At 54.2% G+C, this 57,024-nt stretch carries 53 protein-coding genes (1 of these 53 only partly in view); 28 read left to right on the top strand and 25 right to left on the bottom strand.

Features of this window, described 5'->3' with window-relative positions:
* The 6 genes in view from ACN0VM_RS07435 to ACN0VM_RS07410 are tightly spaced (at most 56 nt apart) and all read right to left on the bottom strand, a layout consistent with a single transcriptional unit that may run on beyond the window.
* Positions 1-418: the 5' portion of an aldehyde dehydrogenase gene (locus ACN0VM_RS07435; protein WP_417450233.1), read on the bottom strand. Its footprint begins 1,079 nt before the window's first position; 418 of the gene's 1,497 nt are visible here — the first part of the coding sequence; its start codon is at positions 416-418; its stop codon lies off the left edge, out of view.
* 10 nt (positions 419-428) lie between these two features.
* On the bottom strand, positions 429-1,805 hold the full coding sequence (locus ACN0VM_RS07430) for an aminotransferase (RefSeq protein WP_417450232.1): 1,377 nt from the start codon (positions 1,803-1,805) through the stop codon (positions 429-431).
* Between the two features lie 5 nt (positions 1,806-1,810).
* A complete protein-coding gene (locus ACN0VM_RS07425; protein WP_417450231.1) occupies positions 1,811-3,172 on the bottom strand; it encodes a glutamine synthetase family protein in 1,362 nt (453 codons plus the stop codon).
* A gap of 56 nt (positions 3,173-3,228) precedes the next feature.
* Complete coding sequence (locus tag ACN0VM_RS07420) at positions 3,229-3,972, bottom strand: gamma-glutamyl-gamma-aminobutyrate hydrolase family protein (protein ID WP_417450230.1); 744 nt, start codon at positions 3,970-3,972, stop codon at positions 3,229-3,231.
* A 1-nt stretch (position 3,973) separates the two neighbouring features.
* Positions 3,974-4,876, bottom strand: coding sequence for a hypothetical protein (locus ACN0VM_RS07415; protein ID WP_417450229.1), 903 nt, complete (start codon positions 4,874-4,876; stop codon positions 3,974-3,976).
* A 28-nt stretch (positions 4,877-4,904) separates the two neighbouring features.
* Positions 4,905-6,191, bottom strand: a complete 1,287-nt coding sequence (locus tag ACN0VM_RS07410) for an NAD(P)/FAD-dependent oxidoreductase (protein WP_417450228.1) — start codon at positions 6,189-6,191, stop codon at positions 4,905-4,907.
* A 353-nt stretch (positions 6,192-6,544) separates the two neighbouring features.
* Between ACN0VM_RS07410 and ACN0VM_RS07405 the strand changes: the two genes are divergently transcribed.
* From ACN0VM_RS07405 to ACN0VM_RS07365, 9 genes are all read left to right on the top strand, one after another.
* The gene (locus ACN0VM_RS07405; protein ID WP_417450227.1) at positions 6,545-7,993 is read left to right on the top strand and encodes an NAD-dependent succinate-semialdehyde dehydrogenase; all 1,449 of its coding nucleotides are present in this window, start codon (positions 6,545-6,547) and stop codon (positions 7,991-7,993) included.
* Between the two features lie 18 nt (positions 7,994-8,011).
* The gene (locus tag ACN0VM_RS07400) at positions 8,012-9,355 is read left to right on the top strand and encodes a glutamine synthetase family protein (protein WP_417450226.1); all 1,344 of its coding nucleotides are present in this window, start codon (positions 8,012-8,014) and stop codon (positions 9,353-9,355) included.
* Between the two features lie 15 nt (positions 9,356-9,370).
* Complete coding sequence (locus tag ACN0VM_RS07395; protein WP_417450225.1) at positions 9,371-10,687, top strand: NAD(P)/FAD-dependent oxidoreductase; 1,317 nt, start codon at positions 9,371-9,373, stop codon at positions 10,685-10,687.
* A 65-nt stretch (positions 10,688-10,752) separates the two neighbouring features.
* Positions 10,753-12,330, top strand: coding sequence for a tetratricopeptide repeat-containing sulfotransferase family protein (locus ACN0VM_RS07390; RefSeq protein WP_417450224.1), 1,578 nt, complete (start codon positions 10,753-10,755; stop codon positions 12,328-12,330).
* Positions 12,331-12,463: 133 nt separating this feature from the next.
* A complete protein-coding gene (locus tag ACN0VM_RS07385) occupies positions 12,464-14,779 on the top strand; it encodes a TonB-dependent receptor (protein WP_417450223.1) in 2,316 nt (771 codons plus the stop codon).
* A 64-nt stretch (positions 14,780-14,843) separates the two neighbouring features.
* A complete protein-coding gene (locus ACN0VM_RS07380) occupies positions 14,844-16,169 on the top strand; it encodes an aspartate aminotransferase family protein (protein ID WP_417450222.1) in 1,326 nt (441 codons plus the stop codon).
* A 39-nt stretch (positions 16,170-16,208) separates the two neighbouring features.
* Complete coding sequence (locus tag ACN0VM_RS07375; protein WP_417450221.1) at positions 16,209-16,481, top strand: hypothetical protein; 273 nt, start codon at positions 16,209-16,211, stop codon at positions 16,479-16,481.
* Positions 16,478-17,461 (top strand): threonine ammonia-lyase, encoded by a 984-nt coding sequence (locus ACN0VM_RS07370; RefSeq protein WP_417450220.1) that lies wholly within the window; start codon positions 16,478-16,480, stop codon positions 17,459-17,461. The genes ACN0VM_RS07375 and ACN0VM_RS07370 overlap by 4 nt, the downstream gene beginning before the upstream one ends.
* Positions 17,462-17,574: 113 nt before the next feature.
* Complete coding sequence (locus tag ACN0VM_RS07365) at positions 17,575-17,685, top strand: aa3-type cytochrome c oxidase subunit IV (protein WP_417450219.1); 111 nt, start codon at positions 17,575-17,577, stop codon at positions 17,683-17,685.
* A gap of 52 nt (positions 17,686-17,737) precedes the next feature.
* On the opposite strand, the gene ACN0VM_RS07360 is transcribed toward ACN0VM_RS07365, so the two are convergent.
* Both ACN0VM_RS07360 and hspQ read right to left on the bottom strand, forming a co-directional pair.
* Entirely contained in the window at positions 17,738-18,736 is a 999-nt protein-coding gene (locus ACN0VM_RS07360; protein WP_417450218.1) for a calcium-binding protein, read from the bottom strand.
* Positions 18,737-18,891: 155 nt separating this feature from the next.
* Positions 18,892-19,236, bottom strand: a complete 345-nt coding sequence (hspQ, locus tag ACN0VM_RS07355) for a heat shock protein HspQ (protein WP_417450217.1) — start codon at positions 19,234-19,236, stop codon at positions 18,892-18,894.
* 186 nt (positions 19,237-19,422) lie between these two features.
* Between hspQ and ACN0VM_RS07350 the strand changes: the two genes are divergently transcribed.
* The gene (locus ACN0VM_RS07350) at positions 19,423-21,273 is read left to right on the top strand and encodes a DUF885 domain-containing protein (RefSeq protein WP_417450216.1); all 1,851 of its coding nucleotides are present in this window, start codon (positions 19,423-19,425) and stop codon (positions 21,271-21,273) included.
* Between the two features lie 143 nt (positions 21,274-21,416).
* A complete protein-coding gene (locus ACN0VM_RS07345; protein ID WP_417450215.1) occupies positions 21,417-21,605 on the top strand; it encodes a hypothetical protein in 189 nt (62 codons plus the stop codon).
* Positions 21,606-21,711: 106 nt separating this feature from the next.
* On the opposite strand, the gene ACN0VM_RS07340 is transcribed toward ACN0VM_RS07345, so the two are convergent.
* Positions 21,712-21,933, bottom strand: coding sequence for a DUF4170 domain-containing protein (locus ACN0VM_RS07340; protein WP_417450214.1), 222 nt, complete (start codon positions 21,931-21,933; stop codon positions 21,712-21,714).
* A gap of 114 nt (positions 21,934-22,047) precedes the next feature.
* Between ACN0VM_RS07340 and ACN0VM_RS07335 the strand changes: the two genes are divergently transcribed.
* Positions 22,048-22,605 (top strand): glycine cleavage system protein R, encoded by a 558-nt coding sequence (locus ACN0VM_RS07335; RefSeq protein ID WP_417450295.1) that lies wholly within the window; start codon positions 22,048-22,050, stop codon positions 22,603-22,605.
* Between the two features lie 6 nt (positions 22,606-22,611).
* Here ACN0VM_RS07335 and ACN0VM_RS07330 read toward each other — a convergent pair whose 3' ends face one another.
* The 3 genes from ACN0VM_RS07330 to ACN0VM_RS07320 all read right to left on the bottom strand — a co-directional run bounded on the left by ACN0VM_RS07330 (position 22,612) and on the right by ACN0VM_RS07320 (position 25,370).
* Complete coding sequence (locus ACN0VM_RS07330; RefSeq protein WP_417450213.1) at positions 22,612-23,244, bottom strand: MlaC/ttg2D family ABC transporter substrate-binding protein; 633 nt, start codon at positions 23,242-23,244, stop codon at positions 22,612-22,614.
* A gap of 30 nt (positions 23,245-23,274) precedes the next feature.
* The gene (locus tag ACN0VM_RS07325; RefSeq protein ID WP_417450212.1) at positions 23,275-23,697 is read right to left on the bottom strand and encodes a c-type cytochrome; all 423 of its coding nucleotides are present in this window, start codon (positions 23,695-23,697) and stop codon (positions 23,275-23,277) included.
* Between the two features lie 89 nt (positions 23,698-23,786).
* Positions 23,787-25,370: an alanine/glycine:cation symporter family protein gene (locus ACN0VM_RS07320; protein ID WP_417450211.1), complete on the bottom strand. Its 1,584-nt coding sequence runs from the start codon at positions 25,368-25,370 to the stop codon at positions 23,787-23,789.
* Positions 25,371-25,636: 266 nt separating this feature from the next.
* Here ACN0VM_RS07320 and ACN0VM_RS07315 point away from each other — a divergent pair, with 266 nt between their 5' ends.
* Positions 25,637-26,764, top strand: a complete 1,128-nt coding sequence (locus ACN0VM_RS07315; protein ID WP_417450210.1) for a DUF2336 domain-containing protein — start codon at positions 25,637-25,639, stop codon at positions 26,762-26,764.
* A gap of 31 nt (positions 26,765-26,795) precedes the next feature.
* On the opposite strand, the gene ACN0VM_RS07310 is transcribed toward ACN0VM_RS07315, so the two are convergent.
* From ACN0VM_RS07310 to ACN0VM_RS07295, 4 genes are read right to left on the bottom strand one after another with little or no spacing between them, the layout of a single operon-like run.
* Positions 26,796-28,160, bottom strand: coding sequence for a TRAP transporter large permease (locus ACN0VM_RS07310; RefSeq protein WP_417450209.1), 1,365 nt, complete (start codon positions 28,158-28,160; stop codon positions 26,796-26,798).
* A complete protein-coding gene (locus ACN0VM_RS07305) occupies positions 28,160-28,723 on the bottom strand; it encodes a TRAP transporter small permease subunit (protein ID WP_417450208.1) in 564 nt (187 codons plus the stop codon). Before ACN0VM_RS07305 ends, ACN0VM_RS07310 begins: the two co-directional genes overlap by 1 nt.
* 3 nt (positions 28,724-28,726) lie before the next feature.
* Positions 28,727-29,797: a TRAP transporter substrate-binding protein gene (locus ACN0VM_RS07300; RefSeq protein ID WP_417450207.1), complete on the bottom strand. Its 1,071-nt coding sequence runs from the start codon at positions 29,795-29,797 to the stop codon at positions 28,727-28,729.
* 60 nt (positions 29,798-29,857) lie between these two features.
* Complete coding sequence (locus ACN0VM_RS07295; protein ID WP_417450206.1) at positions 29,858-32,680, bottom strand: hypothetical protein; 2,823 nt, start codon at positions 32,678-32,680, stop codon at positions 29,858-29,860.
* A 432-nt stretch (positions 32,681-33,112) separates the two neighbouring features.
* Here ACN0VM_RS07295 and ACN0VM_RS07290 point away from each other — a divergent pair, with 432 nt between their 5' ends.
* The 3 genes from ACN0VM_RS07290 to ACN0VM_RS07280 all read left to right on the top strand — a co-directional run bounded on the left by ACN0VM_RS07290 (position 33,113) and on the right by ACN0VM_RS07280 (position 34,626).
* Positions 33,113-33,496, top strand: a complete 384-nt coding sequence (locus tag ACN0VM_RS07290; RefSeq protein WP_417450205.1) for an Hpt domain-containing protein — start codon at positions 33,113-33,115, stop codon at positions 33,494-33,496.
* A gap of 88 nt (positions 33,497-33,584) precedes the next feature.
* A complete protein-coding gene (locus tag ACN0VM_RS07285; RefSeq protein WP_417450204.1) occupies positions 33,585-34,136 on the top strand; it encodes a response regulator in 552 nt (183 codons plus the stop codon).
* Positions 34,129-34,626, top strand: a complete 498-nt coding sequence (locus ACN0VM_RS07280; RefSeq protein ID WP_417450203.1) for a hypothetical protein — start codon at positions 34,129-34,131, stop codon at positions 34,624-34,626. The genes ACN0VM_RS07285 and ACN0VM_RS07280 overlap by 8 nt, the downstream gene beginning before the upstream one ends.
* A 73-nt stretch (positions 34,627-34,699) precedes the next feature.
* Here ACN0VM_RS07280 and ACN0VM_RS07275 read toward each other — a convergent pair whose 3' ends face one another.
* Complete coding sequence (locus ACN0VM_RS07275; protein ID WP_417450202.1) at positions 34,700-36,178, bottom strand: alkaline phosphatase; 1,479 nt, start codon at positions 36,176-36,178, stop codon at positions 34,700-34,702.
* A gap of 334 nt (positions 36,179-36,512) precedes the next feature.
* Between ACN0VM_RS07275 and ACN0VM_RS07270 the strand changes: the two genes are divergently transcribed.
* Positions 36,513-36,998, top strand: coding sequence for an energy transducer TonB (locus ACN0VM_RS07270; protein ID WP_417450201.1), 486 nt, complete (start codon positions 36,513-36,515; stop codon positions 36,996-36,998).
* A 55-nt stretch (positions 36,999-37,053) separates the two neighbouring features.
* Here ACN0VM_RS07270 and ACN0VM_RS07265 read toward each other — a convergent pair whose 3' ends face one another.
* The 8 genes from ACN0VM_RS07265 to flbT all read right to left on the bottom strand — a co-directional run bounded on the left by ACN0VM_RS07265 (position 37,054) and on the right by flbT (position 43,893).
* A complete protein-coding gene (locus ACN0VM_RS07265; protein WP_417450200.1) occupies positions 37,054-38,223 on the bottom strand; it encodes a vWA domain-containing protein in 1,170 nt (389 codons plus the stop codon).
* A gap of 7 nt (positions 38,224-38,230) precedes the next feature.
* The gene (locus tag ACN0VM_RS07260) at positions 38,231-39,076 is read right to left on the bottom strand and encodes an AAA family ATPase (RefSeq protein ID WP_417450199.1); all 846 of its coding nucleotides are present in this window, start codon (positions 39,074-39,076) and stop codon (positions 38,231-38,233) included.
* Between the two features lie 222 nt (positions 39,077-39,298).
* The gene (locus tag ACN0VM_RS07255) at positions 39,299-39,715 is read right to left on the bottom strand and encodes a flagellar protein FlaG (protein WP_417450198.1); all 417 of its coding nucleotides are present in this window, start codon (positions 39,713-39,715) and stop codon (positions 39,299-39,301) included.
* Between the two features lie 98 nt (positions 39,716-39,813).
* On the bottom strand, positions 39,814-40,641 hold the full coding sequence (locus tag ACN0VM_RS07250; RefSeq protein ID WP_417450197.1) for a flagellin: 828 nt from the start codon (positions 40,639-40,641) through the stop codon (positions 39,814-39,816).
* A gap of 264 nt (positions 40,642-40,905) precedes the next feature.
* The gene (locus ACN0VM_RS07245) at positions 40,906-41,733 is read right to left on the bottom strand and encodes a flagellin (protein ID WP_417450196.1); all 828 of its coding nucleotides are present in this window, start codon (positions 41,731-41,733) and stop codon (positions 40,906-40,908) included.
* A 247-nt stretch (positions 41,734-41,980) separates the two neighbouring features.
* A complete protein-coding gene (locus ACN0VM_RS07240) occupies positions 41,981-42,808 on the bottom strand; it encodes a flagellin (protein WP_417450195.1) in 828 nt (275 codons plus the stop codon).
* A gap of 247 nt (positions 42,809-43,055) precedes the next feature.
* Positions 43,056-43,475 carry a flagellar biosynthesis regulator FlaF gene (gene flaF / locus ACN0VM_RS07235; RefSeq protein WP_417450194.1) on the bottom strand — a complete coding sequence of 140 codons (420 nt, stop codon included), beginning with the start codon at positions 43,473-43,475 and terminating at the stop codon, positions 43,056-43,058.
* Positions 43,476-43,503: 28 nt separating this feature from the next.
* Entirely contained in the window at positions 43,504-43,893 is a 390-nt protein-coding gene (gene flbT, locus ACN0VM_RS07230) for a flagellar biosynthesis repressor FlbT (RefSeq protein ID WP_417450193.1), read from the bottom strand.
* 196 nt (positions 43,894-44,089) lie between these two features.
* Between flbT and ACN0VM_RS07225 the strand changes: the two genes are divergently transcribed.
* The 11 genes from ACN0VM_RS07225 to ACN0VM_RS07175 all read left to right on the top strand — a co-directional run.
* A complete protein-coding gene (locus ACN0VM_RS07225) occupies positions 44,090-45,823 on the top strand; it encodes a tetratricopeptide repeat protein (protein WP_417450192.1) in 1,734 nt (577 codons plus the stop codon).
* A gap of 1 nt (position 45,824) precedes the next feature.
* Entirely contained in the window at positions 45,825-46,694 is an 870-nt protein-coding gene (locus ACN0VM_RS07220) for an N-acetylneuraminate synthase family protein (protein ID WP_417450191.1), read from the top strand.
* Positions 46,679-48,421 (top strand): cytidylyltransferase domain-containing protein, encoded by a 1,743-nt coding sequence (locus tag ACN0VM_RS07215; RefSeq protein WP_417450190.1) that lies wholly within the window; start codon positions 46,679-46,681, stop codon positions 48,419-48,421. The genes ACN0VM_RS07220 and ACN0VM_RS07215 overlap by 16 nt, the downstream gene beginning before the upstream one ends.
* Positions 48,418-49,323 (top strand): class I SAM-dependent methyltransferase, encoded by a 906-nt coding sequence (locus tag ACN0VM_RS07210; RefSeq protein WP_417450189.1) that lies wholly within the window; start codon positions 48,418-48,420, stop codon positions 49,321-49,323. Before ACN0VM_RS07215 ends, ACN0VM_RS07210 begins: the two co-directional genes overlap by 4 nt.
* A 58-nt stretch (positions 49,324-49,381) precedes the next feature.
* The gene (locus ACN0VM_RS07205) at positions 49,382-50,233 is read left to right on the top strand and encodes a sulfotransferase family protein (protein ID WP_417450188.1); all 852 of its coding nucleotides are present in this window, start codon (positions 49,382-49,384) and stop codon (positions 50,231-50,233) included.
* On the top strand, positions 50,234-51,421 hold the full coding sequence (locus tag ACN0VM_RS07200; protein ID WP_417450187.1) for a class I SAM-dependent methyltransferase: 1,188 nt from the start codon (positions 50,234-50,236) through the stop codon (positions 51,419-51,421). It begins immediately after the preceding gene.
* On the top strand, positions 51,411-52,223 hold the full coding sequence (locus tag ACN0VM_RS07195) for a transketolase (protein WP_417450186.1): 813 nt from the start codon (positions 51,411-51,413) through the stop codon (positions 52,221-52,223). Before ACN0VM_RS07200 ends, ACN0VM_RS07195 begins: the two co-directional genes overlap by 11 nt.
* A complete protein-coding gene (locus ACN0VM_RS07190; RefSeq protein WP_417450185.1) occupies positions 52,220-53,179 on the top strand; it encodes a transketolase family protein in 960 nt (319 codons plus the stop codon). Before ACN0VM_RS07195 ends, ACN0VM_RS07190 begins: the two co-directional genes overlap by 4 nt.
* Positions 53,180-53,189: 10 nt before the next feature.
* Complete coding sequence (locus ACN0VM_RS07185) at positions 53,190-53,930, top strand: SDR family NAD(P)-dependent oxidoreductase (RefSeq protein ID WP_417450184.1); 741 nt, start codon at positions 53,190-53,192, stop codon at positions 53,928-53,930.
* A complete protein-coding gene (locus tag ACN0VM_RS07180) occupies positions 53,930-55,144 on the top strand; it encodes an ATP-grasp domain-containing protein (protein ID WP_417450183.1) in 1,215 nt (404 codons plus the stop codon). The genes ACN0VM_RS07185 and ACN0VM_RS07180 overlap by 1 nt, the downstream gene beginning before the upstream one ends.
* Before the next feature lie 16 nt (positions 55,145-55,160).
* On the top strand, positions 55,161-57,024 hold a 1,864-nt coding region (locus ACN0VM_RS07175; protein ID WP_417450182.1), incomplete at its 3' end, for a glycoside hydrolase family 57.

Raw genomic sequence — 57,024 nt, 5'->3', positions numbered from 1 at the left:
CCATCACCTTGTCAGCGGCTTCGCCGTACCAGCGCAGGCTGTTGATTACCGCCGGAATGTCAACTGATGTGGCGTCGCCAACAGGCTTGCCCATATCCATCACCTCGAGCACGGCAAGCTCGTCTGCATGCTCGGCCACTTTATCCGCAAAGGCAATCATCAGCTTGCCGCGTTTGGTGGGGTGCAGGTCCGCCCAGCCGCTGGCGCGGAAGGCACGGCGGGCAGAGGCCACGGCTGTGTCGACATCAGCCTTGTCGCAGCTCGCGACATGGGCAATGACGGTACCCGTCGCCGGGTTGATGGTTTCAAAGGTCTCCCCCGAGGCTGCGTTCACCCATGCACCGTCAATAAAAGCCTTGGTGTGGATGGTCGCGGCCTCGGCCTGTGCCTGCCAGTAGGCGTGGTTTTTATCCGTCATGATACACTCCTTACATACGACCAAGCTGTTTGGCGGTGAGGTCGAGGGCGTTCCTCGCCTTTTCCACCAGTTCATCAATCTCGGTATTCGAAATGACCAGCGGTGGGCACAGGATCATCGCGTCGCCCACAGCCCGCATGATAAGGCCATTGTTGAAGCTGTGTTCGCGGCATTTGAAGCCCACATCAAGGGCAGGGTCGAACGGCTGTTTACTGGCCTTGTCGTCAACCAGTTCAATGCCGCCTAAAAGGCCGATGGAACGCACCTCACCCACAAGCGGGTGGTCGGCCAGTGTTGCGAGTTGCTTTTGAAAATACTCTATGCGTGGCTTGGCTGCTTCACCCACAAGGCCGTCACGTTCCAGAATTTCAATGTTCTTGAGTGCGACAGCACAGGCAACCGGGTGGCCGGAATAGGTAAAACCATGCACCATTTCTTCATCACCCGACGCAATGGTTTCGGCAATGTCGCCACCGAGCGCCACGGCAGAGAGCGGTTGGTAGCCGGAGGTCATGCCTTTAGCCATCGTTATCACATCGGGAGTGATGCCAAAGTGCTGACTGCCGAACCATTCGCCGGTCCGGCCCCAGCCAGTGATCACTTCATCTGCCCACAGCAGCACGCCATACTTGCGGCAGACAGCCTCAATACGCGGCCAATAGCCCACAGGTGGCGGCATCATGCCGCCAGCCCCCATAACGGGTTCGCCGACAAAAGCAGCAACATTTTCCGGTCCCAGTTCCAAGATTTTGTCTTCAAGCGCCTGAACACACTGATCTGTAAATTCTTCTTCTGTCAGGTCGCCACCAAACTTGTAGTGATGGGGTGTTGGGCCAATGTGGTGAATCCCCGGTACTGGCAGGTCAAACTGAGGGTGCATGCCGGTGAGGCCCGAAAGCGACGCTGCGATCGTTGTTGACCCATGGTAGGCCCGTTCACGTGCGATGAACTGTTTACGCCCGGGCTGGCCTTTCAGATTCCAGTAATATTTGATCAGCTTGTATGCGCTGTCCACGGCTTCAGAGCCCGAGCAGGCAAACAGCACCTGTGAGATGCCTTCTGGTGTCTTCTCAGCGACCTTTGCGGCGAGCTCGGTCGCATAAGGGTTTGAGGTCATGAAAAAGAGATTGTAGTAGGATAGCTCCCGCATTGCTTTGGTCGCAGCTTCCACGATCTCTTCATTGCCGTAACCCACCTGTGTGCACCACAGGCCAGCCATGCCATCAAGAATTTTATGGCCCTCGGAATCGGTCAGATACACGCCTTTGGCGCTGGTGATCATGCGCACGCCGCGGTCGCGCAGCTCAGGGTGAGTGGTGAAAGGATGCAGATGGTGGTCTGCATCCTGACTTTGCCAGAATTTCGTCTGGTTCGATACTTGGTTCATGTTTCTTACACCGTGAGTAGGAGATATTTGGTTTCCCATGGACTTAGCACCGAAGAGTAGCTGTCATATTCCATGGCTTTGGCGTCGAGATATGTTTCGACAAAAGCTTCGCCGAGAATCTCCTTAAGCGCATCACTTTGCCTCATGTTCTTGAGGCCTTCGAGGAAGTGGCTTGGCAGTGAACGACCGCGTGCCTCATAAGCCGAGCCACGGAATTCTGGTGCGGGTTCAAGTTTGCCCTTCATGCCGAGGTAGCCGCACGCCAGCGATGCTGCGATAGCAAAATACGGGTTCACGTCAGAACCGGCGATGCGGTTCTCTATCCGGCGGGATTCCTTGGACCCACCCGGTACCCGCAAGCCTACAGACCGGTTCTCCCGGCTCCAGTGCGTGTTTGTTGGCGCTGACCACGCTAGCGAAAAGCGGCGGTAGCTATTCACAAAGGGTGCAATCATTGGCATGGCTTCATGCATGTAGTTTTGTAGGCCGGCAATGTGCGACAGGAACAGTTTTGAGTGGCTGCCATCCTCGTTGGCAAAAATGTTTTTACCGGTCTCAAGGTCAACCACCGACTGGTGAATGTGCATGGCGCTGCCATAAGTATCCGGGTAGGGGCTTGCCATGAAGGTGGCGAACATTTTGTGCCGGATGGCAATTTGCCTGAGGATGCGCTTAAAGAGGAATGACTGATCCGCCACATTGAGCGCGGGGCCATGTACCACGTTAAACTCGAACTGCGCGGGCCCTGCTTCGTGGATAAGTTCATCAACATTGATGCGCTGGGCCTCACAGGCGTCATAAATATCGTCAAAGTAAGGTGCAAATTCATCGAGGCTGTCGATGGAATATGGCGCGGAACCGCTGTCCCGTCGCCCTGACATGCCAACCGGTGAAATTGGTGAAGATTCAACATCTTCTTGTCGGTCGATCAAGTAAAACTCGAACTCTGGTGCCACAATGGGCTGCCAGCCTTCGTCTTCGTAAAGCTTCAGCACGCGCTTGAGGACCTGTCGTGGTGAAAACGCCACCGGGTCACCATTGTCAAGTTCGGCATCGCAGATGACAGCCGCGGTTGGTTCGGGTTGCCAGGGGGTCATGCACACTGTGTCAAGATCGGGCAGCAGCACGACATCACGCTCGGTTTCTGACAGATAGTCATTGAGGGCATAGTCCCCCGTTATGGTCATGCCGAACACAGTTTCCGGCAGGCGCAGACCACGTGTTTTAAGGCCGTCGATAAATTTGGTGCGCGGCATGGACTTGCCGCGGGCAATGCCCGCGTTGTCCGCAACCATGCACTCGATATCATCGATATTTTCGGCCTTTAGCCAATTGTCCAGTTCTTCGATGCGCTTTGCATCATACATGGATCACCAATCCAGGCCCATTGCGGGGCTCTGTCCTTCTTCTCAAATGTGGGGCATTATGCCCGTTGTGATGCGCGCACGGCGTCGCCAAACGCGCGAAATAGTTTGGTGGACTGCTTATTTTCCCACGCTTTCCACTCTGGGTGCCATTGAACAGCGAGAGCGAAGTTTTTCGCGTCTTCAACCGAAACGGCTTCTATTGTTGTGTCCGGTGCCATTGCCTCAACTTTTAGTCCAGGCGCGAGGTCGCGGATTGCCTGGCCGTGCACCGTGTTGACCATGAAGTCTGCGCCGCCAAGGATGTCAGCCAGAACGCCACCGGGAGTGACGGCCACACGATGCGCGGGGCCATATTGAACCTCTACCGGGTCATTCTTGTCTTCGCGGTGATCCATGCGGCCTTCAATCTCATGAACCCGCGGGTATAGTGTCCCGCCAAGCGATACGTTCAGTTCCTGCAGCCCACGGCAGATGCCAAACATGGGTATGCCAGCATCAAGTACGGCACGCACGAGAGGCAAGGTATTTTTGTCTCTATGAGGGTCTTCGTTTTCGCTTTCCGGGGCCGGGGCCTCACCATAATGATGGCGCTGGATATTGCTGTATCCACCGGTAAAAAGGATACCGTCCGCGAGCCCAAGAATAGCTTCCGTGGCAATGGGTTTCTCAAGCGCAGGAAACAGCACCGGTGTAACATCGGCACAGCGCACCAGCGCTTGCACGTATTTGTCCCCCACCTGATGATAGCGGTGAGGGCCGTGCAGGGCGGTATCACAAACAATAGCTACAACTGGTTTCATTTTACCTTTTACCTTGTTTGGCTTCAGCTTCTGCACGTTCAACGGCAGCATCACGGGCGTATTCTTCTTCATCTTCGTCGGCGGGTACGGCTTCGTGCCATTTGAACAGGTTCATTTCTATGAAGAAGAAGGCAACAATCCAAAGAAGCGCGTCCCAAAACCCCATAAGATCGCCAAGCCATGCCCAGTAGCTGCAGCAGGCGATCAGCGTGATATAGAGCAAGGCCTTAACGACGCCGTTCCACTTATACAGTTTTTCGGTCAGCTCCCGACGTAATTGCAGGAAGATGTCGATCCACAGCACAATGACGATCAATACCCAAGTGCCCGCGTTGATTACGTCGGTCAGGGCCAGGTTTTCGAGATAGGGCAGGAGTTGCGCGGTGGTGAACGCGTTCAGGTGCTCATTATAGAATGTCGCCCCTTGCATGAACATGCCGCAATTCTCGGCGCTGAGTTCGGGGAACTCGTATAAGTCTAGGGCAACGCTCTGGACCATTCCGACTGCAGCACATGCATTGCCTGTGTAGGGCTGGAAATCGAAGATGATCTCCATATGGTTGATATAGCCCATTAGTGCTTGCAGGATCAGTATATAACAAATGCCAGCGGCGAGGTTCAGGCTCCATTTGAGCAGGCCTTTCAGCTTCTCGTCTGAAATGACATAGGTCTGCAGTTCAAAAATGAGCAAAAGGACGAGCCAGCCAAATGAATCAGTGGCCTGAGAGAAGGCATCAAATGCATGTTCAAACCCAATGCCATTCGGGAACCGCGCCGTCAGGGCCACATATTCCTCATGAAGGAAATAGACGAAATTGATGAAGATCAGCGTGTAAATGCTGTATTTGAATACCTGGAACAATGTTTCAGGTTTCAGTCCCAAAAGTCGTCGGTCCGATGACACGTATTTTCCCCCGTTCGGGTGCCAGGCTTTATATGCCGAGCTTGTCCCGCATTGAATACCACCAGCAGCCCATGGTGCTCAGTGGCACGCTTAGCAACTGCCCTCCAGGGAAGCTGCGCGCCGGCATGCCGGCAAATACATCAAATACACTGGCGTCGCCATGAACTGCGGCGCCGACAAGACGCCCCATCATGTGCGAGCTTGTCACGCCGTGTCCGCTGTAACCATGCGCAAAATATGTCGATTTGCCAAGCCGTCCGACATGGGGCAGCCGCGACCATGTGAGCGCAATGTTGCCCTGCCAGCCGTAATCGACCTTCAGGTCACGAGTCTGCGGGAAAAGCTTTTCCATGTTTGGCCGTAGTGCCCTCTCGACATTGGCCACATCCTCGCCGCCATAGACGGTGCCGCCGCCGAACAAAAGCCGGTTGTCGGCGGTCAGGCGGAAGTAGTCCAGCACATAGTTGGCGTCTTCCACGCACATGTCGGTTGGCAGGATGTCCTGCGCCATTGCGTCTGAAAGCGGCTCTGTTACGATGATCTGCGTACTGGCGGGCAAAACTTTAGGGTAGAGCTCTTTCACGGTTTTGCCGAGGTAGGCGTTGCCTGCGAGCACCACATAACGCGCCGTGACCGAGCCGTTCGTGGTATGCACCACCGGCTTGTCGAGCTGGTGCTCGACGCGGGTCACGCGGGTCTGTTCATATATTGTCGCGCCAGCCGCCTCTGCAGCCGCAGCTTCTCCAAGGGCCAGGTTGAGCGGGTGGATATGGCCGCCATTGTGGTCAAGCCAGCCGCCAGCATATTTATCGGTACCCACATGAGTGCGAATGTCCGATTTGCTCAAAAGGTCGATGCCGTCTCGTCCGAGTGGTTTCCATAGGGCGATGGTGTCGGCGATGTCCTTCATCTGCCGTTCTGTATAGGCGGCGAGCACCGAGCCCTGCTTCAGGTCGCACTGAATGTTGTGGCGTTTTATATGGTCGCGTATAACATTGCCACCCTCGAGGGCAAGCGCCGCCAGCGCCATGGCGCCGTCGTGGCCCACAGTGTCTTCGATATAGTCAATTTCACGGCTGAAGCCGTTGATGATCTGCCCACCATTGCGGCCGGACGCACCCCACCCGACTTTCGCGGCGTCCAGAATGACAACCTTATAGCCTTTTTCCGCCAAGGTCAGTCCTGTGACAATGCCGGTATAGCCTGCACCCACGATGCAGATATCGGTTTCCATGTCGCCGCTGAGCGATGGGCGTGCCGAGCTCACATTGGCAGAAGCCGCATAATAGGAGCCTGTATGTTCAATCTGTTGCATCGAAATTACACCTTGCGAACAAATCGGCCACTGCTCAAGCAGTAACCGCGAAATTTAAATAAAGTGATCACATTATTGACTCATCGTCAAGCCGTATTCGTGCTTGCGATGGGGGCTGTTGTGGCTGGATTTTTGCAGTTTGTACAGCGAACCTGCGCCGCCGCAATCGCTTGATCCAGCGAAATGTTGCCATCCTCATGTTGACAGTATGCAATTATTGTGATCACATTAATATAGATCGCGGGGCTACCTCTTGTGGCAATTTTGCGTATTGTTTTCAGCGTAGTATGAATTTGTCGTGAAAGGTAGCACTTACCGTTTGTTATGACGGCACGATCAGGAGGGGATGTTCCATGAAGTTGAATGATAAAGCGCTGTTGAAAGCGCACGCATATATTGATGGCGACTGGGTGTCAGCGGACACTTCGTTTGAGGTGCGTAACCCGGCGACGGGCGATGTTCTGGCGACCTTGCCTGATATGGGAGCGGATGAAACCCGTGCAGCGATTGAAGCCGCAGAAGCGGCCTTCAAAACCTGGCGCAAGATGCTCGCCAAGGAACGATCAGCCATTTTGCAGAAGTGGTTCCGGCTTATCATGGAGGCGCAGGAGGACCTCGCGCAGATCCTGACGGCGGAGATGGGCAAGCCACTGACAGAATCGCGCGGCGAAATTGCATACGGCGCCAGCTTTATCGAATGGTTTGCGGAAGAAGGCAAGCGCGTATACGGCGACGTAATACCCACCCCGCAGACAGATCGCCGCATTATGGTGATCAAGCAGCCTATCGGGGTTGTCGGTGCGATCACTCCGTGGAATTTCCCGAATGCGATGATTACGCGCAAAGTGGCACCAGCGCTTGCTGTCGGCTGTACCATGGTCGTAAAGCCTGCCGCTGAGACGCCGCTGTCAGCGCTCGCACTGGCCGAACTGGCAGATAGGGCCGGCGTGCCGAAGGGCGTGTTCAACGTGGTTGTGGGTAAAAAGTCCCGCGATATTGGCGGCGAATTGTGCGCCAATCAGAAGGTCCGCAAGCTGACGTTCACCGGCTCGACAGAAGTAGGCCGCATCCTGATGCGCCAATGTGCCGACGACATCAAAAAAATATCGCTTGAACTGGGCGGCAATGCACCCTTCATCGTATTCGATGATGCCGACCTTGACGCGGCCGTGGATGGTGCAATGGCCTCCAAATACCGCAATTCGGGCCAGACGTGTGTATGTGCCAACCGGCTTTACGTGCAGGACGGTGTGTATGATGCCTTTGTCGACAAGCTGGCCGCGAGGGTGGCTGAGATGAAAGTCGGTAATGGCGCCGAAGAAGGGGTGGTTCAAGGTCCGCTGATCAATGACGAAGCACTTGATAAAGTCGAAGAACATATCGCAGATGCACTCTCAAAGGGCGCCGAGCTGGTGCTCGGCGGTCAGCGGCACGAACTTGGTGGAAGTTTCTTTGAGCCGACGCTGCTGCGCAACGTGACCAAAGACATGAAGGTTGCACGCGAAGAGACTTTTGGTCCGGTCGCGCCCGTTTTCCGCTTCACTGATGAAGCAGATGTAGTGGCGCAGGCCAACGACACTGAATTTGGTCTGGCGTCTTATTTTTACGCTCGTGATCTGGCGCGTGTCTGGCGTGTGGCTGAAGAGCTTGAATACGGCATGGTTGGAATCAACACCGGTATCTTGTCGACGGAAGTGGCATCATTCGGCGGTGTGAAACAATCCGGCCTTGGCCGTGAAGGCTCAAAATACGGTATCGAAGACTTTATCGAGATGAAATATCTCTGCATGGCAGGGGTTTAAGGGAAATGAGTATCGTTTATGTCGGTTGAGCAGGAAATATCTAGTTTTCTCGAAGAACACCCCGATGTTGAAGTTGTCGAGGTCCTGATGGCCGACATGAACGGCATTTTTCGCGGTAAACAAATGCCTTTAAGCGGGCTCAAGCGGATAGCGAAAAAAGGTATACCTTTTCCGATCACAACGCCGTTCCTGACAACAAACGGTGCTAACGCTGAGACAATCTCGGAAGAATACGGCAGCGACCCAGACCGGATATGCATGCCAGTGCCAGGGTCGCTGCGCCTGATGCCGTGGTCGGACCGCAAGTCGGCACAGATTATCGTCACAATGCAGGACAGCGACGGCACATCGTTTTTTATGGACCCGCGTACCGTTCTGAAACGGGTGCTGAAGCGTTTTGAGGCCGACAAACTGAGGCCGGTTGTGGCGCTGGAGTATGAATTTTTCCTCTTTGAGGCAGGCTCGGTCCCACCGGTGCCGGTGTCACCGCCCAATGGCATGACTGCGGCGGGCGGCGCCAATTGTTACAATATGGACGTGCTCTATGACTTTGAGGCGTTGATGCGCGAGATTGAGGAAACCTGCCGCGCGCAGGAACTCGATATCATTGGCTTGGTCTGCGAATACGGCAATGGTCAGTTTGAGGTAAACCTCCAGCACACTGACGACGTCGAAGCCGCGTGTGACGATGCCCTTGCCCTTAAGCGGGTGATCAAGTCGGTTGCGCTCAAGCACGGTCTTCTTGCCAGCTTCATGGCCAAGCCGCGTTTTGAAGAAGTGGGGAACGGCCTGCATGCCCACGTCAGCCTGCTTGATGAAGACGGCAATAACGTTTTTGGCCTGGATGACGGTGATGAGCGGCTGCAGGACGCCATTGGTGGTTTGATCAAAACCATGCCGGGGGCAACAGCGATCTTTGCGCCCAATGCCAACAGTTATCGCCGGTTTGATCCGGACTGGTTTGCGCCCGTGGTTCCAAACTGGGGTGAAAACAATCGGCGACTGTCCGTTCGCTTGCCTCTTGCCGGGGCTAAAAATCGCCGGTTTGAGCACAGGGTTTGCGGTGCCGACGTATGTCCGCATCTGGTGGTCGCGGCCATTTTGGCCGGCGCGCACTATGGCCTGACCCACAAAGTCGACCCAGGCCCGGAATCCGGCGAATTCGACGGTGTGGATTTTGACAATGTGCTGCCGCCACGTTGGCGTATGGCGCTTGACCGGCTGGAAAAAAGCAAAGTAATGCGTGAGTATCTGGGCGATGACTTTGTTGACCTCTATTTACGGGTGCGCCGCGATGAAGAAGAAGAGTTTCACCGCCAAATAAGCCTGTGGGACTATGATCAATATTTACGGGTGATATAGAGGACGCACTATTTTATGCGAGTTAGAGACAGCATACATGACGACAGACTGCCGAATTCCTATTACACGGCAACTTGTAATGACCTGTCTGGCTTCAAGCGTCTTGAAGGCAATATCAAAGTCGATGTCTGCGTTGTTGGCGGTGGTTTCACCGGGGTGGCAACTGCGCTTCACCTTGCAGAGCGCGGTGTCGAGGTCGCACTTGTTGAGCAAAACCGCATCGGCTGGGGTGCCTCGGGTCGTAACGGCGGTCAGGTGATTGGAGGCTACGGGCAGGAATTGTCCGATTTTGCTAAAATTGAAAAGTCGTTTGGTGCCGGAAACGCAGAGGCTGTCTGGAAAATGGGGGTTGAATGCGTAGACATCATCGCGGACTGGGTCAAAAAATATAATATCGATTGTGACCTAAGGTGGGGCTACGTTGACCTCGCAATGAAAGAAAGCGAGCTTGAAGAGCTCAAACATTCCAAGGCTGCACTTGAAGCGCAAGGCTACACTTCAGAGCAAAAGGTGCTGAACGCTGACGAAGTCAAGGCATATGTTGGCTCTGACCGTTATGTTGGCGGTGTCACAAATATGGGCTGGGGACATTGTCATGTACTGAACCTCGTGCGCGGAGAAGCACGGGCGGCTGAAAGGCTTGGCGCGCAGATATATGAAGATGCGCGGGTGAGCAAACTTGAGGCGCGGGGCGACAGTATCGTGGTTGATATGGACCATTGCCGTGTGACCGCAAACAAGGTGGTACTGGCTGGCAATGCCTATCTGGGCAAGCTGGTACCCAAACTGGCATCACGTGTGTTGCCTGCCGGTAGTTATATTGTGGCAACGGAAACTCTCGATGAGGCACTCGCGCACAAAATCATGCCAGCAGGCTTTGCTGCCTGCGATCAGCGCTGGGCGCTGGATTATTTCCGGCTTACACCAGACAGGCGCCTGCTTTTTGGGGGCCTTGCCACCTATTCCGGGCGGCATCCCCGTGATATTATAGGCGCTGTCAGGCCGAATATGCTCAAGGTGTTTCCCGAGCTTGAACACGCCCGTATCGACTATGCCTGGGGTGGTTATATGGGAATTGGCCTTAACCGCATTCCACAGGTGGGCAGGGTGGCTGAAAATATGTATTACGCGCAGGCTTATTCCGGTCACGGTGTGGCGCCGACGCATATGTCTGCAAAGTTGATCGCAGAAGCAATTTCGGGTGATACCAGCCGTTTTGATATCATGGCCAAGGTGAAACATCCGCCGTTTCCCGGTGGGCAGATGCTCCGTCAGCCTATGCTGGCTGCAGGGATGGCTTATTACCGCTTGAAGGATGCGTTGGGGCGCTAATGGCAACAATGGGCAATATATCAGGCGCGGGGGCGCCAGCGGGCTCAAGCAGCGGTGGCCCCAAAATGAGCACGGCACAAGCGCAGGACTTTTTGCGCCGCGGCTATCGCGCCATGCAGCAGGGCGATTTCCGCGAGGCAGGTGGTTGTTGCAGCCTCGTGCTCAAGCATTTTCCAAAGGCCAAGGAAGCCCATTTTCTTGTTGGGCTTATCGGGATCGAAAGTGGTGATTGGGCGACAGCCAAGCGCGCTTTTCGCAATGTTGTCAGCCTTGATGAAGCCCATACGGCAGGATGGGCGCAACTGGCGCGCTGCTGTGTGACCATGGGACAATATAATCTGGCGGAGAAGGCCCTTCACAATGCTGTTGCAACCGGCACGGATGACCCGCTGGTAATGGATGTGATTGGTAACGTATATAGCTTGCTTGGTGATCAGCTTACGGCGCTTGACTGGTTTGACCGCGCGGCTGCTAAAGCCAGAACAGCCTTTTTTGAATTAAGTCGTGCCAAGGCGCTGACTTTCCTTGGTCGGTTGGATGAGGCTAAGGCAGCCCTTGCCGCTGTGTTGGCTGAAAAGCCGGATGCCGCTCTTGTCCATTGGATGTTGGGGCGCTTGAGAACGGCGAAGGAAACAGATCATATTGAGGCAATGACAGAAATTGCCGACCGCATGCCGGACGGCCACCCAGACGCCCCGTTCATCCAGTATGCAATTGGCAAGGACCATGAGGACCTGGGCAACTGGGATGAGGCGTTCAAGGCCTATGCTGCGGGCGCACAGGCAAGGCGTAAGCTGGTTGACCATGATGAAGCGGCGGAAGAGAACTTGTTTGAAACGCTCAAAAACACCTTGAGTAAAAGCTGGTTTGACGCGCAGGCAGGTGGGCACGATGATGCTGCTCCCATTTTTATTGTGGGTCAGCCCCGCACTGGTACTACACTGATTGAAAGGATTGTAACGGCGCACAGCGACGTAGAATCCGCGGGCGAGTTGCAGCAGTTTGGTATGGCTATAAAACGCATGAGCGAAATGAGTTCCCCGCGCCCCATGACAGCTGAAATTGTTGCCAAGGCGGCGGGTGCAAACATGTCTGCACTTGGCGAACTGTACCTGGAGACGACAAAGGCCGTTCGCGGTGACAGTCCGCGTTTTGTCGACAAGCTGCCAGTAAATTATCTCTACCTGCCTATCATTGCAGCGGCACTACCGAACGCCAAAATCATCCATATTGTACGCGACCCGATGGACAGCTGCTTCGCCAGTTACAAGCAATTGTTCGCAGATGCCTATTACCATTCGTATGACCAGCAGGAGATGGCACGACATCATGTGCGGTACCGCGATTTGATGGACCAGTGGCGTGAGGTACTGGGAGAGCGTATTCTGGATGTGGTCTATGAGGACACGGTTACGAGCCTTGAGCCTAACGCGCGAAAAATTATTGATTTTCTCGGGCTTGAGTGGCAGGACGCCTGCCTCAGTTTCCATGAACAGGCTTCCGCCGTGACGACCGCAAGTGCTGCACAAGTACGCGAGGCGGCGCACACCCGTTCTGTCGGACGCTGGAAGAAGTTTGAAAAGCATTTAGAGCCGATGAAGTCGGTTCTGGAAGAGGCGGGCTTGTTGGAGTTACCCGCATAAGTGGGCAGGCACCGGGGTGGAGCCTGTCCTTCAGTTCAACATGAGAGAGCAACCCTCAGGGCTTGTCTGGACGTTGCTCAAAAAAAGCCCGGTGACTGGCCGGGTATATTACCCTTAAGGGGAGGAGCCGAAAATGACCTCTGTTTACCGAACCCGCGCCCATGCCATCAAGGCAGGCGCATCGTTTGCAGCTATCCTGCTGTCTGGCGGAGCCACATTCGCTCAGGACGCAAGCGACTCTTCGCTTGCGATTGAGGAAGTCGTGGTGACAGCGCAGAAACGCGCGCAGTCCACTCAAGACGTTCCGGTTTCCATCACAGCGTTTGACGCCAATTTCACCAAGCGCGTCAACATTGATGATGTGAAGGATCTGGTGAAATTCGCACCAGGCTTTGCTGGTGACAGTAAAGATAGCTTCATCGACTATATCAATATTCGTGGTATCTCGACGAACGACTTTGGTGTTGGCGGTGACCCTTCCGTCGGTTTCTTCAAAAACGGCCTGTACCAGGGACGCAACGGGGTTGTTGTAACCTCGATGTTTGATATGGAACGCGCGGAAGTCCTCCGTGGTCCACAAGGGTTTCTTTTTGGCCGGAATGCCATTAGTGGGGCGGTCAGCCTTTATACCGCCAAACCGAATTTCGATTCTGCTTCGGGCTATGTTGAAGTGGGCTTGGGCGAGCGCGGCATCCTGGAGACGGAGGCGTGGACCAACATCCCCATGAATGACAATTTTGCCCTTCGCCTCGCGGCGTACCACAGTGAGGAAGACGGCTATTCGGATAACGCGGCGGAGATCGGCGACGATAACCTCGTTGCTCATGACAAGTCTGCTTTCCGGGCGACGGCTGGCCTGCGCGGCGAAAGCTGGGATGCGACTCTCATGTTCGAGTATGAGAACCGCGATCAGAGTGGTTCCATCTACCGTGCGATTGAGGATGATGAAGTTTTTGCTGCTCTTGAAGAAAATATCGGCCGTGATATCAGCCCGCGGGGCTCGATCCGCGATGTCGATAACGACGCCAAGCTCGGCAACTACGATAACGGCGAGATTATTTCGCTGAGCGCGGAAATCAATTTTGACCTTGGCTTTGCCACGCTGACTTCATTGACCGGCTATAAGGATCACGATTATTCCTACGCCGAAGATTTCGACGGCTTGAATATTGGCTTTAACGATTATGCTCAGGACCAGAGTGGTGACTATTTTGAGCAGGAGCTCAGGCTCGTGAGTCAGGCTGACGGGCCGCTAAGCTGGTATGGCGGTGTTTCTTACTACAAGGAAAATATTGATGCCTTCTTCCGCCAGCGTGGTGACGAAGATGTCATGTGCGCGGCATACTACTATTATTCCTGTTCGGAAGTTTTCGCTTACTACGGCTGGGGTGAGTTTACAGCCAGCCCGGATGGCCTGCTGGAAGCCAACGAAGTCTACGGCAAGTATCACGGCTGGGGCGCTTATGTTGACCTGACCTATGCGGTTAGCGACAAGCTCGAGTTTGGTGCTGGCATGCGGTACAGCAAGGACACCAAGGAATTTGGCAACTATATCCTGCCGGTCACCAGTGAGCTTGGGCCATTCTGGGCGTTTGGCGTGTACACCGAGGGTTTTGTTGAAGGAAAACACTCCTGGGATGCCTTCACTCCGCGTTTTGTTGCCCGCTATCGCCCCAATGATGACTGGATGATCTATGCCAGTGCCACACGGGGCTTCAAAGCGGGGGGCTTCGGCAGCTTTGCAGTTGAGGCGGACGATGATGATGTTGGCGATGGCGGTCTGCTGGCGTTGGCAGATGCCACACTCAACCAGTTTGAGCCAGAGACAGTCTGGTCATACGAGGTCGGTGTGAAGGGCGACATGCTTAACCGCCGCATCCGCATGGATGTAAGCGCGTATCATTACCAATATAAGGACCTGCAGCTTAATTACTTCGACAAGGGCACGCGGATCACCAACGTCGGTAAAGTGAAGTCCTGGGGCCTTGAAGGCACCGTGCAGGCCATTGTGAATAAAAACATCGATGTCTTCTTCGCGGGTTCCTGGAACGAAAATGAAATCTCGGGTGCTGAAAGCGTGGAAGAGGGCAGCACGGGTAACCGCCTGCCAGGTTCGCCGAAATTCACTCTCTCTGGTCTCGCGAGTTACCATGTTGAGGTTGGTAATGGTGAAATGAACGCTTCCGTTGATTTCCGGACCCAGACAAAGACCTACGGCGGCCTCGGCAATATCGAGGCTTTTGCCAATGACGGCTGGAGTGATGTCTCTGCGCGCCTGAGCTACGAAAGCTTCAACAACTGGAAAGTGACGGCTTACATTGAGAATATTTTCAATGCGGCTTATTTCGACGGTACGTCTGAAGCTGGGGGTGCTTTTCCGGCACACGGTTTTGGCATCAGCCGGCCAACGACTGTTGGTGTGAAGCTTTCCTATCGCTTTGGCGAATAAACAGAATCTAATCCGGTGAGGGGCATGCGTGCCCTTCACCCCTTTGTGCAAAAATAGGTGTTTCATGGATGGCACGAACAAACGCATAAATGACGATATGGCTGCTTACTGGATGCCATTCACCTCCAACAAGGATTTCAAGGCCAATCCGCGTATGCTTGAAAGCGCGGACGGTATTTACTACCGCACCACAGACGGCCGAGAGGTGATTGACGGTTCATCCGGCCTCTGGTGTTGTGCCTTGGGGCATAACCATCCGAAGGTGGTGGAGGCAATCCGCGAACAGGCTGGAACACTCGACTATTCAACGGCCTTCCAGTTTGGCCATCCCGGCGCTTTTGAGTTGGCCAACATGCTCAAAAACATCATGCCGGGTGATCTGGATCATATATTTTTTACCAATTCTGGCTCGGAATCGGTGGATACCGCGCTTAAAATGGCGCTTGGCTATCACCGTTTGCGCGGCGAGGGACAACGTACACGTTTTATTGGCCGGCTTCATGGCTATCACGGTGTGGGCTTTGGCGGTATTTCCGTGGGCGGCATGGTCAATAACCGCAAATTTTTTGGCGCGCAGTTGCCGGGCGTGGACCATCTTGCGTTTCCGTACGACGAGAGCATGCGTTTCTCAAAAGGCCAGCCAGAGCATGGCGCGGACTATGCAAACTCGCTTGAGGAGATTGTCTCCCTTCATGACGCAAGTACTATTGCCGCTGTTATTGTGGAACCGGTTGCCGGGTCGGCTGGTGTGTTTGTGCCGCCAGCTGGCTATCTGGAACGGTTGCGGGAAATTACAGAGAAGCACGGTATTCTGCTTATATTTGATGAGGTTATCACAGCCTTTGGGCGACTTGGCTATGCGACCGCTGCGGAGCGCTTTGGCGTGACACCCGATATCATCACAACCGCCAAGGCTGTAAACAATGGTTCGGTGCCCATGGGGGCCGTCGCGGTGAGGAAAGCGATCTATGATACCTATATGGATGAGGTGAAAGCCGGGGTTGAGTTTTTCCACGGTTATACCTATTCCGCCCACCCGCTGGCGGTGGCCGCAGCGATCGCCACCCAGAACGCCTATGCCGAAGAGGGGGTGTTTGACCATGTCCGGGAGACCGAAGGCTATTTTGGTGACATGGTCCACAGCCTTGGAGACGCGGAAAGTGTAACGGATGTGCGCAACCTGGGTTTCATGAGTGCGCTGACCTTCGCGCAAATAGACGGCAAGCCGGCAAGCCGGTCAGGCCAGATATTCCAACGTGCATTTGAAAACGGCCTCAAGGTTCGTATGAGCGGGGACCACATTGCGATTGCCCCGCCTTTGGTGTCGACCAAATCAGATATTGACAAGATTGGTGAAATCATGCGGAAAACCATCAGCGACGTTGGTTAGGCATGCGGGGGAATAGCCCGCCAGTTCATCAAGGGTTTCATGGTTAGACACACTGTCAGGAAAGTGACGCCTGCCTCCCGGACCGGTCGGGTTGTGGTTGGCGTCATTTTTATTCTCGGTGGGCTTTTGGGCTTTTTGCCGGTGCTGGGCTTCTGGATGGTCCCCCTCGGGCTTTTGATCCTTTCGCATGACTTTCCTGCGGTCAGGCGCTTCCGGCGCAATGCAGAAGTCAGGCTGGGCCGGTGGTGGCAGCGCCGCCGCGCCAAAAAATACAGCGCTAAAAACAATGGGGACGAGGAGAGTGAGCAATGAGTTTTGCCATCAACATGGATGATATCCGGAGTGCGGCTGAACAGATAAAGGGGCATGCGGTACGCACCCCATTACTCGAGCTTCCAGCGTTGAATGATGCCGCCGGTGGGCGGGTATTCATCAAACCTGAGAACCTCCAGCGGGTTGGCGCCTTTAAATTTCGCGGTGCCTTTAACCGGCTCTCACGACTGAGCGAGGCGGAAAAAGCGCGTGGTGTTGTCGCCTTCTCCAGCGGCAATCATGCGCAGGGTGTTGCCAAAGCTGCGCAGATGTTGGGCATCAAGGCCACGATAGTAATGCCGGATGATGCACCCAAACTCAAATTGGCGAACACTCGGGCCTATGGTGCCGAAGTCGTGCTTTATGACCGTTATAATGAAGACCGTGAAGCAGTTGCGAAACGCGTGGTGGGCGACAGCGGTGCCACGGTGGTGCCGCCCTATAATGATCCCTATATCATGGCCGGTCAGGGCACTGTTGGCCTTGAAATTGCCGAGGACTTGAAGTCGCTGGGCCTTACGCCCGATCAGGCTTTTATTAATTGCGGCGGCGGTGGTCTTGCATCTGGCGCCTTCCTTGCGCTCAAGCATGCTTTTCCTGCCATGCAGGGTTATGCGGTGGAGCCTGAAGACTTTGATGACGTTACTCGTTCGCTTGAAAGTGGGGTGATTGAGAAAGTTGATTTTGGCGGGCGTTCGGTCTGTGATGCCCTGCTTACGCCAAGCGCTGGTGACTTGACATTCCCGATACTGCAAGGCCTTGACATCAAAGGCGTTACAATCAGCGACGCTGAAGCAATGGCCGCTGTGCGTTATGCAGCGATTACGCTCAAACTGGTTGCGGAGCCCGGCGGCGCGGCGTCACTGGCGGCATTGATGAGCGGGCGCATTGATACGAAAGGCAAAACCTCGGTTATCATCCTGTCCGGCGGTAATATTGAGCCGGAGATGCTAGCCGATTGTATCGGGCGCGTGGCCTAGGCATAGTTGCCTAAACCATGGCTATAAGGGCTTGGCCGCAAGCCCATGATGCGCTATAGAGCGGAAAATAGTTTTTGTGGCCATATGGGCCGTCACAATTGGAGCCAATGAAAATGGATATTCAAGAGCAAGAACGCACCTTTGACGGGTTCATGAAGCACGGCACGCGCGCAACAATCGCGATCATCGCGGTAGTTGCTTTGCTTGCGGCCTTTGTTGCCTGATAGCACGTGCCCTTGGGCAGGTTGAAAAGCGGCGCTTCTCGGCGCCGTTTTTTTATAAAATGAAATCTATGTCGCTCAGGCTGATACTTCCCTGTCCCTGAATGATGATGCTGTCGCCATCACCTGTGGTGATGAGGAAAGCATAATCATATGAGCTTCCGACAGTTGGCGTGACCTCAGCCGTCGCGGCCAACAGGGCATCAAAATCATCAATACGGCTATCAAGGGCGGAGAGGTCAATCACTTCGTGGCTGGCGCTGAAGGACGAGATGGTGTCATTGCCGTGTCCGGATTTGAATTTAAAAGTGTTGATGGCCGTATCATCGCCGCTATCATCGCCATAGATCAGGTCGTCTCCGGCACCGCCCCAAATGGTATCAGCGCCAAAACCGGCGACAATTGTGTCATCCCCCGCACCACCAAAGATGAGGCCGGACCCATAGGCGCTTGAGATCGCATCATCACCAGCACCACCATAGACCGTGTGCTCATCCGTGACCGCTGTAATGGTATCGTTGCCAATGCCACCGCCCAATGTGCCGCCGCCATGAATTTGGTCGTTGCCGCCTTGGCCCCATACGCTGTCGTTAGCCCACGCCAGGCTTGTTCCGCCGCTGAAATTCAGCGCCCCGCCATAGGGGTTTCCCAGCCCTTCCGATGCAACATATTCATGTGTCCATGAGCCGCTAGCGATGGTGTCATCACCGTCACCACCGCGAATCCAGTCTGCAGAGTCCGGCGCTGTCTCGGTCACGTAAAGATGGTTGTAATAATGATCTTCTATTTCCTGAGGAACGGTGAAATAAAGGTCGCCGATGATAAAGTCATTGCCGTCGCCCCCATTTATCGCGTCATAGTCTGATCCGCCGTACAGTGTGTCGTTTCCTGATCCTCCATCAATGATGTCTATGCCGGCCAAGCCATCGATGACGTCGTTGCCGCTCAGGCCGTTGATCTCGTCGCTCACGGCTGTGCCGTTTACAGTGTCATTTCCATCGGAAAGTTCAATAGATGTGAAAAGCCGTATGGGTGTAGCTGATGAAAGTTTCATTGTGGCCCCCAAACCAAATTACTGCGCCAATCTAAGATAGCCTAAACGCAAGTATAGGCGGTTTTGGCGCAATATTTAAGTGTATACGAAAGAATATAAACAACACCGCGTTGCAACGTTGCTTTTTCAGGCCACGGGGTTTTTGTGAGAAGAAGCTAGTGCCGGGGGATAGCCTTTAGCTGATACTGGCCCTGGCTGAGGTCACCAAACAGTTCAATCACGTCAGGATGATTGACAGGTTCATCGGAATCGTCGGCAACCAGATTTTGCTGTGACACATACGCCTCATAGCTCGTGTCTTCATTCTCGGCGAACAAATGGTAAAATGGCTGTTCTTTCGCAGGCCGGATCTCTGCCGGGATGGATTCCCACCATTCTTCCGAGTTCGCGAACTCGGCGTCAACGTCAAAAATTACCCCCCGGAATGGGAAAAATCTATGGCGGACAACTTGGCCGATCGTGAACAGAGGTGTTTTAACAATGTTTGCTTCGCGATGCATGCTGTGTTTTTGCACTCCTTGACTCTGGCGTGAGATAGGCGCGTTCAGCCCATATGTCAACAGGGCTTGCATTTCATCTCAGGCTGACGCCATCCTACCGCAGATTGGTTGGCAAAAGATTACCGGCTATAAAAGATGTCGTCTTTTGACAATAATTTGGGTCCAAGGATACAAGAGGGAGTGACTATGTTACGCCAAACCGTTTCATCCATTGCACTTTTGCTGACACTTGCAGCTTGTGAGCCTGCAAATACTACAAAAGAGAATGAACAGAAATCTTTCGGGCAAGAAGCACAGATTGCCGCGGAACAACAGACAGAAAAGCTCGCCCAGTTTTTTGAAACCGCGATGAAGGACCGTCTTGCTCTCAACCCATTGCGGGCAGAGCGCCTCGGCGACCGCAGCCGTAACGATGAATGGCCGGATATAAGTGACGCGGCGCAGGATAAAGAGCTGAAACTTTACAAGGATCAACTTGCTACTCTGAAAACATTTGATTTCGAGAGTTTGAGCGAAAAGGACCAGCTCAGCTACCGCATCTTTCAATTAACCGCTGAGCGCTATATCGCAAATGATAAGTGGCGTGACTATGGTTATCCAGTGAACCAGATGTTTGGTTGGCATGCTGGCGCAGCCACGCACCTTATGAACGTGCACCGCATTGATAGTGTCAAGGATGCAGAAGCATATATTACCCGGCTGCAAAATATGGACGGCATGATGAAAGCGCTGGGTGACGAGCTTCAGGCGCGCGCGGACATGGGCATTCAGGCGCCCAGGTTCGTCTACCCTTATGTGATCCAGTCCTCTCGTAATATCATCAGCGGCGTACCTTTTGACGAGAGTGGCGAAGACAACGTACTTTTTGCTGATTTCAAGAAAAAAATTGCCAAACTGGAGATTGCCGAAGAGGAAAAGACGGGTCTGACCGAACGCGCGCAAGCGGCTCTTCTCGGTGGTGCAAAAGCTGGTTACGAAGCGTTGATCGCACAACTTGAAGAGTTGCAGGAAACGGCGACAACTGATGATGGTGCCTGGAAATTTCCGGATGGTGACGCGTTTTACGCCCAGTCGCTTAAAAACAATACGACCACCGACATGACCGCAGATGAAATTCATCAGGTCGGCTTGGATAACGTGAATCGTATCCATGAGGAAATGAAGTCGATTATGGCGCAAGTGGGATTTGAAGGCTCGCTGCAGGACTTTTTCGAATATACCCGCACCGACGATCAGTTCTTCCTGCCCAACACTGAAGAGGGTAAGGCGGAATATATCAAGCAGGCCAACGATTATATTACTGCCATGCGCGCCAAGGTGCCTGAGTTTTTTGATCTGACACCCAAAGCGCCACTGGATGTTCGTGCAGTTGAGAAATTCCGCGAAGAATCCGCGGGTAAAGCCTTTTACCAGCGCCCGGCGCTTGATGGGTCCCGGCCCGGCATCTTCTATGCCAACCTGCGTGATACCCGTTTCATGCCGACATATCAGCTTGAAGCGCTCGTGTACCATGAGGGCATCCCCGGGCACCATTTCCAAATTGCTCTGACACAGGAACTGGATGGTGTGCCGTTGTTCCAGCGTACAGCCCGCTTCACGGCCTTCACAGAAGGCTGGGGGCTCTACTCGGAGGAGCTTGGTAAGGATATGGGCTTCTATCAGGACCCATATTCCGACTTTGGCCGTTTGGCGATGGAGCTGTGGCGCGCGTGCCGGCTCGTTGTGGATACAGGCCTGCATGCCAAAAAGTGGAGTCGCGAAGAGGCTATTCAGTATCTCAAGGACAACACGCCAAACCCGGAAGGCGATATAATTGCCGCGATTGAACGGTATGTCGTGATGCCGGGACAGGCGACCGCTTATATGGTGGGCAAGCTGAAGATCATGGAACTGCGCCAGATGGCGATGGATGAGCTTGGTGACAAGTTTGACTGGAGAGGTTTCCACCGGGTTGTGCTGGAAAACGGTGCCGTGCCGTTGTCCATTCTCGAGGAGAATATCAACGCGTGGGTTGAGGGCTTGAAAAAGCCTTCCTGAGTACCCATTTAATAGTCCATGCAGGCGCCGGGGTGGTTCAGTCTCCTTCGGCGCCTGTTTTATTAGTGTCACCGATGAGACAAAAAAATGTCTTAAACCGATGATAAGTAATTACGGTACCAACTAAAAAATGGAAGAATAATATGTACCAACCAATTGACAGCGCAGGATTGCGTCGTCTTGTCAGTCTTGAGCTTAATCGCCTTCATCCGCGCACGCGCGAAGAAGCCCACCGCGCCATGACAGGCCGCATGGGAGCTTATGACACAGACGGCGATGCAATCGATGCCAGTATTGATGCGTATTTTGCCAATCGGGCAAGCGCACACTAACACTAAAACAACTATTAGATAGATGAAGCCCCGAAGTGGTTGACGAAGGAAGTGTTATGACACTTGAACTTCGCACCGGTCTCCGGGGCTTTTGTTTGGCGAATTCTTATTCTTCGGGTTGAAGCAGTTTGTGGAGATGCACAACCACATATTTGGTCATGGCATCGTCGACATTTGCCTGGCTGACACTGCGCCAAGCCTGTTCTGCTTCTGCGTATGTCGCGAAGATGCCAACAATATCAACCTTGGTGAGATCATTGAACTCAAGCGACTGCGGGTCTTTAACCTGACCACCAAAGACAAGATGAAGGAGCTGCTTGTCGGCCATGGAATACATTCCTATTGAATTGGTGATAACTGTAACATCTGATTGCTTCGAAGGCGTTTATTTAGCAAACTTGCGGGAAAACGCCACCCTTTTCTTGGGAGTACCTCTGTGACTATGACTTCAAACGACACATATCTAATCTCAATCACGGGACGAGACCAGACCGGTGTAGTATCGATTGTAACAGGTTATCTCTTTGAAACAGGAGCAAACCTTGCCGATAGTGCCTTTGCGGTTCTTGGTGAGGCTTTTGAGTTTTCCTGTGTTGCGGAATTTTCTGCGGGTGCATCAGCGGAAGAAATAGCAGAGGGGCTGAGGCGTCTGGAGCCGCTGAGCGATGCCAGAATCACCGTAACCTCTTTTCCGTTTTCGCTGTCGCGTGGGAAAAGCGCTACAATCACGCACGTCGTCGATATCTCAGGCGGTGACAGGCCAGGCCTTGTGGCACGGATAAGTGAGGTGCTGGGCGATTATGGTGCCAATATTGTCCGCATGAGTAGCAAGCGGGTGCCTGCGGGCGATGGCTATGACTACCGCACCCGGTTTGCGATCAATGTTGACACCGGGCGATTTACGGCCCTTGAAGCCGCCCTGTATAACACATCCGGCAGTCTGCGCCTGAACTGCGGCGTCGAGACCATTCTGGCCAACACCGCAGATGTCGATAAATGAGCAAGGCTAACGGGCAGAACCTTCTGGGGCCTGATTTTGAGACCTCAGCCAAGCCACCAATCCGTCAAAGCCATCGTTTTTGACCTTGCTGGAAAACAAATCTCTGTTTGTGATCAGCAGATTGATGCCTTCAAACTCCAGATTAACGATCTGAAATTCACCGTTTTTCTTGCGCACCCGCCAGTCGGCAAGAATGGGTTCGCCGGCTTCCCGTTTGACCTCGGTTTTTACGTATAGGTGGCCCTGCTTGCCTGATGCAGGTTTGGTACCAATGACTTCAAGGGCTTTGAAGCCGATCTGTTCCATCCGTTTATCAAACTCGGAGATAATATAATCTCCCATGGCTTGCATGTAAATTTGGCGTTGCTCTGGGGTGATGGTGCGGTAATGCACACCCAGCATGCCCTGAGCAAGAAGTTCGATATCTGTTGCCTCTTCGAAAATGGCCCGAAACGCGTTGTATCGCTCCACTTCCGAAAGTTTACTGTCACTCCAGACAGCAATCGTTTCTTTGCTCAGGTTCTGCACAAAATCCATCGATCCACGTACGTCGTCGACCGCACGGTCTCCACCGTCTTGCGCTGCCGCAGGCTGGGCAAGGATGAGACAAAAAGTTATAAGGGCGATAAGACGTTTCATGGTTTGGTCCTTGCTGACTCAATGCCTAAGTTATTCGTTCTCTAACGTCGCGGTTCGCAGGTAAGCCATAAGGTCCTTGCGGTCGTCTTCCTTCCGCAAGCCTGCAAATGCCATTTTATTGCCGGGCAGGAAGGTCTTGGGAGCCGCAAGCCATTGATTCAGCTTTTCCTCAGTCCATACAAAGTCTGCTTCCGCAAGAGCTTTGGAGTATTTGTAGTCTTCTTTGCTTCCCGCATCACGGCCGAACAGGGCATCGAGGTTAGGCCCCATGCGAGAACGTTTCGCTGCGGTCAGATTATGACAGGCTTTACAACGATTGAAAATACGTTTGCCTTTCTCGGCGTCACCTTGTGAAGACAAGGCAGTCGAACTTGGGTCGTCATCCGCCATGGCTGGTGCGCCTGCCGAGCCACAAAATGCTGCGATGGCCACTATCTTTAACAATGCTTTCATAACTTCTGCTCCTGACAAAATTGTGGCGGGGATAGGCCCCGCCACATGATGCATAATCATAGTGAATGGCACATTAATGCCGGTCAAGGCTACTGTGGCAGTTTGCCGCCTTCGCTTTCGTCGTGAATATAAGGCTTTATCTCCCCGGATTTAACCCGTTTGAGATAATTTTCCAGCATGCTTTTAACTTCCTTGCGCATAATGATCAGGCCGATAATGTTCGGAAAACCCATCGCGAGCAGAAGAGCATCGGCCATGTCCATCACAGGGCCAAGCGACATCGCGGAACCAATAACCAAAATCCCGAGGTACGAGAGTTTGAACGCAAAGTCCGCGGGTACATTGTTCCCAAACAGATAGAGGAACGAGCGCTGCCCATAATAGAACCACGTGATCGATGTTGAGAAGGCAAAAAGCACGACCGCAACCGTCAGGATATAAGGGAACCAGTCTATCACCGAACCGAAGGCTTTTGATGTCAGCGCAATACCTGCCGATGTACCAGAGGCATTGGCGTCAAAAGTCCCGGTGAGAATAATCACAAGGGCAGTAATCGTGCAGATCACAACCGTATCGATGAAGGGCTCAAGCAGGGCAACAAGGCCTTCTGCTACCGGCTCTTTTGTCTTGGCTGCGGAGTGCGCGATCGCGGCGGAGCCCAGACCAGCCTCGTTTGAAAAGCTGGCCCTGCGCAAGCCTTGGATCAATACGCCGATAATCCCGCCCTGTACGCCTTCACCAGTAAAGGCCCCGGCAAAAATCTGCCCGAAGGCGGCCGGAATTTCGGTGAAGTGGCTGAAGATAACAACGAGAGATGCAGAGATATAGATGGTGGCCATGATCGGCACCAGAAATTCCGTCACATGCGTGATCTGCCGAATGCCACCGATGATCACGAGGCCGACAACGCCAGCGAACAGAATGCCAAAGAGCCAGGGGCGACCGAAGAAAAAGCTTTCAGCGCCGCCGGTCAAGGCAACAAGTTCGTTGGTGAACTGAGTGGAAGACTGGTTCACCTGGAACATGGCGCCCGCACCGTAGGCACCGCCGATGCAGATTACAGCGGCGGCAATTGCCAGGATTTTACCGAGATTGGGCAGACCGTGCTGGGCAAGGCCTTTGGAAAGATAAAGCATAGGGCCGCCGGTGACGACGCCATTTTCATCGATTTCGCGGTATTTGACGCCAAGCGTACATTCCACGAATTTACTGGTCATGCCGAAGAAACCAGCGAGAATCATCCAGAAAGTAGCCCCCGGTCCACCGATAGACACTGCGATGGCCACACCTGCAATGTTCCCGAGCCCGACTGTGCCGGAGACTGCAGCGGTCAAGGCTTGAAAGTGGGTTACCTCACCGGGGTCGTTCGGGTTGTCGTAGGTACCTTTGACGATACGGATTGACTGTTTGAACCCCCTGATGTTGGGAAAGCCCATGTAAAAGGTGAAGAAGATCGCCCCACCTACGAGCCAAAGTGCGATGAACGGGATGCCAGGGGCGCCGGCCACCAGCCAGTCCATTGGTAGCGCGAAAAAGATAATATCTGAGATCACTTCGCTAATCGGCGCCATGAATTCATTGACCGATTCTGCAAATGTTTGCTGGGCCCCTTGCGCGAAAGCCGCACCGGTACCGGTAATTATCAGGATGATTGAAGCCAAAAGGCGTTTCATTGTTGCTCCCCAACACTCTGTTGTCATTGATTGGGCAGGAAATTCCTGCCAAGTCGTCATTTATTCTTGGGACAATGTCTTTGTCCGGTTAAATTGATCCGCATGCTAGCCGCTTCCGGTGTCTGGCTCAACGGAAAGATGCTCGCGTTATATGGAATACGAGACTTTCGGAGGTTTTGGGCAGCCTTGTTGTTGTTTTTTAACGGGCGATTAACCTGTTTGACATAGCGTGCCCAAAGGGACATGTGATTTAAGGGAAGATGGATTTGTCTGACGCCAACAAGCTTTCAAGCGCTGATGTCGCTAAATTACTTCAGGATCCAAATGTGGAAAACCGCGCGGAAGCAGCCGCGAAGGTTGCCGGAACATTTGGCGCTGCGGAACTCACGGAGAGTGAACGCAAGATCGCGGAAGATATTTTCCGCGTCATGCTGAAGGATGCGGCAGTGCGTGTACGTCAGGCGCTATCAGAAAGCCTCAAGGATAACCCGGATGTACCCTATGATGTCGCCACCTCGCTTGCACAGGATGTTGATGAGGTCGCGATCCCGGTAATCGAATTTTCATCGGTGTTGACGGATAAAGACTTGATCGACATCGTTCGCACCCGCGATAGCAATGTTCAGAAAGCTGTGGCAGGACGGCAGGAAGTCTCGGAAGATCTTGCTGATATACTTGCGGATACTGGAGACGAAGGCGTTGTAGCTACTCTTGTGAGCAATAAAGGGGCGAAAATCAAAGAAAGTACCTTTGACAAGGTGCTGGATAAATTCTCCGACAGTGAAGCGGTTAAAACGCCAATGGCGCAACGTGGGGAATTGCCAATAGGGGTGGCCGAACGTCTCGTGACACTGGTTTCAGAGCAGTTGCGCGAACACATTATGACGCACAACGAAATCTCTCCGGGCATGGCGGCGGACTTGTTGCTTGAAACCCGCGAAAAAGCGACGGTGTCGCTTCTTGAACCCGGTCAGGCGTCAACCACAGTACAAGAGCTTGTCGACCAGCTTTTTGAGAACAACCGCTTAACGTCGACACTTATGTTGCGGGCCCTGTGCATGGGAGATACGACATTTTTTGAAGTCGCGCTTGCCAAACGGGTCGGCATTCCTGTCGTCAATGCATACAAGCTTGTCCATGACAAGGGTGACCTCGGGCTGAGGCGTTTGTTTGAAGCGGCGGATATGCCGGTACAGTTTTTACCTATGGCGCGGGCGGCACTGGAAGTCGCCGATGAAATGCTGGAAACAGGTGGCGACGACCGTGCGCTTATCCGGCAATTGATGATTGAACGCGTGCTGACAGCCGTTGAAAACGATGTGGATACTGAAAATCTCGATTATCTGATCGGCAAACTGCAACGGGTGGACACTGAGGGGTCAAGCGCGGCATAGGCGCCAGACCTGCTTGCACGAAGGCGCGAGGCTACTGAGCGCTAAACCGGGGCAGCCATAAGGCGAGTTCCGGCCAGATCAAAAGCACGATCAAGCCGATAATCTGCAAGATCACAAAAGGGATAACGCCCCGATATATATCTGTTAATTTTACGCCAGCTGGAGCAACGCCTTTCATGTAAAAGAGTGCGAAGCCGAAGGGTGGCGTTAGAAAGCTTGTTTGCAGGTTGACTGCCATAAGGATTGCAAACCATGTCGTCGTCATGGCTGGGTCGCTCAGGTGGCTGCCAAAATCCAGTTTTGCAATAATCGGGGCAAAGACCGGCAGGATAATGAGGGTGATTTCAATCCAGTCAAAGAAGAATCCGAGCACAAACACAGCCAACATCAATACCGCCAGAACAGCCCAGGGCGAGATGCCGGTCGATGCCATTAATTCCAGAATCAGATGATGGCCCCCCAGCAAGGCAAACACATAAGAAAATGCGGTAGCGCCAACGAAAAGCCCAAAAAGCATCGTCGTCGTTAGCGCAGAACTTTCCACCACGTCTTGCAGGGTCTTGAAGGTCAGTTTCCGATTGATTGCCGCGAGCACGATGGCGCCAAGGGCACCAACGCCGCTGGCTTCGGTAGGGGTTGCGATGCCGCCAAATATCGATCCCAGCACGGCGATAATGAGCAGCAACGGTGGAATGAAGCTCCGGACAACACGTAGAACACTTAGGTCATCAGCTTTGGCCACGGGACCAAGCGGCGGCGCAAGCTTCGGGTTCAGGGCTGTGCGGCTGAAAATATAGAGCATATATAAAAGTGCGAGCAACAAACTCGGGCCAATGGCCGCGAGGAACAATCCGCCAGCGGATGTGGACAGCAGGTCAGCCATAACCACCAGCATAATGGACGGAGGCAATAAGATACCGAGGGTACCGCTTGCTGCGATGGTCCCGGTCGCGAGCGCCTTATCGTAACCGCGATCAAGCATGACCGGCAGCGCCAGCAATGTCATCATGACGACACTGGCACCGATAATGCCTGTTGTGGCAGCAAGAATGACCCCGAGCACCGTAACGGATAGAGCCAATCCGCCCGGGATGCGCCGTGTCATGAGTTGCAGTGTATAGAGAAGCTCCTTCGCTACACCGCTGCGTTCCAGCATGGTGCCCATGAAAATGAACATGGGGATGGCGACCAGCACCAGCTTACTGACAACGCCGCCGAATATTCTGCTTACCACCAGAAAAAAACTATCGGGATTTTCGATGCCCAATCCCACGGCCAACAGCCAGAAAGCCAGACCAACGCCGCCCAGCACAAAGGCAACCGGGTAGCCGGAAAAAAGAAGCGGTGTGAGTACCATAAACATCAAGATTGGCAACAGTTCAACAAGTGTATCCATCAGCTCTGTGCCTCCGGCGCGTGGGAACGGGCGAAGGTGCTACGGGCTGCATCTTCCGTGGTGCCGAACAGGAAAACGATGGCATTTAGCACGCGGCTGAGGGCCGCCAAGCCGAGCATGGCAAAACCAAGCGGGATAAATGCCTTGATGATCCAGCGGTTTGGCAGGCCTGTCGGTGATGCGGATGCTTCGTTATAAGCGACGCTGTATGCGACGTAATCTACCCCGAATGAAAGAATAGCGACAACATAGGGCAGCAGGAAAAGCAGGCAGCCAGTCAATTCCAGCCATGCGCGGGTGCGGGCGGAGAAGCGCTCACTCAGCAATTCGATACGGACATGAGCGTTGCGACTATAGGCCCAGCCAAGACACAGCAGAAACAGGGCCCCATGCAGGTGCCATTCAAGTTCCTGAAGCTTTGTTGAGCCGATGACAAACCAGCGTCGCAGGGTTACGTCGGTGATGATCACGAGCATCAACATGATGATAGCCCATGCACCAAGTCGTCCAACGAAGGTGGTCAGGCGCTCAAGTCGCCGAGCAACCATCAGAAGCCTGCGCATTCTCTAATCCCTCAAATAGCCGCGATCGGCCCAGGCTTTATATTTTTCACGGAAGTCTTGCAGCGATGCCCATACGCGCGCGAATTCGGGGTCTTGTTCGACAAGCTTTGCGGCAACGGAACGCCACGCAGTGTTTAACTCAGCCAGAATTTCCGGAGACCAAGTATGGATCTGCACGCCTCTTTCTTCCAAGGCTATCATGGCGTCTGCCTGCAGGGCTTCGCCCTCAGAGATGCCGTACCGTACATTCGCTGAACAGGCTGCTTCCACTTGAACCTTTTGGGTGCTGCTCAGGCTATTCCACGCATCAAGATTGATCATGAGTTCAAAAAAAGTGGATTGCTGATGCCAGCCTGGAAAATAATAATGTTTGGCGACCTCATGGAACCCCATGCGCAGGTCGACAGCAGGCATGGCATATTCTGTCGCATCGATGGTGCCGAGTTCAAGGGCCTGATATATTTCACCGCCTGCGATAAGTTGCGGCGCCGAACCAACCTTTTCAAGCACCTTGGCGCCCAGTCCGAAGAACCGTATTTTTAGTCCCTTCAGGTCTTCCACCGAGTTGATCTGTTTTTTAAACCAGCCGGAGGCCTCCGGTGGCGTCATGCCACAGATGATGCTGTGGATATTGTGTTTGTGGTAAATTTCTTCGAAAAGCTCCCGACCGCCGCCGTAATCGAACCATGCCAGATACTCTGGCGCAGAAGGGCCGAAAGGTATGCTGGAGAACAGTTGCAGGGCCGGATCTTTCCCCGCCCAGTAACCGGGCGTTGACCAGCCGGCCTCGACCGCACCGTAGCTGACGGCATCAAATGTCTCAAAAGGCGGCGCGAGAACGCCGGGCTCGTAAAACTTCAGGTTCACAGAGCCCGCAGATATCTTGCTGACCTCTGTCTCCAGCCGTTTCCCCATCGTACCCAGCTGAATGAGTGTTGAGGGGTATGTGCTGGTCATCCGCCAATTGACAGGGGTGGTGGTCTCGCGGGTGGCGTTGTCGTCACTCTGTGGCGGCGAAGAACACCCCGCAAGCAAACAGAACGCCGCCAGTGTGGCAACTCCAAACGATCGCATGGCTTCCCCCTTGCACAACTGAACGACAAGCCTTTCCCCAAGGCTTGCTAAATCATGCTGTTAGCTGAATTTCTTCAATGCCTGACCCAAAAGAATATATAACTTGCCCATATCCGAAGACACAAGGGTCACCGACAGCGCACTGCCGCGGTCCCCCATCATTGCGCGTTCCATCATGCCCTCAAAATCCCGACAGTACCGGGTGACGGCTTCCCTGAATTCGCTATCGGTCTGAAATTTGTCAGCGATGGCTTTCCGGGTTTTCCTGTCGGCGGTTTTGATCGTCCGCCGCATGAATACGGACCGGTCGCCCGAGAGGTAGGCCTCCCATACGTCATCGGGCAAATCATGGGATAGAGCTTTATTGATGTCGATGGAGGTCGACTGCAGGCTTTCCATAAGCAATTGTGACGTGCGGGCAAAATCATTTTTGGTGGCAGCCGCGATGCGTTTCTCTATCTCAGCTGTCTTGTCAATGAACTGGGACGCACGTTGGGCTACTTTTTCCGCTTCCGTGCCAATGCGCATCGCCAGTAAAGCGCTTTCTTTCTCGGCCTGATCCGCCGTTTCCTGATATTCGCTCAATACCCGTGCGAGGGCGGCCTGCATTTCTTCCCGCAAGAAAGTGATCCGTTCTGCAGCCCGGTCCGAGATTTCATCCATACTGCCAGCAAGCTCGGTCCGGGTCTCGTTAACTGCGCGCTTCATGTCGCCTTGAACACGTTCCGTTTGGTCCATTAATGACTGGCTGGCAGCATCCAGCCTTGTTGCTGCTTCCATGGAACCCAGTGAGAAATTCTCGACTTCCTTGCTCATGGAATCGGATGCCTCGTTTAGCTTTTTGATGACCCCCTCGGTCTCGGTGCTGATGCGATCCCGTTCCCCGGCGAACGCATCTGCCGCATTGCCCAAGGCCTCGCGAGATTCGTTGATTTCCTCTCGCATGGCGGTTGAGCGCTCTGTCAACACATCCGCCATTCCCATAAGGTCACTACCGGCGTCGTGGCCTTTGGCGCGTATCTCGTCCATGGTGCTTACCAAATGGTCGGATTTTTGTGACAGGTCTTCATGTGTCAGTGTGGCGGTGCTTTGCAGCGCCCGGCTATGTTCGCGGAAGCGTTCAGCGGCTTCGATGACACGGTCAGCGGCGTCATTGGAAGCACTATTGAGCGCGTCACGTTGCGTGGTCAGGTCTTCTTCAAGGCGCGCCAGCTTCATCCGGGTTTCGTTCAGGACACCAGCAAGAACATCACTTTGCGTGCTCATCTGCTGTTGCACATTTGTCAGTTCTCGATTGGCGCTTGTTGCCGTTTGCTCAAGGGTTGCCGCATGTGCGCTCATGTCATCTGTCAACTCGCCCGCTTTTTTGGTGAGATTTTCTGCATTCTCGGTCAAGGTGTGGGTACTGGTTTCGCCGGCGCGGGCGAGTTCTTCCATCTGCTCCTCCACGCCGGCGCGCAGTTGGCGGATATGTTGCAGTGTGCGTTCTGCGGCATGTTCAGCCTTATTGACGGCCTCGTCGCTGTGCCCGCTGATGGCCGCCATTGTTTCATTAAGCGCATTGCGTGCGCGTTCAAGGCCTTCTTCCAGGACTTTATCCACATGCTCCGCCTGCTCCAGCACGGCTTTGCCGGTGGCTTCCGTGGTCTCGAGTGTGCGCTTGTTGACGTGTTCGCTGGTTGATAAGGCAGAGGCGCAGTGCGCCTCAAGGGATTGCCCGGCTTCTTCCAGCAGATCCTTGGCTTTGTCTACCGTCTCAATAACTTGCGCCGACATCGCTTTGGCTCGCTCGGAGAATAAGCCTGAAACCTCATTGGTGCGTTCAAGAGCCTCAGTCGCAGTGGCTCTGACCTCCCCAACGTGGCTTCTGAGCGTTTCTTCAATTTTTGCAGATTCCTGAGCGGCCAGTTGCGCCAATTCGCCCAGCACGGTCGCCTGTGTCTTCATGTGCTCGGAAAGTTCCGCTGAACGGCCTTCGAGGCCCTGTACGTCGTGGCGGAAACGGTCCATGCCCGACAGTACATTATCGGTTACAGATTGCAGTCTGAGTTCGACATCAACCACCATGTCCTGAACTTCACTTGCCTTCAGGCCGACATGATGGCTGGCCTTGCCGAGCCGGGCTTCCATAGATTCGGTTGCGCCGGCCAGAGCATCAAGGCTGGTGTCTATTTTACCTTTCGCGGTGTCAGCTGTGCTGGCGGCATGTTCACCCGCGCCGGCAAGCCGGGTTGCAATACTCTCCACCGTGGCTTCCAGTGAGTTGAACCTGTCCTCCAGTTCGCTGGTTAGGCCAGACATGGATGAGCGCTCCCGTTCCAGGATGTCCCGGATCGAAGATGTGCGCGCTTCTGTGTCTGCAGTGGCCGAAAACAGATTGCTGATTTGCTCCTGGAACCTCTTTTCCAAGTTGTCGATACGGTTACCTGCGAGATCGGCCACAGCTTCGATGTTCTGGAGTTCTTTGGTTAGGGATTTGTTCAACTGACCGAGCCGCTGCTCTGCCACTTCAACCGGAGAAACCGCTTTGTGAAGGCTTTGCGCCATGGCCAGCCGTCGCTCCAGCAGAGGGTCGGTCCGCTGGAAAGCCAGCGAGATTAACCAGAATATCGCAACCGGTGTGGTAAGTCCGCCGACAAAGCTCGATAGCGCTATATTGCTTGCGGTCAGTTCGGTGAGGGCATCGGTGGTTAAAACATAATAGGCCGCGGCACCAAGCCAGGATAGCGTCGCGACAGAGGCCAGTATAAAGGGTAGCATGCGTCGGGTATTACGAGCAGCTACGGCTTTGTTTTCTGCCTCTTCTGAGGCTTTTCCAGCCTCGGGCGCGCCTGCTTCAGCGTTGTCTTCTGTTTCAGGGAAATTCATTTCCGCCTTCGACATTATAGCCCTCAACTTCCTCGTACATGCTTCTCAATACAGTTTATGATTACACAGCATCCGTCAATGCCCGCAACCTAGCTTTTCTCATCGCGGCTGGTATTCTGTAACCAACTTATGGCATCATTGGGTGGGAGGGAAGCTTTCTGCCGCTAAAGGGGATGATATGGCCAGGACGGCGACCAAAGGAGTTAAGCAGCCAAGCGCCGCACAGCGACGGTATCTGGAGCGTGGCTTGAAAGAGCCGGGCGGCAAGCTTCCCCTGTTTGACAGGGACGGGCGCCGGATGAATGAGCAAACCATCCAGTCATGTCTGGCGCACGGGTGGTGTGAGTCATGGCAGCGAAACCCCATAAAGCCAGACTGGCTGATTTGTAAACTGACGCCCGAGGGCCGGGATGTTGTGTGCAGAAAAATCAGGAACAAGAAACGGTGATGCAGCTTTCTGAACGTGATCATGAGGGCACCCTTGACCCTTTGCACTTGAGTGGTTTTACCGGAGGGGACGAGGATCTTGAGGTGGAGGTCCTGCAGATATTTCAGGCAAATGCGCCTGGCTATCTGGCTGTTCTTGAAAGTGCAGGGCCGGGAAATTGGAAACCTGCTGCACACAAGCTTAAAGGCGCTGCACGAGGCATCGGTGCTTGGTCACTGGCGCGGGAAGCAGAACGGGCGGAACACAATGCTTCCGAAGCTGCGGACGCCGAGGGCAGGGAGGCACGGTTGAGCCAGCTTCGCGAATGCCTGCAACAACTTAACATAGCCATAACCGCTCGAATAAAAGCGATCCGCGACGCTGAAATGATTGACCACGAATAAAAACAAGCGTTACAAAAGTATAGCGGCAGGAGGCATAGGGCGAATTGATGGCTGTATGTGCATCGGGGCGGGAAAATAAGGCGACTATATGACCGATTATGATTTTGACCGGGTCAATGTTTTGTTGGCGGAAGACAGTCCGTTTATCCGCTCTTTGCTTGTCAATTCGCTCAAGGTACTTGGGGTCGGTAACGTTTTTGCCGTAGAGCACGGTGGCGACGCCATTCACTTTTTGCAGCGGGTTAAAACCGAGCCAATGCGGGTCGGTGTACAGCAGATTGATATCATCATTTCCAATTGGGACATGCATCCTATTGACGGGATGATGTTTCTCCGCTGGGTACGCCGGCATAAAGACAGCCCTGACCGCTTTGTGCCTTTTGTGCTGATCACCTCCTATACTGAACCGGAACGGGTACTTCAGGCGCGGGAGATGGGGGTTACCGACATGCTGGCCAAGCCCTTTACAATTAAAAACATCGGCGAGAAGTTGATCTCGATCATCGAACGACCGCGGCAGTTCGTGCACACCAAAGACTTTTTTGGCCCGGACAGGAGGCGCCGCAAACAGGAGTTCGAAGGACCTGAACGGCGGATACTGACTGATAAAAGTGAAGGCGTGGAGATTATCCGTGGATAAAAAGCCAGTCATCGTGCGATTTTATCGGTTTAAAAACCGGCTGAAGGAGAAAACTGCCGGGCTGGCGCCGGGGCAGGTTGGTATTTCTCCGGAAGCCCTTGAAGCGGCTGAAAAGGCGCTTACAAAAATGTCCGAGGATTATCCCGACTGGGTTTCAGGTCTTATTGTGAAGTTGCAGGAGCAGCATGGACGCTGCGTGGATACACCAGAGAAACGCCGTGATTGTTTTGAGGAAATACACCGAATTGCCCACGACATGAAAGGGCAGGGCGGAACCTTCGGTTATCCGCTCATCACGGTTTTCGCTGACTCACTATACGGTTTTACTTACCAGCGGGATGATATAAACGACAATCAGGTCGAGCTAATCAAGTCTCACCTCGATGCCATGCGTGCGGTGATCCGCGGCAGGGTGAGTGGGAATGGTGGGGAAATAGGCGAAAAGCTGACAGAAACCCTGAATAACGCGATCACTAAGTATACTACCTGACAGTTTTGGGGTGTGGGTGCTGCAAACAGTTAAGGGGCCTTTCGGCCCCTTATTTTCTGTGTTAGCCGGAGGGCTACTTGGCTCCGGCTCGCTCCCTCAGGTCCAATGCATGATCCATGATATGGAAGATAACATTCTGTTCCATGGTGCCACGAACAAGGTAGGAGCGTGGGCCGATACCGAACAGGCCGACGTCTTCGCCACCATGGGTTTCTGACCCACGGGGCATAAGGGCCTGTTGCAGGAACGTAGGCTCAAGCACTTCCTCGTGTGTCAGCGTTGGCCTTTCGCCCGGTACAGCTCCCGGACCGTTTTGGTAGCCGAGCGTGGTGTAAGGCTTGCCGTCACCGCCAAGTGCCGGTGTTTCTTTATGTGCTTCAACAACGAGACCAAAGATCGGGTTCCCGCGTTTGGCGTATCCTGCCATCGTGAAGACATGGCTGTGGTCAGCTGTAACCAGAATGAGTGTCTCTTCCAGGTTCACCATCTCAACAGCTTTCCGAACAGCAGCTGAAAGTGCAACGGTGTCATTGAGCGCGTTATACGCGCTGCCTGCATGGTGACCGTGGTCGATGCGGCCGCCCTCAACCATCAGGTAATACCCTTCATCGTTACGGCTTAACATGTTGATGGCAGTTTCGGTCATGACCGCAAGGTCTGGTTGCTCGGCACCATGGCCGGCGGAAAACTGCATGTGGGAGTCGTCAAAAAGACCAAGCAGTTTTGACGTTTTGCTCAGGTCAACTGCTTTGAGCTCGTCTGATGTTTCGACGTAGGCCGCGCTTTTTGTCGACGCAACCCATTCTGCGGTAATGTCGCGGCCATCCTGCCGTTTGCCTTTGCCATTTGGCAGAAAATTGCGACGACCGCCGCCCAGGGCAACCTCAAGGCCGTCGCCCATCATAGGGTCGAGAATCTGTTGTGCGATATCACGGCAACCTGCAGCTTTTGCTTCAGCCGGCACTTCACTATCGTTCTCCCAATTGCGCGAGGGTGAATGGGCAAAAACAGCAGCCGGGGTGGCGTGAGTTAGCCGTGCTGTCGATACAATACCGGTGCTCATGCCCACTTTTTCAGCATAGTAAGCGAGCGGCGTAACCGCAGTTTCCGTGTCAGCCGTGCATTCATGCTGCATCTGCGTGGGCGGTGTGTTGATCACCCCGATGCGGGTTTTGGTGCCAGTATTCAGGGCCGATGCCGTGCCGGCTGAGTCCGCAACCTGTGAGTCAACATTATAGGTTTTTACCAGTGCGGTATGCGGAAACTTCTCGAAGCTCAGGTAGTTCTCCTCGCCACTTTCGCCGCGAAGTTGCCCTTCAAGAATACGACCAGCCGTCAAAGTGGAAATGCCCATGCCGTCACCGACAAACAGGATGACGTTTTTAGCGCGTTTGCGGTTGATTTTGTAGGCCAGACGCTCAGCGATGGCGGCTTCACCATCTTTGGTCCAGCTTTCTGCCGTGCCTATGTCCGTGTCAGGCGTGTCGGCTGCCATGGTGGCGGCGCTCATGGTTGCGGCTAGAATGAAGCCGCGAATGACCCCTCTTGTCATCAGTCTTCCCTTTCGGTGCAGTTTCGGGTTGGTATTGGGCGCCTAACGGCACTAGCTGTAGCAAACATTCCGTCTTTATTAAAAGGTGAATTTGACGGATTGGCGTCAGGTGCGTTTTTTTTATGCGTTCTTTGGGGTGGCACGCAGTTGCCTCGCGCGCGTAATTTGTAAACTTTTGTCTTGAGGGTTTATCGGCAAAACGCATTTTCGCCTCATCTCGTCGATCAGGGGGTGTAATTTGTCCGACTATCCCCCACATAAGAAAACGTCAGCGGCAAAAAGTCGCGGCTAAATAAAAAAATGAACGACAGACGACAAAAGCGAGGAGAGTCTCATGAAAAAAGGTTTTTTCAAATCAGTAGCTATGGTTGCAACACTTGGTGTGGCCTCTTTCATTGCCCCTGCCAGTGCAGGGCAAGATGATGGATTGCGCGCTTGGGCGAAATCGGCAGGTGTATCGGTGGATGACGTAATGGTATATCCGGCCATTGCATTGCGCCGCGGCGAGGAAGGTTTTACGAGCATACGTGTAACCGTCAATCGCGATGGCGATGTGGTTGCAACAGAGAACGTGATGCGTGCCGACAGGGCATCGATCAATGCTGCCGCCAAGCGGTTGCTCAAAAAAGTTGATTTCCCGGCACTTCCGGCAGATTACCGCGCTGAGAAGCTGAGTTTTGCGCTGTCGTTGAATTACGCTATTGCCAATTCGGCATCGGATGAGGTCAAACTCAAGCGTCAGGGCTTGGTATCAAGCCGCGAGATCGCGAGTGCGCGTGGCCCAATGAGCGCCAGTATCCGTATCCTTGAGGCGGATTAACGCCCACCAGCATACAGTGAAGTCAGAGAAGGGAGCCGCTCGTTTGGCTCCCTTTTTATCTAAGCGCCTTAATAGCATCCTCAAGTCCCGCGAGGGTGAGCGGGTACATTCTGTCTTCCATGAGGGTTTTCATAATCTGTATTGAGTGCGAATATTCCCAGTGAGTATCGGGTATAGGATTTAGCCAGACCGCCTTTTGGTAGATATCGGTCATGCGTTTCATCCAAACCTCTCCAGGTTCCTCGTTCCAGTGTTCAACCGAACCGCCTGGATAGCTGATTTCATAGGGGCTCATCGATGCGTCACCTATGAATATGACTTTATAATCATGCGGGAAAGTGTGCAAAACGTCCATGGTACTGGTGGTATCGTTGTGGCGTCGTGCGTTGTCTTTCCAGACTTTTTCATAAAGACAGTTGTGGAAATAGAAGAATTCCAGATGCTTGAATTCGCTGCGGGCGGCTGAAAACAGTTCCTCGCATACCTTGATGTGCGGATCCATCGACCCCCCGACATCAAGGAAAAGCAGTATTTTTACCGCATTATGGCGTTCCGGCACCATTTTGAGGTCAAGAAAGCCGTTATGCGCGGTTGCCTTGATAGTGCCGTCCAGGTCGAGTTCGGTTGCTTCGCCCTGACGAGCAAACTGGCGCAATTTTCTTAGCGCGACCTTTATGTTTCGCGTCCCCAGTTCAATGGTGTCATCGAGGTTTTTGAATTCTCGTTTATCCCATACCTTGATAGCACGGCCGTGGCGCCCTTCTTTTTGCCCGATCCGAACGCCTTCCGGGTTGTAGCCGTAGGCGCCAAAAGGACTTCGCCCCGCCGTGCCGATCCACTTATTTCCACCTTGATGTCGTTCTTTTTGCTCCTCAAGGCGCTTTTTTAGTGTGTCCATTATCTCTTCCCAAGAACCAAGGGCCTCTATCTCCTCCATTTCCTCCTTGCTCAGGTAAAGCTCGGCCATTTTGCGCAACCATTCTTCAGGTATCTCGACGTCTTCCTCGCCGATGAATTCAATTCCCTGAAAAGCTTTGCCGAAAATACGGTCAAATTTGTCGAGGTTTTTTTCGTCCTTCACGAAGGCGGATCGTGAAAGAAAATAGAAATCGTCCACGCTGAAGCTGGCACAGCCAGCCTGCATCGCTTCCATCAGCATTAAATATTCCTTGATGCTGACAGGAACACCACCGTCTTTGAGGTCGTAGAAAAAATTGGTCAGCATTGTATTTTTAACCCGACTGGCGCCTGCTCATAAAGGCAAGGCGTTCAAAGAGATGAACGTCCTGCTCGTTCTTCAGCAGGGCGCCATGCAGTGGCGGAATAAGTTTGCTTGGGTCCTTGGATTTCAGCACATCCAGCGGCAGGTCTTCGGCCATCAGCAGTTTGAGCCAATCCAATAGCTCGCTGGTGGACGGCTTTTTTTTCAGGCCCGGGACTTCGCGCATGTCGAAGAAGATATTAAGGGCTTCGCGCACCAGCAACTGCTGGATATCGGGGTAGTGGACTGCGATGATTTCCTTCATCGTTTCCTTTTCAGGAAACTTGATGAAGTGGAAGAAGCAGCGGCGCAGGAAAGCGTCCGGCAACTCTTTTTCATTATTCGATGTAATGATCACAATGGGGCGGTTCTTCGCCTTGATCGTCTCGCCTGTTTCGTAGACGTGAAATTCCATACGGTCGAGCTCAAGCAGCAGATCGTTCGGGAATTCTATGTCTGCTTTGTCGATCTCATCGATAAGCAGTACCGGAGTCTTGTCACTGGTGAAGGCTTCCCACAGTTTACCACGCTTGATGTAGTTCTTGATATCCTTGACTTTTTCATCGCCTAGCTGGCTGTCACGAAGGCGGGAAACGGCATCATACTCATAGAGCCCTTGCTGTGCCTTGGTCGTTGATTTGATATGCCATTCAATCAACTCCATGCCGAAGGAATCAGCGACCTCTTGCGCCAGAACGGTTTTTCCTGTGCCTGGCTCCCCTTTAATAAGAAGAGGCCGCCGCAGTGTTGCAGCAGCATTGACTGCGACCTTAAGGTCATCTGTGGCGACATAGTTTTTGGTGCCGGCAAATTTCATAATTAAAGTCTCCCAACTTCAGGGCGGGCATATTTATCTTTGGGTTTATGTATGTTGATAGCTAGCGCGACGGACTATATTGTCCAGCGTTAATTTTATCGTCTGGTCAGGATGGAAAACACAAAAAACCCGCCCCACTTCCCAGGAAAGGAAGGCAGATGCAGGTGGTGCAAAACATAGGCGCAGTGTTTGGCGCTGCGCTAGTGAAGCTTTAGCGCCAAACTAGGCTTTATCATCTACGGTCAGCCCTGCTACCTCGCGGTAATAGGACAGGAATTCGAGTATGCTTTCGGGCGGAAACTGTTTGATAACTTCGCCTGATTCATTATCGATATTCAAGTAGACGAAACGGCCGGTTTCGTCGTCACGGTCAATTCTCAACCGGGTATTTGGCAGAGCTTCATCTTCGGGAATAAACTTCTCGAGTGCCTGTGCCGCTTTTTCAAGTGGCGAATTAGCAGGTATTTCCTCTGCATAGCCTGTTTTCTGGTCCGAGATCATGGCGGAGTCCAATCCGCTTTTCTCTGATGAGACAGAGGATGAAAAGCGTTGGGCTCCGGCTGACCCGGAACTACTCTCGCGTGCGGGACGCAGGTCGGAGACCTGGGCACTGCCGCTTGTATTTCCAATCTCAGTCATCGGTCCACTCCGAGTGAAACATTAATGTGTCACTTTTCATCGTCTTAGCTGCTCTCCGAAGAGGGTGGGTGAGCCAGCAGGCTCACCCACAGACCTACTTAACGGAAGAGTCCAAGTACTGTCGAAGGCGCCTGGTTGGCGATCGACAGAGCCTGAAGGCCCAATTGCTGCTTCACTTGCAGAGATTGCAAGGCCGCAGACTCTTTGGCCAGGTCAGCGTCAACGAGGTTACCGATACCGACTTCAATCGAGTCAGACAGCTTGTCAACAAAACCGCGCTGCAGTTCGATCCGTTTTGCACCGGAACCAAGAGCAGACAGGGCATCGTTCACGTTAGCGATCGAGGATTCAATTGCTGTCACAACCGAACCAGCCGCAGTTGCTGTACCGATGGACTGTGTGGATGTCAGCGTAACGCTTGTGCCGCTTACCGACAGATCCTGCGCCGAGATCGAGATCACATTCGAACCGGTGTCGTTCGTGATTGCAACAACCGACGAACCGCCTGCATTCACAACGTTGGTGCCGTTGAATTCAGCGTTTTGCACGATCGAGGTGATCTGCGAACGAAGCTGGGTGAAGTCGTTGTTGAGTGAAGCCCGGCTTGCGGTGTCGAGACCGGAGTCTTTCGCAGCCACAGCCTTTTCTTTCAACTCAACAAGCAAATCAGAAACGGCTTCACCGGCCGCGATAGCAACGTCGATGGTGGACGTCGCGCGGTCAAGTGAGGACTTAACAGCGTTCAGACCAGATACGTCACCGCGCAGTTTTTGCGCAATCGCGAATGTAGCGGCATCATCTTTTGCTGAGGAGACCTTCTCACCGGTATTAATCCGGCTCTGAACAGTCTGGAGAGAGTTACTTGTTTTATTCAAGTTTTGCAGGGCCGCAAAGGCGCCCGCATTGGTGTTTACTGAAAAAGCCATTTTGCTTCTCCTTTTTGGAGTTTTTATAGGGCATTTTGCCCACGGGACCTTTTGTCCCGCATGCCTACATGCAATTAATAGGCCATGTTTCAAAATAGGGCGGTGTTAGGTAACGCATTGATATTTATCATTAAAATTAATCTGGGGGCGAATGGGAATGGGCGAAATGCCCGGCAAAAAATGCCGCATAGGCAAAAAGTGTCTCGATTTGCCTATCGGAGGGGGAAAAAAATACCGACCGAGCCGTAGCTCGATCGGTATAATTTACTGAAACAGACTGGTAACCGCTTGGGGTGCCTGGTTTGCAATTGATAGTGCCTGCAAGCCAAGTTGTTGCTTGACCTGAAGCGATTGCAAGTTGGCAGAAGCTTTTGCCATGTCGGCATCCACCAGATTACCGATACCCACTTCCACGGTATCCTTGAGCTTGTTCACAAATTCTTTTTGCAGTTCCAGACGGTGAGCCCCGGCACCCAGTGAGGAGAGGGACTCGTTGACATTTGCAATTGAAGATTCGATTGCGGTCACGACGGAACCCGCAGCCGTGGCAGAGCCGATGGACTGCAAAGAAGTAAGTGTAACAACCGTGCCGGATAGCGACAGGTCTTGGGCAGCAATGGTAAACGTGCTGGATCCGGTGTCATTGGTGATGGCAATAATATCGTCACCACCTGACTTCACGGCGTTGGTACCGTTGAACTCCGCATTTTCGACAATGGAGGTAATTTGAGAACGCAATTGCGTAAAGTCGTTGTTCAGAGAACTCCGGCTTGCTGTATCAAGGCCGGAATCCTTGGCGGCAACGGCTTTTTCCTTCATCTCGATGAGGAGGTCGGACACGGCTTCACCAGCGGCAATGGCAACGTCAATAGTCGACAAAGCCCGGTCGATAGAGCCGGGAGCTGCGCGAAACCCTGCAACATCCGCTCTGAGCGACTGTGCAATGGCAAAGATCGCAGCATTGTCTTTAGATGAAGCCACCTTGTACCCCGTGTTGATCTCAGTCTGAACTCTCTCCAGACCGCTGGATGTCTTGTTCAGGTTTTGAAGTGCTGACAGCGCAGCGGCGTTTGTGTTTACGGAAAAAGTCATCGTTGTCTCCTTTTGAGATGTCTTAGAGCCTTTCTGCTCTTGCGCTCGTTAGCGCAAAGGCTGTGCCATGTGCATCTATCTGATTTTAAAGGAGTATTTTTCCAGCTGGTGAGGGGTTGCTTATGGGGCAGGAAAGAATGGTCGGCAGCTTTTGCCATCCGGGCGGTATTTGCCGAGGGCGAGGCGGGGATGGCTAATAAAAATGGGGCCCCGAAGGGCCCCAAAAATTGTTCCAATACGGAAACGCTTACCTGAAGAGGGAAAGTACCGTACCTGGTGCCTGGTTGGCGATCGAAAGCGCCTGAAGGCCAAGCTGCTGTTTAACCTGCAAGCTCTGCAAGTTAGCGCTTGTTTTAGCCAGGTCGGCATCAACAAGGTTACCAACGCCGACTTCAATCGAGTCAGACAGCTTGTCAACGAAGTTACGCTGCAGTTCGATCCGTTTTGCGCCGGAACCAAGAGCAGACAGGGCATCGTTCACGTTGGCGATCGAGGATTCAATCGCTGTCACAACCGAACCGGCCGCAGTTGCGGTACCGATGGACTGTGTCGATGTCAGCGTAACGTTCGTGCCGCTTACCGACAGATCCTGCGCCGAGATCGAAATCACGTTCGAGCCGGTGTCGTTGGTGATCGCTACGATTGCGGTACCGCCGGAAGTCACAGCGTTTGTGCCGTTGAATTCAGCGTTTTGCACGATCGAGGTGATCTGCGAACGGAGCTGCGTGAAGTCGTTGTTCAGGGATGCACGGCTAGCAGTGTCAAGACCGGAGTCTTTAGCGGCAACCGCTTTCTCTTTCAGTTCGATGAGAAGGTCGGAAACTGCCTCGCCGGCTGCGATAGCAACGTCGATGGTCGAGGTGGCACGGTCGAGGGAGCCTTTAACCGCGTTCAGGCCTGCTACGTCAGCGCGCAGTTTTTGCGCAATAGCGAAGGTTGCGGCATCGTCTTTCGCAGAGGAAACCTTCAGGCCCGTGTTGATCTGGGTCTGAGTGGTTGACAGAGCTGCGGTGGTTTTGTTGAGGTTTTGCAGGGCAGCGAACGCACCTGCGTTGGTGTTTACAGAAAACGCCATTTTGTATCTCCATTCTGAGAGTCGTTTTGAGCCTTTTGCTCATGAAAGCTTTTTGCTTTCGAAACCCTATCTGCATGGGGCGTGCCAATTGCTAAAAGTTTAGCGATCTATAGCTATATAAATGAAAAATATAAGGTATTTTCCCTGGGTGGCGTGATGGCCAGTGTTGTGGAGCTGGGTAAAAAATGCCGGGTGGGAAGTTTTTTCTCTGCAGTGAGGAAGTTTTTTCCTCATCGGTAGGCAAAAATTACAGGCTGGAGTTAATTGAGCCAGGTGTAATGGGGCTGGCATTTTTTTCGGCAGCCTTGCTCTGCAGTCGGGCCTGATCGGCCAGGCCTTCCATGATGGTGCGGTTGATATTGATAAGATCATCGACCTTCTCAGCGCCGCGCATCACGGCCGAGGAGTGTTTGGAAACCCAGATCGAGAGAGAGATAATGCCAGCACGTAGATTCTGCGGGAGAGAGTTTCCCTCAGTGCCGCAGTCAGACGACAGCACAGACCACATACGCCGATTCCAGTCGAGCGCTTTGACCAGCTCCGCGCCGCTCAAGTTCTTGTCCCGTGCCTCTATAAGGGCATTGGTGACCTGAGCGAACAGCCGGTATTCAACCTGACTGGGGTTCTCGGAAGATTGCTGGGCCTTTTGATACGCTTGGTATGACATACTAATTCCCGGTTAGGTTCCTGAACACTTATCCCCCAAGGCGTTCTTCTTCAAATGCAATAAGCTTTTTACAGGTTATCAGCGCGCGATAGTAGTTTTTATCCATAACGTCCCTACTAATTTTTATGCAGTTTTCGACCGCAGCCGGCGTGCTGATCACATTCATGAATTCTGTCATTCTTACGACAAACTCATCATAATACTTATTTGTGTCGCCCTGATCCATGTACATGAGCATGATCGGGAAATAGATACGCTTTGCGGGCGTATCGACATTTTCTTCCTGCATTATATCTTTTTCTCGCAGGATAGACGCTTTGTTGTGCACGATCAAAGTCGTGCGTCTATCGGCATTTGCAATAACTGCGCCATTTATCACCAGCTTCTCATCCGGCTTCAGCGAAAGCTTGAGCGCCATACAGTCCTCCCTCAAAAGTCAGCTCTTTCCGCCCAGTGCGGCCGACTTTATACCTGAATCCTTTATATATCATAAGGACATCCCGTCGGATAGAACAAGATTAGGGGTTTGGCACCCCCCTTGCAAGCTTGAGTATGTAGGTGCACACTCTCATCAAATTTGAATGCAGCAATCGATATCCAGCCAGGAGGGGCTCGTGGCGACAACAAAGCGTCAGAATAAAAAGAATGAGCCAACTGCTCAGAAGAAGAAACGCAAAACCGAGAATCTCGGGCTGGCGAAAACAGACCTGACGATTGGTGAGATCCGCCGCGCACTTAAAAAAGGTCAGGAACATGCGGAGCGCGCCGAATGGCCGGAGGCCGTCAAGCATTTGCTCAAGGCTTGGGAAGCATTTCCGGAAGATCTCAATATTCTCACAGTGCTTGCACACGCACTCACCCAGCTTGGTGTCAGGGAACATGCGATTTATGTGCTGGAACGCGCGCTTCACTACCATGAGCCCACAGCTGACGTTTGCTCGGTGATCCAGCAACTTGCACTTGAAATGGGTTTTAATGCGATTGCGGAAAAGCTTGGTCACCAGCTAGTGGCGATGGAGCCAACGGTGGCGAAGCACTATATTAACCTGCTGACAGCCCTGAACAGGCAGGACAAATACACAGAGTCGATTGATATGGCGCAACAAGTTCTGCCCTTGTTTCCCGAAAACTCGGACTTGTGGAACGTGCTGGCCTCCGCGGTGCGGTACCGCGACGGGAATGATGCATCGGTTGTCTTTTATGAAGAAGCGCTTCGGCTGGACCCCAAAAACTATAAAGTACTCTCTAATCTTGCGAGCGCGATGCCTGGTACTGACCGGGCCTTCGAATTGACGCATGGCGCCCTTGCGCAGCAGCCGGAAAACCCTGAGCTTCATATTAATATGGCGCTTGAAATGTTCCGTAAGGGGCAGCTCAAGCAGGCGTTCGAACATTACAGCCACCGTCTTAGCTCCCGCCGTGTACAGGCCCAGAACATTACCTATACTCACAAACTGCCCGAATGGGACGGCAGTTCGCTCAAGGGTAAATCTCTGTTTGTAACGGCGGAGCAGGGCATCGGTGATGAGGTCATGTTCGGCAATTACCTGCCGTATCTCTATGAGCAGGCGGAGAAATTATATATCGGCGTGGACCGGCGGCTTGTGTCCCTCATGCAGCGCCGTTTCCCGAACGCGGTTGTCGACGGCTACACGGACCGCATGACTGAGGGTTACCGCTACCGTGTGTTCATGCAAATCCAGAAATCGCTGGAAGATGGCGCGATCGATATCGATTACGCGATCCCGCTTGGCTCCTGCGCGCGCTACGCCTGGCATGTACCAGAAGACGTGAAGGCGCACCCGGACGGCTTCCTTAAGCCGAACCCTGACCGCGCTGCCGAGTTCGGTAAACAGGTTGCCCATCTGAAAGACAAGCCGATTATTGGCCTGGCATGGCGCAGTGGGCTGTCTGGCGGTGTGCGTCGGCACAGGTATTCAACAGTGGATGACCTTGCACCGCTCGCGGCGCTTAAGGACAAGGTGCATTTTGTTAACCTGATGTACACCGACGTTACCGACGACCTCAAAGAGATAAAAGACAAACACGGCATCGATATCTTCCGTTTTGAGGATACCGATCTCAAGCAGGATATTGAAGCGAATGTGGCGATCATGGCGCACTGTGACCTGGTGGTCGCCGCTTGTACCGCACCGGGTATGTTCTCGCTTTCCAGTGGTCGGCCGACTATTCTTTTTGAATCAGACGCTGTCTGGTGGGGGTTTGGAAGCGATGATCATGTGCTTTTTGCCAAGGATGCCGATTTCATCTGTGGTCGTAGCCAGCAGACATTCAAACAATTGATCGAGCGTGTCGCTGCGCGCGTTCAGGAAAAGCTGGGCTTATAGCATGGCATCGCGCACCTTCTTTATATCCGAAGCTTCCAGTAATCACGCACGCAACCTTGACCGCTGCCTGCAGTTTGTCGATGTTTCGGCAGATATCGGCTGTGATGCGGTCAAGTTCCAGCTTTTCCGCATTGATGAGCTGTTTGCCCCTGAGATATTGGCGAAAAGCGAAACCCACCGTGCGCGGTCGCAATGGGAACTGCCGGAAGAATTTCTCGCCCCGATTGCCGCAAGGTGCCGGGACCGTAACATCAAGTTTTCCTGCACACCGTTTTTCCTGGACGCGGTCGAGATTTTGGCCCCACATGTGGATTTCTTTAAAATCGCCTCCTATGAGTTGCCGTGGACTGCGCTGATTGAAGCGTGTGCAAAGACGGGCAAGCCACTGGTGCTGTCGACCGGGATGGCGACACTTGAGGAAGTCATGGCGGCGGCGGATACCTTCAGGCACGCAGGCGGCCGCGAACTCACACTGTTGCACTGTGTGTCGGGCTACCCTGTGGCACCTGAATTTTGTAATCTGGGGGCTATTGAGACAATCCGCGATGCGACAGGTTATCCGGTCGGCTGGTCGGATCATTCGCGTGATCCTGCTGTCGTGGGCAGGGCGATTGACCGTTGGCGCGCCTCAACCATTGAATTTCATCTCGACCTTGATGCAGAGGGTGCCGAATATCAGACTGGGCATTGTTGGTTGCCGGAGGAGATTGCTCCGTTGATCGCCGGTCGCCGCCGTCTTGAGGTTGGTGTGGACGGTACGGGCATCAAGGAACCAACAGAGGCAGAACGTGCGGACAGGCCGTGGCGGGCGGACCCCACTGACGGCCTCAGGCCCACCTTGGCGGTGAGGGAAGAATGGCGGATAAAATAGTCGCTATCGTTGGTGCGCGGCTGAATTCCAGCCGGTTGCCGGGCAAACATTTGTTGCCGCTCGCAGGCAAGCCAATGATTGCGCGGATCATAGACCGTTTGCGTACCGTACCTGAGCTCGACGGTATCATGCTCGCCACCACGGCAGACGATTATAACAAGCCGCTGCGCGACTGGGCCCAGGGCTACGGTGTTGACTGCCTCGCCTATGAGGGAGATGTGAACGACCTTGTTGGTCGGATTGACGCGGCAGCCGAACTCTCAGGCGCGGCGCAGATACTATATATATGCGGGGATTGTCCGCTGATTGAACCAGAGACCCTGAGCCGCATGATCGCGGCCATGGCAGCGACACCGGACGCGGGCCTTGCTAAGCTGCGCCCGCCTGCGGGTGGCGGGGGGTTCATCCATGAAGGTTTTGACCTCTACTCCCTTGCGTTCTGGCGCGCGATGGAAAAGGTGGCGCACGAACCGTTCGAGAGGGAACACGTGGGCGCGGTATACCATCACCTGAGCATGGTTACACCCGCCGCAGTGGCATGGGCAGCGGAGCCTGAGCGTTACGCCACCATTGAACACCGCATATCGGTGGATACACCGTCCGACTATCGTTTCATACGCCGCATTTATGCCGACTGGTACCGGGAAAACCCGGACAACAGCATTGTGAGCCTGGACTGGGTGATGGAGCGGCTTCAGCGGGAACCGGACCTCGCAGCCATCAACCGGCATGTACATCAGAAAAAGGTTGGCGAAAACTCGGCCGCTATCGCCATCATCACGGAAACTGGTCCAAAAGTGGGCATGGGGCACCTTTCCCGCAGCCTTGTGGTTGCGGCGGCGTTGCAGGATTATCTTGGTGCGAAGGCCGAGCTTTTTATTATCGGTGAGCCCATAGAGCGCGAAGAGCTTAAACTTATTCCGCATCACTGGATCTCTGAAAACGCGATAGCTGTGGCGCTGGGGAATAAGGCGTATCAGGCCTGTGTGGTTGATATGCAGATCGTGGCACTACCAGTCACCGCTTTTCTGGAGCAGCGTCCTACCGACATGCCCGCTATCGGTATTGATGTGGCGCAAAAAGACGAAGCGCTGTTTGACCATGTGTGGGTACCGTCCTTTTATAGCTGCCCTGAAAGGCAGGCGCGGTTGCCCGGCAAGCTGTCCTTCGGCTGGGATCATTTTTTGCTGGCACAGGCACAGCCCGGTGACCGGCAATCTGAAAAAAGCCTGCTGGTATTGACCGGGGGCGGCGATGTTGCAGAGCTTGGCAAGATTTGGCCCGCATTGATTGACGACAGTATAGGCACCGATACCACCGTATGCTGGGTTCGCGGTCCCTATGCTGATGCGCCCGATATTAAAGATATAAACGGGCGTTGGCGGGTGCTGGATGCCCCCACCGATTTGGCCGATCGCCTGACATCTTTCAGTACGGCCTTATGTGTGTTTGGCGTTTCGTTCTTTGAATGCCTGCAGGCCAATGTGCCGACGGTTACTTTTGATCCACTTGGCGTCGCCAACCCGGAAGAGTGGGCGACGCTACGAAAGACGCTGCCGGCGTTTGTCGCGGGGGATGCTGAGGAGGCAGTCTCAAAAGCCGCCGAACTTTTGCGTCAGCCTGACGTCGGGGCAGAACCCCAGTCGTTTGCCAGCAAAATGCGGGAAGGGCCGCAGCGGTTCGCGCTTTGTATGGCAAACCTGATGCAGGAAAAGGCGCGAGCATGACACAAGACACGCGCCACGTGGGGCCCCTTCTGGGTAGCAGGGAAGGTCACTCGGTCATTGACTGTGCAACCTGCGGGTATCGTCATTTGATGCCGATGCCGACCGATCAGGAGATCGAGGATTTCTACAAAGAAGAGTTTTATCAGAATGAACGCGCCAATTACCTGAAGGAAGCGGACGAAGATTACCGCTGGAAGCGGGTGGAGATGATTCGGCGTCTGGCAAAAGCTGAAGAATTTATACCACACAGTGAACGCACAGCGCTTGATGTTGGCTGTGGCCCGGGTGATTTTCTGGCGGTGGCAAAAGAGCGTGGCTGGCGCGGCAAGGGTATCGAGCCTTCGGACGTGGCCGCGAGCCATGCCCGCGCGCGTGATCTTGATGTTGATACTGGATTTTTCTCGGCTGATACCGCCGCCATCCTTGGTCAGTATGACCTTGTGCATATGGGGGAGGTGCTGGAGCATGTGGCACATCCGCGCGATGTGCTCTCGCTGGCGTATGGATGCCTGAAGCCCGGTGGCATCCTGTGCGTATCAACACCCAATGATTTTAACGGCTTCCAAACGGTGGTGGCGGGTGCGTTTGAGCGACCCAAGTGGTGGATCCTACCTCACCACCACCTGAATTATTTTTCCTGCACCAGTCTTGAAACTCTGTTCCGGGAAGAAGGTTTTGAGCCGGTTTGCCGCACGACAAATTTTCCGATGGAGCTGTTCCTGCTGATGGGGCAAAACTATGTGGGCAACCCCGCGCTTGGGCGCGAGATGCATGGGTTGCGCAAAAATCTGGATATCACGCTTTTTGAACAGGCACCCGAGCTTCTTGAAACCTTCTATGAATGCCTCGCAAACGCCGACCTTGGGCGGCTTGCCATCGTTTTTGCGCGCAAACCGCTATAGTTGGCGTGGCATTTGCTTTTGTTTTTCAATAAGCTGAGAGAAACGGAAGGGCGCACAGGTGCCGGATAAAAGCCAACCACTATTCATTGTCGGATGCGGACGTTCGGGCACGCAGGCGCTTGGGCGGCTTTTTGACTCCTATGACACCGTTACAATGCATCATGAGTATATGATCCATCATGTGCAGCCGCTGGGTGTGGAATATTGGCACGGACGCATCAGCCGGGATGACGTTATCACCGCACTTCAGGCGCTTCATGGGGCAGCGATCGACTTTACAGAGACACCGGTGTGGGGGGATTGCTCCAACAAGCTGTCGTGGTTTGTCGATATACTTGCCGATATTTTCCCGGACGCACGCTTTATTCATCTGGTGCGGGATGGTCGCAAAGCCGTCTCCTCGCTATACCACAAGCTGGGGCACGAATGCCTCGATGACCGGTCAGTCAACTGCCTGCGGGCATACCTTGAGAAAGGCGGCCCCAAACCGCCGCCTGAGAAAAAATATTGGTGGCCATTTGCTCGGGCAGGCGAGGAATTTTATCAGGATTATCAATTGTTTGACCATTTTTGCCGTATTGCTTATCATTGGGCGCAGATCAACTGTGAAGTCAGGCAAAAGCTGGCCAAGGTCGATGCTTCCCGGCATATAAGGGTTCGGCTGGAAGATATCACTACAAGTCGGGATCATCTGGCTGATATGCTGTCATTTGCCGGTTTGCCGCTTGGCGATACACAGGCCGAGTTGATGGTCAGGCCGCATAACGTGATAAAGCCGGTAAACTTCATGCTGGAAGATGACCAGCTTGACCAGTTCTGGAAGCTGGCGGGCGATGAGATGAAGGCGATGGGCTATCACGAGCAAGACGAATATGTGCTGGACTATAATCCAACAACGGGGAAGGCCTGAATGAGCAACGGACCAAATACCGAACTTTGCGACCTTTGCGGCAGTGCCGACCTTGATATGACCTATGACGTGCCGGGCACGGCGCGCGGCCTGAAGGCTTATGTGTGCGCTTGCTGCGGTCTGGTGCAAAGTTTGCCGCGTATCGACCATGTTGCCCGCCGCTCTGCTTTCCCTGACAGTGGCGCAGGCTTCGGCAATATCCGCTACGGCAAGGGCTTCCGCACACAGTTTGCGCTGGATACCATAGCCAAGCATCGTCCGCTCGCCAAATTCAGGCATTGCCTTGATGTCGGCGCGAACCGGGGCAGCTTTATTCTGGCGCTGCAGCAATTGGTGCCGGATATAAAAATTGACGCGGTGGAGCCGGACGAACGCGTACTGGGCGACTATGAGGGCTGTGAAAATATCAATGTCATCAACAAACGCATCGAGGCAGTCGAACTGCCAGATCGTCGTTATGACCTCGTCTATCATTGCCACACGCTTGAGCATGAGGCACATCCACTGACATCACTGCAGGCGGTGCGTAAATCCATGGCACCTGATGGTATCTTGTTTCTTGAGGTGCCGAATATCGCCTTTCTAAGCGGTAGTGATCTGGTGGAAGAATGGTTTATAGACAAACATCTCTATCACTATAGCGCGGCAACCTTGTGCGCGACGATGGAAGCAGCAGGCTTTGAAATATTGCAGGCGCCAAACCCCGACGACGTGACCAACCTGACGGTTATTGCCACGCCGGGGGAGGTCAAGCAGGCTGGCGCAATTGCGGGCGAAGCCGTCGAGAAGAAAGCGCTGTTGGCGGCATATGCCAAAAACCTGCAGGAAAACCAGCAAAAGCTGAAAACGGGCGCCCAGAACCTGATGACATTTGCTGGACGCCGCCGGGTGGTCATCTGGGGTGCCGGGCGTATTTTTACCAGCCTTGTTGACATTGGCGGGTTTGATGCCACGCACCTCGCGGGTGTTGTGGACAAGAATATCCACAAATATGTGTCCGAGATGTTTGGTGTCGCCATCAAGGCCCCGGACGCCATTACCGAGATGAAGCCGGACGTGGTGCTTGTTGCCTCCCGGCTTTATCTTGATGAAATCAAGGCGGAGCTCGACGCGCTGTTGCCGGGCACCGATGTATTGACCTTAGACGACGTGCTGAAGGGTAGAGTAGGGGAAGACCATGAGAAATGACCTGAACGAGATGGCGCGGCTGATCCGCGCAACGTGTTTGCGGGCAATCCATGCCGCGCGCTCGGGTCACCCGGGCGGCAGCTTGTCGATCGCCGATATGCTGGCAGTGTTGTATTTTGACGTGATGAACGTGGACCCCGCAAAGCCCGATGATGTGGGACGGGACCGGCTGGTATTGTCAAAGGGTCATGCGTGCCCCGCGCTTTATGCCGCGCTTGCCCACCGGGGCTATTTCCCGGTTGCGGAGGCGGAAACACTGCGCCGCATCGACAGCATTATGGAAGGCCATCCGGACTTTCGCATCCCCGGCGTGGATGCGCCGTCAGGCTCGCTTGGCATGGGCCTAAGCCAGGGGCTAGGCATGGCCATGGGGGCGAAATATCAAGGCTTGCCGTTCCGCACCCATGTGATAGTGGGCGACGGCGACATGCAGGAGGGCAATACATGGGAAGCCATTATGTCGGCGGGTTTCAAGGGGCTTGATAATCTTGTGGTTATTTATGACGGCAACAAACTTCAGGGCGACGCGCCGGTGGAAACTCAGCTTAGCCTGGGGGATGTGGCCGCGAAGGTTTCCGCCTTCGGCTGGCACACGATTTCAATTGACGGTCACGATACGGCAGCAATTCGCGCAGCGCTTGAGGAAGCCAAAACAGTCACCGGCAAACCGACCTTCATTGTGGCCGATGCCGTCAAGGGCAAAGGGGTCTCTTTCATGGAAGGGGTACTTTACTGGCACGGCAGCGTGACAATGAAAGACGAAGAGCTGAACGATGCACTCAAAGAGTTGGAGGCTGCATGATGACCGAGCTGAGCTATTGGAATAAGGGCGAGCAAGTGTCGGTGCGGGAGGCCTTTGGTCGCATCCTCGTGCACGAAGCTGGCAAGCGTGATGACTGGGTGTTGCTGGACGCTGATGTTGCGGGTGGCACAGGCGCCAAGCCGCTTGTGGGCGCGCACCCGAACCGGGTGATGCAGTTTGGCATTGCTGAACAGAATATGATGGCTGCTGCGGCGGGTGTGGCCGATACCGGGCTTATCCCGGTGGTGTCGACATTCGCAGCCTTTGGCTGCATGCGGGCGCATGAACAGTTCCGTACCGCTGTGGCCTATGCCGGGCGCAATGTGAAGCTTTGCTGCTCGCACCACGGGCTTGATGTCGGGCCTGACGGCGCGACCGCTCAGATGCTGGAAGATTTTGCCACCATGCGGGCTATCCCCGACGTGACGGTGATCAGCCCTGCAGACGCCAATGAGTTTATGAAGGCCTTCACCGCTGTGCTGGACCATGAAGGCCCGGTTTATATGCGGATCGGTCGCAGTGCGACCACGGTGGTGTATGACGGCGACCATGATTTCAAAATCGGCAAGGCGCACCGCCTGCGGGACGGCAAAGACGTCACCATTGTCGCCACTGGTGTGATGGTGGCACGCGCACTGGTCGCGGCCGAAACCTTGAAAAGTGAGGGCGTGAGTGTCCGGGTGGTGAATCTGGCGACCATCAAACCGATTGATGTGGACGAACTGGTGGCTGCCTCGCTGGAAACTGGCGGCATTGTCACGGCAGAAGACCATAACATCATGGCGGGCATGGGCAGTGCGGTGGCTGAATGCTTGGCGGAACATGCGCCAGCACGCATGAAGTTTGTCGGGGTGAAAGACCGTTTTGGCAAGTCTGGCGAGCATGATGAGCTGCCAGCCATGTTTGAAACCGATGCGGCGGCGATTACAAAAGCCTGCCGCAGTCTATTGAAATAAGGGGCTTTTCATGGAACTGGAAGGTAAAGCCGCGCTGATTACTGGAGGTAGCCGGGGTATCGGCAAAGCCATCGTGGGCGCATTTGCGCGCGAAGGTGCCCATGTCTATTTCTCCTATGCCTCAAACGAAGCAGCAGCCAAGGCGACATGCGACGAATTTGACCTGCCACACAGCCGCGCTTTCCGCGCAGATGTGCGCGACCGCAAGGCGCTTGGCGAGCTTTTCGCGAAAATCGAGGATGACGCCGGGCAGTTGGACGTGCTGGTGAACAACGCAGGCATCAACAAGCCGGAAGATTTTGACAAGATCACCGACGAAGACTGGGATGAAATCCTGGGCGTCAACCTCAAGGGCCCCTTTGTGGTGACGCAGGAGGCGCTGGGGCTTCTACGTAAATCCGGGGCGGCGAGTGTTATCCATATCGGTTCCGTCTCAGGGCAATATGGCGGCCCGCGCACCGCGCATTATGCCGCCAGCAAGGCTGGGCTTATCTCGCTCGCGCAGGTCATTGCGCGTTTTCTGGCCACTGACGGCATCCGCAGCAATACGTTGGCTGCCGGGCTTGTGGCGTCCGAGATGGCGACCAACGCGCTGAACAACCCGGCGGTGCTTGCCGCAGCGGAACAGGTCTTGCTGAAGCGTTTTGCCACCCCTGAAGAGGTGGCGGAAACTGCTGTATTCCTCGCCAGTGATCGCTCGAGCTATGTCACCGGACAGACCATCAATGTTAATGGCGGTCTGTACTTCTGATGAAGCGGCTTCTGGTTCTTGGTGGCAGCAGGCAGGCCGAAGCAGGGCTCGCGCGGCTCAGCGAAATGGGCCTTGAGCTTGTGGTCTGCGACATTGACCCAAACGCGCCGGGCTTTGCCTATGCTGCCCACCGCATCCTTGCCAGTGTCTATCACGCGCAGGATTGCATCCCCGCCGTGCTGGCCTTTCATGCACACACAGCCGTTGACGGGGTGATGTGTCTCGCGTGCGACGTGCCGCATATTGTGGCACGGATAGCAAAAGCCCTTGACCTGCCGGGCATTGATGTAAAAAGCGCAGACCTGACGGTCGACAAGTTGGCGATGAAGGATCGTTTCCGTGCACACGGCGTCGCGGTGCCGCCCTACCGTGCCATTAGTGGCTTGGCTGAGCTTGAGGCGGCAAAAACCGAGTGGGGTGATGTGGTGGTCAAGCCGGTGGACAGCCGCGGCTCAAAGGGGGTCAGCCTGATGCGTGCCGCGGACAAGCTCGCCTGGGCCTATGACTATGCGCTTGAAAATTCACCGTCAGGACGGGTGATGGCGGAAAAATACCTTTCCGGCCCGCAGGTTAGCACGGAAAGCATTGTGATCGGCAGCACGGCGATCACGCCCGCCATGTCTGACCGCAGCTATGAATATCTTGACCGGTTTGCACCGTTTATTGTTGAAAACGGCGGCGATATGCCGTGTGAGCTTGCGGCCAATATGAAGGAAAAGATCGCAGGGCTGGTGGGCGCGGGCGCCAAGGCGCTCGGCATCGACAGCGGCATCGTCAAGGGCGATATCGTGGTGCATGAGGGCGTGCCCTATATCATTGAACTGGCGGCGCGGCTGTCGGGTGGGTATTTCTGCACCCATCAGATACCGCTTTCGACCGGGGTCGATCTTGTGGCCGGGGCGGCGCGTACGGCGCTGGGCGAAACACTACAGCCCGCCGGCTGGAACGCCAAGTTTGAACGGCATGTCAGTACCCGCTGGCTTATCCCTGAAAGCGGCAGGATCACTGGCTTTGCGCGGCCAGAGGCGGTGCTGTCGTCCCCCGGTGTGCTGGCGTTTGAACACTGGGCCGAAGTTGGCGCGCGCATCGGCGGCGCGATGAATGCGGCGGCGTCGGTGGCCATGGTGCAAGCCACGGGCGACAGCCGCGCGCAGGCGGTTCGCAATGCTGAAACAGCACTTGACGCTTTTGCCTTAACCGTAGAGGCTGGGTGAAACAACAGGGGCGCTTTTGTCGGGCACGCTTTCATATACCGCGTTTCACCTTAATCTGGCTTTTTCCTCGGTCGAGGAAGCCGATCACGCGCTTATTGTTGAGCGTTGCTACTGGCCTTTGCTGCGCTTGGCGCAGGCGGGTTATCCCATTGGAATTGAAGCAACTTCCTACACCCTGCAGGCGACCGAACGCTGTGATCCAAGCTGGATTTCCACGCTTCGGGAGCTGATCACAGACGGCAAGGTGGAGCTGATCGCAAGCGGGCTGGTACAGATGATCGCCCCCCTTGTGCCGCCCGAGATGACAGAGTGGAACCTGAAGCTGGGGCTGGAGGATTACGAGCGCATGCTGGGCGTCAGGCCCACCGTGGCGCTGATCAATGAACAGGCCTATTCGCCGGGCATTTTGCCGCTTTACAAGGCTGCTGGCTTCAAGGCCATCATGATGGACTGGGCCGAACCCGCCAGCCACCACCCGGAGTGGGGGCGTAAAAAATACCATGTACCTCAAAGGCTTATCGGGTCTGGTGACTGCGTCCTGCCCGTCATCTGGTCGGATGCCATTTCGTTCCAGAAGTTCCAACGTTATGCCCACGGCGAAATTGACGCCGAGGAATATTTTGAGTTCCTGAGCCTGCAAATCGAGAATGGCGTTAAGGCGCTGCCGGTCTATACCAGCGACGCCGAGGTGTTCGACTATCGCCCCGGCCGGTTCACAAGCGAGGCCGCAGCGGCAGGCGCAGGCGTGGAGGCGGAGCGTATCCGCCTTTTATTTCAGGCCCTTACATCAAGCGGTGCGGTCAAGCTTGCGCTGCCGAGCGCGGCACTTGCCCTGCTGGATGAGGCCGAGGAACCCATCAGGCTGGAGAGCGCGGCCGCGCCGGTGCCGGTTAAAAAACAGCGCAAATATAACGTGCTGCGCTGGGCGGTGACGGGGCGCGACGACCTTGGGCTGAACACCTATTGCTGGCGCCAGTTCACCATTTTACAATTATCAGGCGATAAAAACGCGGATAAGTGGCGAAATCTGTGCAGCATCTGGGCAAGCGATTTTCGCACCCATATTACAGAAAAGCGTTGGAAATCATTGGCTTATAGCCTTGATCCTGCCTGCACACCTGTGCAACATTTGGGCAATGTTTCAGCCTCGCTACCGCACAGCATCAGCCACACACGCGACAACCGCTTTTTAAGCCTTGAGACTGACACCAGCCATCTGGTGCTGAACCTTTATCGCGGCATGGCGATCCACAGTTTTGGCTTTGGCCGGGCTCAACCATACGTGGCGGGCGCACCGGCCCCCAACGGCCTCATCGGCACCATGGCGCATGGCTTTTATGAGGACATCGCTTATGGCGCGGATTTTTACTCCGGCCATCTGGTGGCCGAACCGCTGAACGCCCACAAGGTGACAGACTTGCAACGCTGCGACCCCACCGTGGCGTGGGACGAAGCCGCGGGTGCCGTGGTGATTTGTGCCGGGGTGGGCACCAGCATGGGCCAGGTGCAAAAGGAACTGCGTTTCTGGCCCCACAAGGCCCGGCTTGAGGTTACCTATAAGGGCCTGTCGGAAAAGCCGATGCCGGGGCCGAAGCGGCTGGCGCATGTCACCCTGAACCCGCGCGCGTTTGACCGCAAAAAACTGTATTTTGAAAGCCATAACGGCGGCCACGAGGCAGAGCGTCACAGCCTGTGGAAGCACGGCCCTGTGCCGGTGGACCACGGCAAACCGGTATCGCGGCTGGTGTCGGCCACCACCGGGCTTGGCATGACCGGCGGCACCCTGGAGATTGGCGACGACAAACACGCCGTCCGGCTGACGATGAAACGCACCGACGCCGCCGGCGCGGGCCTTATCCAGTGTGAAGCGGTGGGCGACA

It is taken from the genome of Kordiimonas sp. (assembly GCF_048260245.1).
Taxonomy (GTDB): domain Bacteria; phylum Pseudomonadota; class Alphaproteobacteria; order Sphingomonadales; family Kordiimonadaceae; genus Kordiimonas.
The sequence above is the reverse complement of the archived record's forward strand: the minus strand, read 5'-3'. Positions and strand labels throughout refer to the sequence as shown.

What these genes read in the sequence shown, in the direction of transcription:
- ACN0VM_RS07430 (WP_417450232.1), bottom strand. Translation starts at nt 1,805, where the DNA reads ATGAACCAAGTATCGAACCAGACGAAATTCTGGCAAAGTCAGGATGCA.
- ACN0VM_RS07425 (WP_417450231.1), bottom strand. Translation starts at nt 3,172, where the DNA reads ATGTATGATGCAAAGCGCATCGAAGAACTGGACAATTGGCTAAAGGCC.
- ACN0VM_RS07420 (WP_417450230.1), bottom strand. Translation starts at nt 3,972, where the DNA reads ATGAAACCAGTTGTAGCTATTGTTTGTGATACCGCCCTGCACGGCCCT.
- ACN0VM_RS07410 (WP_417450228.1), bottom strand. Translation starts at nt 6,191, where the DNA reads ATGCAACAGATTGAACATACAGGCTCCTATTATGCGGCTTCTGCCAAT.
- ACN0VM_RS07405 (WP_417450227.1), top strand. Translation starts at nt 6,545, where the DNA reads ATGAAGTTGAATGATAAAGCGCTGTTGAAAGCGCACGCATATATTGAT.
- ACN0VM_RS07400 (WP_417450226.1), top strand. Translation starts at nt 8,012, where the DNA reads ATGTCGGTTGAGCAGGAAATATCTAGTTTTCTCGAAGAACACCCCGAT.
- ACN0VM_RS07395 (WP_417450225.1), top strand. Translation starts at nt 9,371, where the DNA reads ATGCGAGTTAGAGACAGCATACATGACGACAGACTGCCGAATTCCTAT.
- ACN0VM_RS07390 (WP_417450224.1), top strand. Translation starts at nt 10,753, where the DNA reads ATGAGCACGGCACAAGCGCAGGACTTTTTGCGCCGCGGCTATCGCGCC.
- ACN0VM_RS07385 (WP_417450223.1), top strand. Translation starts at nt 12,464, where the DNA reads ATGACCTCTGTTTACCGAACCCGCGCCCATGCCATCAAGGCAGGCGCA.
- ACN0VM_RS07380 (WP_417450222.1), top strand. Translation starts at nt 14,844, where the DNA reads ATGGATGGCACGAACAAACGCATAAATGACGATATGGCTGCTTACTGG.
- ACN0VM_RS07375 (WP_417450221.1), top strand. Translation starts at nt 16,209, where the DNA reads ATGGTTAGACACACTGTCAGGAAAGTGACGCCTGCCTCCCGGACCGGT.
- ACN0VM_RS07370 (WP_417450220.1), top strand. Translation starts at nt 16,478, where the DNA reads ATGAGTTTTGCCATCAACATGGATGATATCCGGAGTGCGGCTGAACAG.
- ACN0VM_RS07365 (WP_417450219.1), top strand. Translation starts at nt 17,575, where the DNA reads ATGGATATTCAAGAGCAAGAACGCACCTTTGACGGGTTCATGAAGCAC.
- ACN0VM_RS07360 (WP_417450218.1), bottom strand. Translation starts at nt 18,736, where the DNA reads ATGAAACTTTCATCAGCTACACCCATACGGCTTTTCACATCTATTGAA.
- hspQ (WP_417450217.1), bottom strand. Translation starts at nt 19,236, where the DNA reads ATGCATCGCGAAGCAAACATTGTTAAAACACCTCTGTTCACGATCGGC.
- ACN0VM_RS07350 (WP_417450216.1), top strand. Translation starts at nt 19,423, where the DNA reads ATGTTACGCCAAACCGTTTCATCCATTGCACTTTTGCTGACACTTGCA.
- ACN0VM_RS07345 (WP_417450215.1), top strand. Translation starts at nt 21,417, where the DNA reads ATGTACCAACCAATTGACAGCGCAGGATTGCGTCGTCTTGTCAGTCTT.
- ACN0VM_RS07340 (WP_417450214.1), bottom strand. Translation starts at nt 21,933, where the DNA reads ATGGCCGACAAGCAGCTCCTTCATCTTGTCTTTGGTGGTCAGGTTAAA.
- ACN0VM_RS07335 (WP_417450295.1), top strand. Translation starts at nt 22,048, where the DNA reads ATGACTTCAAACGACACATATCTAATCTCAATCACGGGACGAGACCAG.
- ACN0VM_RS07330 (WP_417450213.1), bottom strand. Translation starts at nt 23,244, where the DNA reads ATGAAACGTCTTATCGCCCTTATAACTTTTTGTCTCATCCTTGCCCAG.
- ACN0VM_RS07325 (WP_417450212.1), bottom strand. Translation starts at nt 23,697, where the DNA reads ATGAAAGCATTGTTAAAGATAGTGGCCATCGCAGCATTTTGTGGCTCG.
- ACN0VM_RS07320 (WP_417450211.1), bottom strand. Translation starts at nt 25,370, where the DNA reads ATGAAACGCCTTTTGGCTTCAATCATCCTGATAATTACCGGTACCGGT.
- ACN0VM_RS07310 (WP_417450209.1), bottom strand. Translation starts at nt 28,160, where the DNA reads ATGGATACACTTGTTGAACTGTTGCCAATCTTGATGTTTATGGTACTC.
- ACN0VM_RS07305 (WP_417450208.1), bottom strand. Translation starts at nt 28,723, where the DNA reads ATGCGCAGGCTTCTGATGGTTGCTCGGCGACTTGAGCGCCTGACCACC.
- ACN0VM_RS07300 (WP_417450207.1), bottom strand. Translation starts at nt 29,797, where the DNA reads ATGCGATCGTTTGGAGTTGCCACACTGGCGGCGTTCTGTTTGCTTGCG.
- ACN0VM_RS07295 (WP_417450206.1), bottom strand. Translation starts at nt 32,680, where the DNA reads ATGTCGAAGGCGGAAATGAATTTCCCTGAAACAGAAGACAACGCTGAA.
- ACN0VM_RS07290 (WP_417450205.1), top strand. Translation starts at nt 33,113, where the DNA reads ATGCAGCTTTCTGAACGTGATCATGAGGGCACCCTTGACCCTTTGCAC.
- ACN0VM_RS07285 (WP_417450204.1), top strand. Translation starts at nt 33,585, where the DNA reads ATGACCGATTATGATTTTGACCGGGTCAATGTTTTGTTGGCGGAAGAC.
- ACN0VM_RS07275 (WP_417450202.1), bottom strand. Translation starts at nt 36,178, where the DNA reads ATGACAAGAGGGGTCATTCGCGGCTTCATTCTAGCCGCAACCATGAGC.
- ACN0VM_RS07270 (WP_417450201.1), top strand. Translation starts at nt 36,513, where the DNA reads ATGAAAAAAGGTTTTTTCAAATCAGTAGCTATGGTTGCAACACTTGGT.
- ACN0VM_RS07265 (WP_417450200.1), bottom strand. Translation starts at nt 38,223, where the DNA reads ATGCTGACCAATTTTTTCTACGACCTCAAAGACGGTGGTGTTCCTGTC.
- ACN0VM_RS07260 (WP_417450199.1), bottom strand. Translation starts at nt 39,076, where the DNA reads ATGAAATTTGCCGGCACCAAAAACTATGTCGCCACAGATGACCTTAAG.
- ACN0VM_RS07255 (WP_417450198.1), bottom strand. Translation starts at nt 39,715, where the DNA reads ATGACTGAGATTGGAAATACAAGCGGCAGTGCCCAGGTCTCCGACCTG.
- ACN0VM_RS07250 (WP_417450197.1), bottom strand. Translation starts at nt 40,641, where the DNA reads ATGGCTTTTTCAGTAAACACCAATGCGGGCGCCTTTGCGGCCCTGCAA.
- ACN0VM_RS07245 (WP_417450196.1), bottom strand. Translation starts at nt 41,733, where the DNA reads ATGACTTTTTCCGTAAACACAAACGCCGCTGCGCTGTCAGCACTTCAA.
- ACN0VM_RS07240 (WP_417450195.1), bottom strand. Translation starts at nt 42,808, where the DNA reads ATGGCGTTTTCTGTAAACACCAACGCAGGTGCGTTCGCTGCCCTGCAA.
- flaF (WP_417450194.1), bottom strand. Translation starts at nt 43,475, where the DNA reads ATGTCATACCAAGCGTATCAAAAGGCCCAGCAATCTTCCGAGAACCCC.
- flbT (WP_417450193.1), bottom strand. Translation starts at nt 43,893, where the DNA reads ATGGCGCTCAAGCTTTCGCTGAAGCCGGATGAGAAGCTGGTGATAAAT.
- ACN0VM_RS07220 (WP_417450191.1), top strand. Translation starts at nt 45,825, where the DNA reads ATGGCATCGCGCACCTTCTTTATATCCGAAGCTTCCAGTAATCACGCA.
- ACN0VM_RS07215 (WP_417450190.1), top strand. Translation starts at nt 46,679, where the DNA reads ATGGCGGATAAAATAGTCGCTATCGTTGGTGCGCGGCTGAATTCCAGC.
- ACN0VM_RS07210 (WP_417450189.1), top strand. Translation starts at nt 48,418, where the DNA reads ATGACACAAGACACGCGCCACGTGGGGCCCCTTCTGGGTAGCAGGGAA.
- ACN0VM_RS07200 (WP_417450187.1), top strand. Translation starts at nt 50,234, where the DNA reads ATGAGCAACGGACCAAATACCGAACTTTGCGACCTTTGCGGCAGTGCC.
- ACN0VM_RS07195 (WP_417450186.1), top strand. Translation starts at nt 51,411, where the DNA reads ATGAGAAATGACCTGAACGAGATGGCGCGGCTGATCCGCGCAACGTGT.
- ACN0VM_RS07190 (WP_417450185.1), top strand. Translation starts at nt 52,220, where the DNA reads ATGATGACCGAGCTGAGCTATTGGAATAAGGGCGAGCAAGTGTCGGTG.
- ACN0VM_RS07185 (WP_417450184.1), top strand. Translation starts at nt 53,190, where the DNA reads ATGGAACTGGAAGGTAAAGCCGCGCTGATTACTGGAGGTAGCCGGGGT.
- ACN0VM_RS07180 (WP_417450183.1), top strand. Translation starts at nt 53,930, where the DNA reads ATGAAGCGGCTTCTGGTTCTTGGTGGCAGCAGGCAGGCCGAAGCAGGG.